Annotated in this window: 54 protein-coding genes and 1 tRNA gene; 22 read left to right on the top strand and 33 right to left on the bottom strand. The window is 72.4% G+C overall.

Going from position 1 to position 55569, the window contains the following annotated elements:
- Positions 1–56: 56 nt before the first annotated feature.
- Both ACIO92_RS31565 and cdgB read right to left on the bottom strand, forming a co-directional pair.
- Positions 57–1022, bottom strand: coding sequence for a CBM35 domain-containing protein (locus ACIO92_RS31565; protein WP_402060674.1), 966 nt, complete (start codon positions 1020–1022; stop codon positions 57–59).
- Positions 1023–1117: 95 nt separating this feature from the next.
- On the bottom strand, positions 1118–2905 hold the full coding sequence (gene cdgB / locus ACIO92_RS31560; protein WP_366445506.1) for a diguanylate cyclase CdgB: 1788 nt from the start codon (positions 2903–2905) through the stop codon (positions 1118–1120).
- Between the two features lie 501 nt (positions 2906–3406).
- On the opposite strand from cdgB, the gene ACIO92_RS31555 reads away from it, so the two are divergent.
- On the top strand, positions 3407–3970 hold the full coding sequence (locus tag ACIO92_RS31555; RefSeq protein WP_401240311.1) for a flavin reductase family protein: 564 nt from the start codon (positions 3407–3409) through the stop codon (positions 3968–3970).
- 225 nt (positions 3971–4195) lie between these two features.
- Here the strand turns inward: ACIO92_RS31555 and arfB are convergent, their stop codons facing one another.
- Positions 4196–4624: an alternative ribosome rescue aminoacyl-tRNA hydrolase ArfB gene (gene arfB / locus ACIO92_RS31550; RefSeq protein WP_402060677.1), complete on the bottom strand. Its 429-nt coding sequence runs from the start codon at positions 4622–4624 to the stop codon at positions 4196–4198.
- A gap of 299 nt (positions 4625–4923) precedes the next feature.
- Between arfB and ACIO92_RS31545 the strand changes: the two genes are divergently transcribed.
- Together ACIO92_RS31545 and ACIO92_RS31540 are read left to right on the top strand one after the other, a co-directional pair.
- A complete protein-coding gene (locus ACIO92_RS31545; protein ID WP_366445509.1) occupies positions 4924–5499 on the top strand; it encodes a TerD family protein in 576 nt (191 codons plus the stop codon).
- A 100-nt stretch (positions 5500–5599) separates the two neighbouring features.
- Entirely contained in the window at positions 5600–6154 is a 555-nt protein-coding gene (locus tag ACIO92_RS31540; protein ID WP_402283837.1) for a GNAT family N-acetyltransferase, read from the top strand.
- Here the strand turns inward: ACIO92_RS31540 and ACIO92_RS31535 are convergent.
- Positions 6124–7584 (bottom strand): M1 family metallopeptidase, encoded by a 1461-nt coding sequence (locus ACIO92_RS31535; protein WP_402283839.1) that lies wholly within the window; start codon positions 7582–7584, stop codon positions 6124–6126. The genes ACIO92_RS31540 and ACIO92_RS31535 overlap by 31 nt on opposite strands.
- 199 nt (positions 7585–7783) lie before the next feature.
- Positions 7784–8323: a heme-binding protein gene (locus tag ACIO92_RS31530; protein ID WP_366445512.1), complete on the bottom strand. Its 540-nt coding sequence runs from the start codon at positions 8321–8323 to the stop codon at positions 7784–7786.
- Between the two features lie 714 nt (positions 8324–9037).
- Between ACIO92_RS31530 and ACIO92_RS31525 the strand changes: the two genes are divergently transcribed.
- The 4 genes from ACIO92_RS31525 to ACIO92_RS31510 all read left to right on the top strand — a co-directional run bounded on the left by ACIO92_RS31525 (position 9038) and on the right by ACIO92_RS31510 (position 12984).
- Positions 9038–10150: a sensor histidine kinase gene (locus tag ACIO92_RS31525; RefSeq protein ID WP_366445513.1), complete on the top strand. Its 1113-nt coding sequence runs from the start codon at positions 9038–9040 to the stop codon at positions 10148–10150.
- Positions 10150–10770 (top strand): response regulator transcription factor, encoded by a 621-nt coding sequence (locus tag ACIO92_RS31520; RefSeq protein WP_366445514.1) that lies wholly within the window; start codon positions 10150–10152, stop codon positions 10768–10770. The genes ACIO92_RS31525 and ACIO92_RS31520 overlap by 1 nt, the downstream gene beginning before the upstream one ends.
- A 276-nt stretch (positions 10771–11046) precedes the next feature.
- Positions 11047–12252, top strand: coding sequence for an FAD-dependent monooxygenase (locus tag ACIO92_RS31515; RefSeq protein ID WP_366445524.1), 1206 nt, complete (start codon positions 11047–11049; stop codon positions 12250–12252).
- 231 nt (positions 12253–12483) lie between these two features.
- Positions 12484–12984 (top strand): hypothetical protein, encoded by a 501-nt coding sequence (locus ACIO92_RS31510; protein WP_351795113.1) that lies wholly within the window; start codon positions 12484–12486, stop codon positions 12982–12984.
- Positions 12985–13183: 199 nt separating this feature from the next.
- Here ACIO92_RS31510 and ACIO92_RS31505 read toward each other — a convergent pair whose 3' ends face one another.
- On the bottom strand, positions 13184–13852 hold the full coding sequence (locus ACIO92_RS31505; protein WP_366445515.1) for a pentapeptide repeat-containing protein: 669 nt from the start codon (positions 13850–13852) through the stop codon (positions 13184–13186).
- A 121-nt stretch (positions 13853–13973) separates the two neighbouring features.
- On the opposite strand from ACIO92_RS31505, the gene ACIO92_RS31500 reads away from it, so the two are divergent.
- Positions 13974–15137: an FAD-dependent oxidoreductase gene (locus tag ACIO92_RS31500; protein ID WP_402283842.1), complete on the top strand. Its 1164-nt coding sequence runs from the start codon at positions 13974–13976 to the stop codon at positions 15135–15137.
- A gap of 295 nt (positions 15138–15432) precedes the next feature.
- Entirely contained in the window at positions 15433–16431 is a 999-nt protein-coding gene (locus ACIO92_RS31495; protein WP_402283844.1) for a zinc-binding dehydrogenase, read from the top strand.
- Positions 16432–16459: 28 nt separating this feature from the next.
- On the opposite strand, the gene ACIO92_RS31490 is transcribed toward ACIO92_RS31495, so the two are convergent.
- From ACIO92_RS31490 to ACIO92_RS31475, 4 genes are all read right to left on the bottom strand, one after another.
- The gene (locus ACIO92_RS31490; RefSeq protein ID WP_402283846.1) at positions 16460–16789 is read right to left on the bottom strand and encodes a hypothetical protein; all 330 of its coding nucleotides are present in this window, start codon (positions 16787–16789) and stop codon (positions 16460–16462) included.
- A 15-nt stretch (positions 16790–16804) separates the two neighbouring features.
- Entirely contained in the window at positions 16805–17299 is a 495-nt protein-coding gene (locus ACIO92_RS31485; protein ID WP_366445520.1) for a GNAT family N-acetyltransferase, read from the bottom strand.
- A gap of 366 nt (positions 17300–17665) precedes the next feature.
- The gene (locus tag ACIO92_RS31480) at positions 17666–18625 is read right to left on the bottom strand and encodes an aminoglycoside phosphotransferase family protein (protein ID WP_402283848.1); all 960 of its coding nucleotides are present in this window, start codon (positions 18623–18625) and stop codon (positions 17666–17668) included.
- A 126-nt stretch (positions 18626–18751) separates the two neighbouring features.
- Positions 18752–19468 carry a thioredoxin domain-containing protein gene (locus ACIO92_RS31475; protein WP_366445730.1) on the bottom strand — a complete coding sequence of 239 codons (717 nt, stop codon included), beginning with the start codon at positions 19466–19468 and terminating at the stop codon, positions 18752–18754.
- A gap of 153 nt (positions 19469–19621) precedes the next feature.
- Here ACIO92_RS31475 and ACIO92_RS31470 point away from each other — a divergent pair, with 153 nt between their 5' ends.
- Positions 19622–21010 (top strand): FAD-dependent oxidoreductase, encoded by a 1389-nt coding sequence (locus ACIO92_RS31470; protein ID WP_366445729.1) that lies wholly within the window; start codon positions 19622–19624, stop codon positions 21008–21010.
- 120 nt (positions 21011–21130) lie between these two features.
- Here the strand turns inward: ACIO92_RS31470 and ACIO92_RS31465 are convergent, their stop codons facing one another.
- Positions 21131–23257, bottom strand: coding sequence for a restriction endonuclease (locus ACIO92_RS31465; RefSeq protein WP_402283851.1), 2127 nt, complete (start codon positions 23255–23257; stop codon positions 21131–21133).
- A gap of 386 nt (positions 23258–23643) precedes the next feature.
- Here ACIO92_RS31465 and ACIO92_RS31460 point away from each other — a divergent pair, with 386 nt between their 5' ends.
- Positions 23644–24240, top strand: coding sequence for an SMI1/KNR4 family protein (locus tag ACIO92_RS31460; RefSeq protein WP_402283853.1), 597 nt, complete (start codon positions 23644–23646; stop codon positions 24238–24240).
- Between the two features lie 134 nt (positions 24241–24374).
- Here ACIO92_RS31460 and ACIO92_RS31455 read toward each other — a convergent pair.
- Positions 24375–24451: transfer RNA gene (locus tag ACIO92_RS31455), tRNA-Thr, on the bottom strand.
- Positions 24452–24635: 184 nt separating this feature from the next.
- On the opposite strand from ACIO92_RS31455, the gene ACIO92_RS31450 reads away from it, so the two are divergent.
- The 3 genes from ACIO92_RS31450 to ACIO92_RS31440 all read left to right on the top strand — a co-directional run bounded on the left by ACIO92_RS31450 (position 24636) and on the right by ACIO92_RS31440 (position 27155).
- Positions 24636–25733 (top strand): sn-glycerol-3-phosphate ABC transporter ATP-binding protein UgpC, encoded by a 1098-nt coding sequence (locus ACIO92_RS31450; protein WP_366446039.1) that lies wholly within the window; start codon positions 24636–24638, stop codon positions 25731–25733.
- A gap of 224 nt (positions 25734–25957) precedes the next feature.
- On the top strand, positions 25958–26368 hold the full coding sequence (locus ACIO92_RS31445; protein WP_366446040.1) for a hypothetical protein: 411 nt from the start codon (positions 25958–25960) through the stop codon (positions 26366–26368).
- Positions 26369–26438: 70 nt separating this feature from the next.
- Positions 26439–27155: a nucleotidyltransferase family protein gene (locus ACIO92_RS31440; protein WP_366446041.1), complete on the top strand. Its 717-nt coding sequence runs from the start codon at positions 26439–26441 to the stop codon at positions 27153–27155.
- 135 nt (positions 27156–27290) lie between these two features.
- Here the strand turns inward: ACIO92_RS31440 and ACIO92_RS31435 are convergent, their stop codons facing one another.
- From ACIO92_RS31435 to ACIO92_RS31410, 6 genes are all read right to left on the bottom strand, one after another.
- A complete protein-coding gene (locus ACIO92_RS31435; protein ID WP_366446042.1) occupies positions 27291–28847 on the bottom strand; it encodes a DoxX family membrane protein in 1557 nt (518 codons plus the stop codon).
- Positions 28848–28954: 107 nt separating this feature from the next.
- Entirely contained in the window at positions 28955–29908 is a 954-nt protein-coding gene (rlmB, locus tag ACIO92_RS31430) for a 23S rRNA (guanosine(2251)-2'-O)-methyltransferase RlmB (RefSeq protein WP_366446043.1), read from the bottom strand.
- 78 nt (positions 29909–29986) lie between these two features.
- Positions 29987–31387: a cysteine--tRNA ligase gene (gene cysS, locus ACIO92_RS31425; RefSeq protein ID WP_402283856.1), complete on the bottom strand. Its 1401-nt coding sequence runs from the start codon at positions 31385–31387 to the stop codon at positions 29987–29989.
- Positions 31388–31580: 193 nt separating this feature from the next.
- On the bottom strand, positions 31581–32198 hold the full coding sequence (gene ispF / locus ACIO92_RS31420) for a 2-C-methyl-D-erythritol 2,4-cyclodiphosphate synthase (RefSeq protein WP_366446045.1): 618 nt from the start codon (positions 32196–32198) through the stop codon (positions 31581–31583).
- Complete coding sequence (gene ispD / locus ACIO92_RS31415; protein WP_366446046.1) at positions 32188–32937, bottom strand: 2-C-methyl-D-erythritol 4-phosphate cytidylyltransferase; 750 nt, start codon at positions 32935–32937, stop codon at positions 32188–32190. The genes ispF and ispD overlap by 11 nt, the downstream gene beginning before the upstream one ends.
- 327 nt (positions 32938–33264) lie before the next feature.
- Entirely contained in the window at positions 33265–33747 is a 483-nt protein-coding gene (locus tag ACIO92_RS31410; RefSeq protein ID WP_003953493.1) for a CarD family transcriptional regulator, read from the bottom strand.
- Between the two features lie 719 nt (positions 33748–34466).
- Here ACIO92_RS31410 and ACIO92_RS31405 point away from each other — a divergent pair.
- Positions 34467–35087: a DUF461 domain-containing protein gene (locus ACIO92_RS31405; RefSeq protein ID WP_366446047.1), complete on the top strand. Its 621-nt coding sequence runs from the start codon at positions 34467–34469 to the stop codon at positions 35085–35087.
- A gap of 118 nt (positions 35088–35205) precedes the next feature.
- Here the strand turns inward: ACIO92_RS31405 and ACIO92_RS31400 are convergent, their stop codons facing one another.
- Entirely contained in the window at positions 35206–35886 is a 681-nt protein-coding gene (locus tag ACIO92_RS31400) for a response regulator transcription factor (RefSeq protein ID WP_015035162.1), read from the bottom strand.
- On the bottom strand, positions 35883–37112 hold the full coding sequence (locus ACIO92_RS31395; RefSeq protein WP_366446048.1) for an ATP-binding protein: 1230 nt from the start codon (positions 37110–37112) through the stop codon (positions 35883–35885). The genes ACIO92_RS31400 and ACIO92_RS31395 overlap by 4 nt, the downstream gene beginning before the upstream one ends.
- Before the next feature lie 263 nt (positions 37113–37375).
- Between ACIO92_RS31395 and phoU the strand changes: the two genes are divergently transcribed.
- A complete protein-coding gene (phoU, locus tag ACIO92_RS31390) occupies positions 37376–38056 on the top strand; it encodes a phosphate signaling complex protein PhoU (RefSeq protein ID WP_093874867.1) in 681 nt (226 codons plus the stop codon).
- A 91-nt stretch (positions 38057–38147) separates the two neighbouring features.
- Entirely contained in the window at positions 38148–38300 is a 153-nt protein-coding gene (locus ACIO92_RS31385) for a hypothetical protein (RefSeq protein WP_366446049.1), read from the top strand.
- A 238-nt stretch (positions 38301–38538) separates the two neighbouring features.
- On the opposite strand, the gene ACIO92_RS31380 is transcribed toward ACIO92_RS31385, so the two are convergent.
- The 3 genes from ACIO92_RS31380 to ACIO92_RS31370 all read right to left on the bottom strand — a co-directional run bounded on the left by ACIO92_RS31380 (position 38539) and on the right by ACIO92_RS31370 (position 40690).
- Positions 38539–39021 (bottom strand): GNAT family N-acetyltransferase, encoded by a 483-nt coding sequence (locus tag ACIO92_RS31380; protein ID WP_402061310.1) that lies wholly within the window; start codon positions 39019–39021, stop codon positions 38539–38541.
- Positions 39022–39343: 322 nt separating this feature from the next.
- On the bottom strand, positions 39344–39694 hold the full coding sequence (locus tag ACIO92_RS31375) for a hypothetical protein (RefSeq protein WP_366445196.1): 351 nt from the start codon (positions 39692–39694) through the stop codon (positions 39344–39346).
- A 396-nt stretch (positions 39695–40090) separates the two neighbouring features.
- Complete coding sequence (locus ACIO92_RS31370) at positions 40091–40690, bottom strand: TetR/AcrR family transcriptional regulator (protein ID WP_401240241.1); 600 nt, start codon at positions 40688–40690, stop codon at positions 40091–40093.
- 132 nt (positions 40691–40822) lie between these two features.
- Here ACIO92_RS31370 and ACIO92_RS31365 point away from each other — a divergent pair, with 132 nt between their 5' ends.
- Positions 40823–41257 carry a VOC family protein gene (locus tag ACIO92_RS31365; protein ID WP_402283860.1) on the top strand — a complete coding sequence of 145 codons (435 nt, stop codon included), beginning with the start codon at positions 40823–40825 and terminating at the stop codon, positions 41255–41257.
- Between the two features lie 89 nt (positions 41258–41346).
- Here ACIO92_RS31365 and ACIO92_RS31360 read toward each other — a convergent pair whose 3' ends face one another.
- Positions 41347–42108, bottom strand: coding sequence for a phosphoglyceromutase (locus ACIO92_RS31360; protein ID WP_366445199.1), 762 nt, complete (start codon positions 42106–42108; stop codon positions 41347–41349).
- Positions 42109–42234: 126 nt separating this feature from the next.
- Here ACIO92_RS31360 and ACIO92_RS31355 point away from each other — a divergent pair, with 126 nt between their 5' ends.
- On the top strand, positions 42235–43608 hold the full coding sequence (locus ACIO92_RS31355) for an MDR family MFS transporter (RefSeq protein WP_402283862.1): 1374 nt from the start codon (positions 42235–42237) through the stop codon (positions 43606–43608).
- A gap of 80 nt (positions 43609–43688) precedes the next feature.
- Here ACIO92_RS31355 and ACIO92_RS31350 read toward each other — a convergent pair whose 3' ends face one another.
- Both ACIO92_RS31350 and mshA read right to left on the bottom strand, forming a co-directional pair.
- Positions 43689–44207 (bottom strand): YbjN domain-containing protein, encoded by a 519-nt coding sequence (locus ACIO92_RS31350; RefSeq protein WP_366445201.1) that lies wholly within the window; start codon positions 44205–44207, stop codon positions 43689–43691.
- Positions 44200–45567, bottom strand: a complete 1368-nt coding sequence (gene mshA / locus ACIO92_RS31345) for a D-inositol-3-phosphate glycosyltransferase (protein ID WP_366445202.1) — start codon at positions 45565–45567, stop codon at positions 44200–44202. Before mshA ends, ACIO92_RS31350 begins: the two co-directional genes overlap by 8 nt.
- A 431-nt stretch (positions 45568–45998) precedes the next feature.
- On the opposite strand from mshA, the gene ACIO92_RS31340 reads away from it, so the two are divergent.
- The 3 genes from ACIO92_RS31340 (at position 45999) to ACIO92_RS31330 (ending at position 49852) form a co-directional block, all read left to right on the top strand.
- Positions 45999–46793: a class I SAM-dependent methyltransferase gene (locus ACIO92_RS31340; protein ID WP_366445204.1), complete on the top strand. Its 795-nt coding sequence runs from the start codon at positions 45999–46001 to the stop codon at positions 46791–46793.
- A gap of 229 nt (positions 46794–47022) precedes the next feature.
- Positions 47023–48072: a C40 family peptidase gene (locus ACIO92_RS31335; RefSeq protein ID WP_366445205.1), complete on the top strand. Its 1050-nt coding sequence runs from the start codon at positions 47023–47025 to the stop codon at positions 48070–48072.
- Between the two features lie 565 nt (positions 48073–48637).
- The gene (locus tag ACIO92_RS31330) at positions 48638–49852 is read left to right on the top strand and encodes a PP2C family protein-serine/threonine phosphatase (protein ID WP_402283865.1); all 1215 of its coding nucleotides are present in this window, start codon (positions 48638–48640) and stop codon (positions 49850–49852) included.
- 95 nt (positions 49853–49947) lie between these two features.
- On the opposite strand, the gene ACIO92_RS31325 is transcribed toward ACIO92_RS31330, so the two are convergent.
- From ACIO92_RS31325 to ACIO92_RS31295, 7 genes are all read right to left on the bottom strand, one after another.
- Positions 49948–50295, bottom strand: a complete 348-nt coding sequence (locus tag ACIO92_RS31325) for a DUF2516 family protein (RefSeq protein WP_366445207.1) — start codon at positions 50293–50295, stop codon at positions 49948–49950.
- Positions 50296–50384: 89 nt separating this feature from the next.
- Complete coding sequence (locus ACIO92_RS31320) at positions 50385–51047, bottom strand: hypothetical protein (protein ID WP_402283867.1); 663 nt, start codon at positions 51045–51047, stop codon at positions 50385–50387.
- 39 nt (positions 51048–51086) lie between these two features.
- Positions 51087–51521: a helix-turn-helix transcriptional regulator gene (locus tag ACIO92_RS31315; protein ID WP_366445209.1), complete on the bottom strand. Its 435-nt coding sequence runs from the start codon at positions 51519–51521 to the stop codon at positions 51087–51089.
- Positions 51522–52165: 644 nt separating this feature from the next.
- The gene (locus ACIO92_RS31310) at positions 52166–52777 is read right to left on the bottom strand and encodes a hypothetical protein (RefSeq protein WP_401240222.1); all 612 of its coding nucleotides are present in this window, start codon (positions 52775–52777) and stop codon (positions 52166–52168) included.
- Positions 52764–54062, bottom strand: coding sequence for an ABC transporter permease (locus ACIO92_RS31305; RefSeq protein WP_402283870.1), 1299 nt, complete (start codon positions 54060–54062; stop codon positions 52764–52766). Before ACIO92_RS31305 ends, ACIO92_RS31310 begins: the two co-directional genes overlap by 14 nt.
- A complete protein-coding gene (locus tag ACIO92_RS31300; protein ID WP_401240217.1) occupies positions 54056–54832 on the bottom strand; it encodes an ATP-binding cassette domain-containing protein in 777 nt (258 codons plus the stop codon). The genes ACIO92_RS31305 and ACIO92_RS31300 overlap by 7 nt, the downstream gene beginning before the upstream one ends.
- 64 nt (positions 54833–54896) lie before the next feature.
- A complete protein-coding gene (locus tag ACIO92_RS31295; RefSeq protein WP_402283872.1) occupies positions 54897–55235 on the bottom strand; it encodes a hypothetical protein in 339 nt (112 codons plus the stop codon).
- Positions 55236–55569: the final 334 nt, after the last annotated feature.

Raw genomic sequence — 55569 nt, 5'->3', positions numbered from 1 at the left:
GCCTCTCCCGCTCGGCGCGGGAGGCGCTTGATCCGTGGGAAGGGAACGCCCCCCCTTCAGCTCACCGGGGCCTGGATGACTTCCAGCCAGTCGAGCAGCACGTCGCACTGGTTGCCCGTCTCGCACGAGATCTTGATCTCGTTCTCGCCCTTCTTGAGGTCGACCGGCGCCCAGGTGGTCTGCCAGTTCTTCTCCAGGTTCGGGTCCGAGGACCCGATGAAGTTCTTCAGTCCGATCGGCTGCGAGTTCGGCTTCCCGTTGACCGTCAGGGTGGCGAAGGCGTCGACCGCGGGAATCGTGTAGCGCACGGTGAGGCGGTACTTGCCGTCCACCGGCATGTTCGCCTTCCACGTCACCGAGGAACCGAGCTGGTTGAAGCCGCCGACGTACGTGCCGTCCGCACCCTCGGCACCCTGGACGTCCTTGGCCAGGCTCGCGGAACCGCCCAGCTTCAGGGTGGCCGCCTCCTGCTTCGGCAGCTCCACCGGCGTCCTGTCGGGGCTCGGCTCGTCGCTCGGCTTCTCCGAGACCGTCGTGGGCGCGGTGGGGGCGGTGCCGCCGTCGGCCTGCTTGTCCTTGTTGTCGCCGCCCGAGTTGCTGATCACGGCGGCGGCGATGCCGATGACGACGACCGCGACGACCGCGACCGCGCCGATCAGCAGGCCCCGGGTGTTGGGGCCCCGGCCGGAGCCGCCGCCGCGCTGCTGCGGCAGCGGGGTCTGCCGGGTCTGCGGCCCGCCGTACGTCTCGGGCGCGGCGTACTGCGGCTGCGGCTGGCCGTACTGGCCCTGCTGCTGCGGCGGCACGTAGGGCTGCTGCGGCTGTCCGTACTGGCGCTCGCCGACGGTCCTGACCTGGTTGTACGAGGTGCGGGGGACGCCCGGCTGCGCGGGGGCGGGGCCGGGGTAGCCGTAGCCGCCGCCCTGCGGGGGCTGGGCGCCCGCCGCCTGACCGTCCGCGTACAGGTAGCCGAACGGATCGTCGTTCTCGGGCGTGTTCGCGCCGTCGTTACCGGCAGCCATCCGGGTTCCTCTCCATGCTCGCCAGCCGTCGCCGACCGGGCGAGCCTACCCCGAACGGCTCAGCCCCCGAAGTTCACCCGGTCGCCTCCGGCGCCTCATCCGGCCCGGCGGTGCGCCTTGGCCCGCGAGCGCTTCTCCACGTACATCCGCTGGTCAGCGGAGTTCAGGACTTCTTCGGCGGTCATCCCGCACTCCGCCCAGCCGATGCCGAAACTGGCCCCGACACGCACCGCCCGCCCGTCCACCCGGATCGGCGGGATGATCGCGTTGCGCAGACGCACCGCCAGATCGGCGGCGTCGGCCGCGCCGAGCCCGTCGGCGAGGACGACGAACTCGTCACCGCCGAGCCGGGCGACGGTGTCCCCGTCGCGGACGCCGGTGGTGAGGCGGCGGGCCACCTCGATGAGGACGGCGTCCCCGGTGTGGTGCCCGAAGCGGTCGTTGATCGACTTGAAGCCGTCGAGGTCGCAGAAGAGGACCGCGAGCCCTTTGCTGCCGTCGTCGACCTCGCCGCCGCCGGAGGGGGCGACGACATGGACGTGATGGTCGTACGGGCCCGCCCCCGCGGGCTCGAAACCGAAGCCGTGCTCGTGTTCGTGCTCGTACGGCGAGTCGTACCCCGGGTGCGGGGAGGGCTCGGCACCGGCCGGGTCGGTGCCGCCGGAGTCGTAGCCCTCGTACCCGGCGGGTCCGTGCCCCGGGGACTCGGCACCGTAGCCGAAGCCGCCGTATCCGGCGCCCTGCTCGGCCCCCGCGTACGCCGCCGGGCGCTCGCAGATCCGGGCCGAGAGCCGGGAGCGCAGCTCGGCGCTGTTGGGGAGGCCGGTGAGGGCGTCGTGCGAGGCGCGGTGGGCGAGCTGGAGCTCGTGCCGCTTGCGCTCCTCGATGTCCTCGACGTGGGTGAGGAGGAAACGGGGGCCGTCGGCGGTGTCGGCGACCACCGAGTTGCGCAGGGACACCCAGACGTAGGTGCCGTCGCGCCGGCCGAGCCGCAGTTCGGCCCTGCCGCCCTCGGCGGAGGTCCGCAGCAGGGTCCCGATGTCCCCGGGGTGGACGAGGTCGGCGAAGGAGTAGCGCCGCATCACGGAGGCGGGGCGGCCGAGGAGCCTGCACAGGGCGTCGTTCGTACGGAGCAGCCGGCCGTGCTGGTCGCCGCCCATCTCGGCGATGGCCATGCCGGAGGGGGCGTACTCGAAGGCCTGCCGGAAGGACTCCTCGCTGGCGCGCAGGGCCTGCTGCTCGCGCTCCAGGCGGACCAGGGCGCGCTGCATGTTGGAGCGGAGGCGTGCGTTGCTGATGGCGATGGCCGACTGGGACGCGTACATCTGGAGGGCTTCCTGGCCCCAGGGCCCGGGGTGGCGGCCGTTGCGCGGGCGGTCGACGGATATGACCCCGAGGAGCTCCCTGCCGGAGCCGGAGGGGACCCCTCCGGTGCGTGCGGAGCCGAGCGTGGGCGCGTACATGGGGGCGTAGAGGCGGTCGTGGGGGTGCCACTCGTCCTCGAAGCGGGGCGCGGGCCCGTCGGTGTGCCACTGGGGGACGTCGTCGTCCATGAGCACCCAGCCCTCGGTGTGCGGTATGAACCGCAGCTCGCCCCAGGAGCAGCCCATGGAGAGGCGCCGCTCCCAGGAGGCGCGGGAGCCGACCCGGCCGGTGATCAGGGCTTCGGCGGCGGAGCTCCCGGCGAAGGCGGCGACGACGAGGTCACCGTCGGGGCGTACGAGGTTGACGCAGGCCAGCTCGTAGTTGAGACCGGCGACCACGCCGTCGGCGACGGTCTGCAGGGTGTCCGCAAGGCTGCGCGCGGTGTTGAGGTCCGCCACGACCCGGTGCAGCTGCCGCAGGGTCGAGAGACGGACGTACGGCTCCGACTCGGTCTCCATCGCTCGCTCTCCCCGAGACCTCGACAGCAAACTCCAGGCTTCTCATCGGCTTCGTGTCACACGTTCACCATTCAATGTGCACTGTCATCGCCACTGAATCACAGCGAGCTGCACACCCGGTACACAGGGTCAGCAATTACTGGCCTCTGTGACTCAAGTCACAACAGGTCATGGCGGGTCGCGCCGGACCGGGGGGACGGGGGGCGCGGGTGGGTGCGGAGGGCCGGTCGGGGGCGGGGGCCCGGCGGCCCTGAGGGCCGGGGGATGCGGAGGGCCGGGCGGGGGCCCGCCCTGAGCGCCGGGGGATGCGGAGGGCCGGGGATGCGGGGGCCAGTGGAGCCAGTGGGGCCAGTGGGGCCTGAGGTTCTGGGTGGCCCAGGGGCCGGTGGGTGGGGAGCATCGCTGGGCCCTGAGGGCCGGGGGGTCCTAGGACCGGTGGGGGTGCCCGGCTGGTCCCCCCGCCCGATGCGCCCGCCGGAGCGCCGGGGCTAGCGTGCGAATGTGCTGCAGAAGACTCCCGCCCCGCCCCCCGTGTCCGATCTTGCCGTCCCTCATGCTGGAGGGGTGAGCAACGACGAGTTCCGGGCGGCGATGTCCCGCCTCGCGGCGGGCGTGGTCCTGGTGACCGCGCACGATCCCGACGACGGGCCGCGCGGCGAGGACGTCGGCATGACGGCCACCGCCTTCGTGTCGGTCTCCCTCGATCCGCCACTGGTCCTGGTCAGCCTCCGCAACGGCTCCCGCATGGACGACCTGCTCGCCGAGGTGCCGGTGTGGGCGGTGTCGCTGCTCGCGGAGGACCAGCGGCAGATCGCGGGGCGCTTCGCGATGAAGAACCGGGTCAGCGACCGGCTCCTCTTCGCGGACCTGCCGTACGTCCGGGGCGAGGAGAGCGGCGCCCCGCTGATGGGCGGCGCGCTCGCGGTCCTGGAGTGCCGTACGGAGAGCCGGGTGGTGGCCGGTGACCACACGCTCGTGGTGGGCCGGGTCCTGACGGCGGCCACCCGTACGACGGAGGGCGGCCCGCTGGCGTACTTCCAGGGGAAGTACCGACAGCTGTCCTGAGGCTCGCGGGTCGGCGGAGGCTCCGAGGGTCGCGCGTGCCCGTGAGGAAGAGGAGCGGGGCGCAGGCAGAAGCGCCCGAAGGGCTCGTGAGGCATCGGGCGTGGCCCCGTGAGGGCCGACGGAGGCCCGTAGGGGACCGGGCTGAGCCCGTAGGGGACCCGGCTGAGCCCGTACGGGACCGGGCTGAGCCCGTAGGGAACCCTGCGGAGCCCGTACGGGAGCGGCTCAGCTCCAGTCGCGGGAGTTGCGGGTCCGCTTGGTCTCCGAGCGCTGCTTCTTCTCCCGCAGCCGCCGCTCGTTGATGCCGCGCGGGATCTTCGTCGCTCTGCGGGGCTTCGGCGGCGGGGCGGTCGCCTCGGCGAGGAGCGCGGCCAGGCGGACCGCCGCCGTCTCGCGGTTGCGCCACTGGGAGCGGTGCTCCGAGGCCCGTACGGACACGACGCCGCCGACCAGACGGCCCGCGAGTCGCTCCAGCGCCCGCGCCTTCCACACCTCGGGCAGCGCCTCCGTGGCGGCCAGGTCGAACCGCAGCTCGACCTGCGAGTCGCTGGTGTTCACATGCTGTCCGCCCGGACCCGACGAACGCGAGAAACGCCACTGGAGCTCGGCCTCGGGCAGTGAGACGGAGCCACGGATGGGATAGGGACCGGACATGCCCCCATGTTCCCCGTGCGGGGCCGTCGGAGTCACCCGGATTTCCGCCCGACTTCCCTCCCGTGCTTCCCTCCGGTCTCCCTTCCCGTCTCCCTTCCCATCCTCTCCTCGGTCCCTCCCTCGGCCCCTCTTCCGCCCTTTTCCCCTCTCTCCTCCTCTCTCCTCCTCCCTCCGTTCCCTCCGTGCCCTTCTCCTTCGGTGCCCTTCACCCGTATGCCGACGGCGGAACGTCCCCGGGAACCGTCGACGGCACCCACGCGTTCCTCCAGACGAAGACACCACGATGAAAGGGACTTTCCATGGCTGTGAGCCTGTCCAAGGGCGGCAACGTCTCTCTGACCAAGGAGGCCCCCGGCCTCACCGCCGTCACCGTGGGCCTCGGCTGGGACGTCCGCACGACCACCGGCACCGACTTCGACCTCGACGCCTCCGCGATCGGCGTGGACGCCGCAGGCAAGGTCGCCTCCGACGCCCACTTCGTCTTCTTCAACAACAAGTCGACGCCGGACCAGACCATCGTCCACACCGGTGACAACCGCACCGGCGAGGGCGGCGGCGACGACGAGCAGATCAACGTGAACCTGGCGGGCCTCCCGGCGACCGTCGAGAAGATCGTCTTCCCGGTCTCCATCTACGACGCGGTCAACCGCTCGCAGAACTTCGGCCAGGTGCGCAACGCGTACATCCGCATCGTCAACCAGGCGGGCGGCGCCGAGCTGGCCCGCTACGACCTCTCCGAGGACGCCGCGACCGAGACCGCCATGGTCTTCGGCGAGCTGTACCGCAACGGCGCCGAGTGGAAGTTCCGCGCCGTCGGCCAGGGCTACGCCTCGGGCCTGGAGGGCATCGCCCGCGACTTCGGCGTCAACATCTGACATCGCTCCGGCACCGGGCACGACCCCCCTGGGGGCGCACCGGTGAGGGACACCGGTAGAGCCCCGGCGGGGAACCCCGCCGGGGCTCTACCCTTTCCGCGTGATCGTCGAAGCCCTCGTGCCCAAGGCCCTGGAGGACGGCGCGGCCCTCCCCGGCCCGCTGCTCACCGAACTCACCGCGCTGTACGCGTCCGACGAGGAGTTCCAGCAGCTCAGCGGGGACTTCCCGGACCCGTCCGACATCCGCCCCGAGCAGGTCGCCGCCGCGCTCGCCGAGGAGTTCGCACAGCCCTCGGCGGAGGTGCTGCTGGCCCGTTCCGAGGGCAGGCTCGTCGCGGTCGCGGTGACCCTCGGCCACCGTCCCGACCCGGCGGACCCCGATCCCTGGCTGGGCCTCCTGATGGTCCACGGGGACGTACGGCGCACCGGTCACGGGCGTCGCCTCGCCGCGTACGTCGAGGACCGCTTCCGCGCCCGGGGCCGGACCGGACTGCGGCTCGCCGTCCTGGAGGACAACCCGAAGGCGCTGGTCTTCTGGACCTCGCTCGGATACGAGGAGATCGCCCGCCGCCCGGACCTCGCGCACGGACGGCCGTGTCTGGTCCTGCGGAAACCGCTGGCCGCTCAGGGGGCGGACGGCCTGTCCTCGCCGTAGAGCCAGACGGCCCACAGCCTGCCGAGGTCCCGCCCGGCGACACTCTCGGCGTACGCGGTGAAGTCGGCCGTGGTGGCGTTGGCGTGGCGGTACTTCACGAGCCAGCCGCGCAGGATCCCGTCGAAGGTCCGGTCCCCGACGGTCTCGCGGAGCTTGTGCAGGACCATGGCGCCCCGCTGGTAGACGGGCGCGTCGAAGAGGTTGTCGGCGGTGGGCGGCTCCGCCGGGGGGAAGGCCCAGTTGGCCTCCTGGGCGAAGGCCGTCTCGAAGCGCTTCCGCGCCGGGACGTGCTCGTACGCCTCCCCGTACAGCCATTCGGCGTAGGTCGCGAAGCCCTCGTTCAGCCACAGGTCCCGCCAGCTCGCGGGCGTCACCGAGTTCCCGAACCACTGGTGGGCCAGTTCGTGGACGAGGGTCGTCCGGTCGAAGGAGGCGAGGGGGAAGACCGGCCGGGTCTGGGTCTCCAGGGCGTAGTCGAGGGTGCCGTCGGCGACGACGGTCGCCCCGGCGACCGCGAAGGGGTACGGGCCGAAGAGCCGCTCCTGCCGGGCCACGATGCCGGGCACCTCGGCGCGCAGCGCGGCCGTACGCGCGGCGAGGGACCGCTCGGCGGCGGTGAGGACGGAGGGCCCGGGACTTCCCGTAGGGGATGCGGGGGCCGTCGGGGATCCGGTGCTCACCGGGCCGGGCGGGCGCTCCGTCGTCGTCTCGTAGTGGCCGACCGTAACCGTCGCCAGATAGCTCGCCATCGGCTCGGGTGCGTGCCAGACGCTGGTGACGCGGCCGTCGGGCGCCGTCCTGCGGGCGGTCCTGACCCCGTTCGCCAGGGCTTCGAGACCGGCCGGGACGGTGATCGTGATGTCGTACGCGGCCTTGTCGGAGGGGTGGTGGTTGCCCGGGAACCAGGTCATGGACCCGGCGGGCTCGCCGACCGCGACGGCCCCGTCCGCGGTCCTCAGCCAGCCCTCCCGGGCGCCGTCCGGGTCGGTGAGCGGCTCGGGCACGCCCGCGTACGCGACGACCGCGCGGAACTCGGCGCCCTTCCGGATGTCCTCGCGCGGCCGGAGCGTCAGTTCGTTCCCCGCCCGGTTGGCGGCGGCGGGCGCGCCGTCGACGGTGGTGGTGCCGACGGTGAGCCCGGCCAGGTCGAGGTTGAAGGCGCTCAGGTCCTGGGTGGCACGGGCCGTGATGTCGGCGGTGCCGGAGAGCCGCCCGGACGCCGGGTCGTACGTGAGGGTCAGGGCGTAGTGCCGTACGTCGTAGCCGCCGTTGCCGAGCTTCGGGAAGTACGGGTCGCGCAGTCCGGCCGCGCCGGGGGTGCCCCGGACGCCGCCACCGGCCTCCGTACAGCCCCCGGCGAGCAGAGCGAGGGCGGTGAGGGCGGCGGCGAGACCGCCCGCGGCGGCTCCGGTCCGGTGGCGCTGAGTCACGTACCGATCCTAGACAGGACGGAGGGGTGATCCCGTACGGAACGCCCTGCCGGGGAGTCCCGTAGGGGAAGGTCCTGCCGGGGAAGTCCCCTACGGAACGCCCTGCCGGGAAGTCCCGTACGGGACGGGTCCCACGGGTTTCCGAGAGACGGCGACGGCGCCCGGCGGGGGAGCCGGGCGCCGTCGCCTGCCGGGGTGGTTACCGGCCGAGGGTGGCGATGCCTGCCTGGGCGAACTTCTCGTCGAGGTCGCCGGAGGGGGCTCCGGCGACGCCGATGCCTGCGATGGGGGCGCCCTTGGCGGTGACGGGGGCGCCTCCGGCGAGGAAGAGGGTGCCGGGGATGTCCTTGAGGTTGGGGGTGCTGGTGAGGCGTCCGGCGAGGACGGAGGTGGGGGCGTTCCAGGAGACGGCGGTGAAGGCCTTCTTCACGGCGGACTCGTAGGACTGGGGGCCCGCGCCGTCGCCGCGGAGGGTGACGAGGGTGTTGCCGTTGCGGTCGACGACGGCGACGGAGACGCGCTGGTTCTCCTTCTCGGCGGCCTTCAGGGTCGCCTGCGCCGCCTTGGTCGCCGCCTCGATCGTCAGATGCGTCGACTGCTGGAGGTTGCCGTTGCCCGCGTCGGCACGGACGGCGGCGGCGGGGGCCGCGGCCGGGGCGGAGGCGTTCGCGGAGACCGCGCCGAAGGTACCGGCGGCGAGGACGGTGGCGGCGGTGGCACCGAAGAGGATCTTCTTCATGGGGAGCTCCGTGAGAGTGGGATACGGGAAGAGGAGGAGGTCGTCCGGGCGTCGGTGCGGTGTGCCGCCCCTTCGCTCCGCACTCCATCCTGTGGCCGGGCCCGGGGCCCCTCGGTCCACGGTCCGGCTGTCCTCCTCGCGCACACTGGAGGACGGCCGGGTCAGCCGATCGGCTGATGCCGTCCTGGTCCTTCCGGGCCAGCATGGAGTGATGTCCCCAGGTCAGACGGGTAGGAAGGCGGGAACGTGACAGAGCCGAAGACACCGGACGGCAGACGGCACGCGACGGCCGGCCTCCCGGACGCGGGGACGGAGCGGGGCTCCGAAGCGGAGCGGGGCTCCGAAGCGGGGCGAGGACCCCGGCCGGAGCACGGTCCCGGTACCGGGCGCGGCACTGCGGAGGGACGCGGCCCCGACGCGGGGCGCGGATACGCGGAGGGGGGCCACCCCGATACCGGGCGCGGCCCCGGGGCAGGGCTGGGACCCCGGACCGACCCTGACCCCGACCCCGTGGGGGAACCCCGCACGACCGGACCGCACGACCCCGAGCACGACCCCACCCCCGTACGGGAACCCCGAACAGCCGGACCGCACGACCCCGACCCCGACACCAACCCTGACCCTGACCCCACTCCCGTACGGGAACCCCGCACGACCGGACCGCACCGCCCCCACGCCGAGCACGACCCCGACGCGCCCTGGCTCGCGCGCGTCATGCACATCGCGTTCTTCCTGCTCCTCGGCGCCTCCCTCGCCCGGTTCCTGCTGCGTCACCCCTGGGAGGACCGCAGCCCCTGGATCGTCGCCCTCTCCGGCGCCCTCGCCTCCCTGTACCTCCTCGGGCCCGTCGTCGGGACCCGCGCCGCGCCCCGCCGGATCGCCTGGCTGTGCACGGTCGTCGCCGTCTGGATGCTGCTCGTCGTCCTCGCGCCCAGCTTCGCCTGGTGCGCGGTGCCGCTCTTCTACACCGGGCTGCGCACCCTCCCCGCGCGCGCCGCGCTCGGACTGGTGCTGCTGCTCACCGCGTTCGTGGTCTTCGCGCAGGTACAGCTCGCGCACGGCGGCTGGGACCCGAACCTGATCGTCGCGCCGCCCGCCGTCGCCGCCATCGCGACCGGCGTGTTCGTGTACTCCGACCGGCAGGCGGCCCGGCAGCGGGCCCTCATCGACGACCTGATCCGCACCCGCCGCGAACTCGCCGCGACCGAGCGGCGCGAGGGCACCCTCGCCGAACGGCAGCGGCTGTCCATGGAGATCCACGACACCCTGGCGCAGGGCCTGTCCAGCCAGCAGATGCTGCTCCAGGCGGCCGACCGCACCTGGGACGGCGACCCGGCCACGGCCCGCCGCCATGTCCGTACGGCCCAGTCCATCGCCGAGCGCAACCTCGCCGAGGCCCGCCGTTTCGTCCACGACCTGGCCCCCGCCGACCTCGCCGAGGGCGGCGGTCTGGAAGAGGCGCTGCGGGGGCTCGCGGCGCGCGAGTCGGCCGCGTTCCGGGTGGACGGGACGGCCGTACCGCTCCCTGAGCGGGTGCAGTCGGCGCTGCTGCGGATCGCCCAGGGCGCCCTCGCCAACATCCGCGAGCACGCCGCCGCCGACTCCGCCGCGCTCACCCTGACGTACCTCGACGACCAGGTCGTCCTGGACATCGCCGACGACGGCCGCGGCTTCGACCCGGCGGAGCGGCCGGGCGGGGTGCGCGGCCACGGACTGCCCGCGATGGGCGTCCGCGCGCGGCAGCTCGGCGGCACCCTGACCGTCGAGTCCACCCCGGGCGAGGGCACGGTGCTCTCGGCCGCGATCCCGCTCTCCCTGGAGTCCTGATGTCCGTACGCATCCTCCTCTGCGACGACCACGTCGTCGTCCGCGCCGGGCTGCTCGCGCTGCTCGGCAGCACTCCCGACATCGAGGTCGTCGGCGAGGCGGGCAGCGGCGAGGAGGCCGTGGCCATGGCGGCGAAGCTGAAGCCGGACGTCGTCCTGATGGACCTCCAGCTCGGGGCGGGCATCGACGGGGTGGAGGCGACCCGGCGGATCGCGCCGACGGGCGTCCACGTCCTCGTCCTCACCACGTACGACACGGACGCGGACATCACCCGGGCGATCGAGGCGGGTGCCACCGGCTATCTGCTGAAGGCCGAGCGGCCCGAGGAACTGTTCGCCGCGATCCACGCGGCGGCGCAGGGCCGTACGGCCCTGTCCCCGCCGGTCGCGAGCCGGGTGATGGACCGGATGCGGGGCGCGGCGGGCCCGAGCCTCACGGACCGGGAGCGGGACATCCTGGGCCAGTTGGCGCGGGGGCTCGGCAACCGGGAGATCGCGCGGGCGCTGTTCATCAGCGAGGCGACGGTGAAGACGCACCTCGGCCGGATCTACGCGAAGCTCGGCGTCGACACGCGCGCGGGCGCGGTGTCGGTGGCGAAGGAACGGCGCCTGCTTCCCTGAGGGGCGGGGGCGGGTCGTCGTACAAAGCCGCGGACTCGGGTCGTCGTACAGAGCCGGGGCTCGGGCCCTCGCACAGGGCCAGGGGCTCGGGTCCCCGTAAGGGACGGATACGAACCGCAGTCAGGGGCAGCGAAACCCCCGTAAGGGACGGGTGCGGGCCGCCCGGTCCGGGGCGTCTCCGGGACCGCCCCGCCCCCCACTGCTACTGTGCGTTGCCGTCCGACCGCGCGGTGTCATGTCGCGCCGTCCGTTGCAGTCAGCACCGTGGGAGCGCACGTGAAGCTCGCGATCGTCGGCGGCGGTCCCGCCGGCCTCTACCTCTCGATCCTGCTGAAGCGGCAGGACCCTTCCCACGACATCACGGTCCACGAACGGAACCCGGAGGGTTCCACGTACGGCTGGGGCGTGACGTACTGGGCCGGGCTCCTCGACAAGCTGCGCGAGGGCGACCCCGAGTCGGCGGCGGCGATCGAGGCCGCCTCGGTGACCTGGACCGACGGCCTCGCGATCGTCCGCGACGAGCGGACCGTCCACCGCGGCGACGCGGGCTTCGGCATCGGACGGCGCCGGATGCTCGCGCTGCTCGCCGACCGGGCGGCGGGACTCGGCGTACGGATCAGGTTCGAGCACGACGTCCCCGGGCCCGACGCGCCCGAACTCGCCGACGCGGACCTGGTCGTCGCCGCCGACGGCGTCAACAGCGTGCTCCGCGAGGCGCACACCGACCACTTCGGCAGCACGGTCACCAGCGGTCGCAACCCGTACGTCTGGCTCGGCACCACCAAGGTCTTCGACTCCTTCAGCTTCGCCTTCAAGGAGACCGCGCACGGCTGGATCTGGTGCTACGCGTACGGGTTCAGCGGCGAACGCTCCACCTGTGTCGTCGAGTGCGCCCCGGAGACGTGGACCGGCCTCGGTCTGGACACCCTCGGCGAGACGGACAGCCTGCGGCTCCTGGAGAAGCTGTTCGAGGACCTGCTCGACGGGCACGAGCTGATCGGCCGGGACCGGGCCGACGACACCACCCAGTGGCTCACCTTCCGCACCCTCACCAACCGGGTCTGGCACCGCGACCGGCTCGTCCTCCTCGGCGACGCCGCCCACACCACCCACTACTCGATCGGCGCGGGCACCACCCTGGCCCTGGAGGACGCCCTCGTCCTCGCGGACTCCCTGCGGACCTCCGCCGACCTGGACACGGCCCTCACCACGTACGGCAAACGGCGGCGCGCCGAACTCGTCTCCGCGCAGAGCGCCGCCCGGTACAGCGCCCAGTGGTACGAGAACCTCCCCCGCTACATGCGGCTGGAGCCCGCCAAGATGTTCGCGCTCCTCGGCCAGCGGCACTCCCCGCTGCTCCCGCACGTCCCGCCGCAGCTGTACTACCGGATCGACCGGGCCGCCGAGCAGCTGGAACCGCTGCGCCGCCTCAAGCGCTGGCTCGGCCCGAGGGTGGCCCGCGCGGTCCACGGCCGCCGCTGAACACCCGGCCCCCACCGGACGGACCCGCCGGGCACGCCCGCGCCGCACGGACCACCGGGCACGCCCCCACCGGACGGGCCGTCGAGTACGCCCCCACCCGGGCGAGGCCGCCCCGACGCACCCCCACCCGGACGGCCCCGTCCCGGCGCGCTCCCACCGGGCGGGCCCGTGAGGGCCGGGCGGCCGGTCCTCCGGTACGGGACCCGTCGCCACCGTGACACCATCGGTCCCGTGCTCGACATCGGCTACTCCCTCTCGCGTCGCTTCCCCGACCCCCCGCAGACCGACTACCGCCACGCGGACGTCCACGCCCTGCGCCACGACCTGTTCTGCGGCGACGTGTACCTCGCCGACACCGAGACGGACCGCGAGGTGTCCACAGCCTGGGGATGGGTGCCGGTCCTCGACTTCGCGTGGGCCCTGTGCGACATCGTCGAGCAGCTCGACCAGGACCCGCGCGGCAGCCGCGCCGCACAACCCCAGTACGCGGAGCTGGACTTCACCGAGTCCTCGGACCGGATGCTCTTCGAGCGCCGCTTCGGCTGGGTGGACGTCGAGGCCGACTGGATGCCGGGTGACGAACCGCCGGTCACCTTCGGCCACACGGTGCTGCGCCGCGAGGCCCGCGATTTCCTGCACGACCTGATCGCCGACCTCACGGACATGCACGAGGGCCTCGCGGACAACCCGGCGATCTGGTCCCTCCAGGCCCGCTTCCCCCGCCTGCCCTGACCCCCGTCCGTACGGCCCCTCCCCCGCCCCGGACGCAAGCGGAACCACTTCCCGGCCGGGCGGGAACACCTTCGCGCCCGGCCCGGTGAAGCCACCCCGGACCTGGCCGACACCGGCCCCCCACCCGCATGAGGACGGCCCCCGCCCAGGCCCACACGGGGAGGCGCCCAGGCCCACACGGGGAGGCGCCCCGCCCCCCTCAGTCCTCCACCCGCAGCCCCCACTGCGCCGCGAGCACCGGCGCCAGGTCCAGGAGCTGGGTCGTCGAGATGACCGCGCCCGCCAGCGAGTCCACCCCGCGCGCGATCTCCAGGCGCTGCACCCCTCTCAGGTCCACGTCCTTCAGCCGCGCCCCGCCGAAGTCCACACCGGCGAGCACACAGTCCACGAACTCCACCCGTTCGAGCACCGCACCCCCGAAGTCGGGCTCGCTCAGCACGCACCCCTCGAAGACGACGTCCTTCAGCTTCGCCGCCCGCAGGTTCAGATAGTCGCTCTTCCCGCCCCGCACCACGACCCGCTCGAACACCGCCCCGTGCAACTGCGCCCCGCCGAGCCGCGCGTCCACGAGCTCCACGTCCCGCAACTGCGCCCCCGCCAGGACCGTGCCCACCCCCCGTACCCCCGTGAGCACGGAGTCGAGGAAACGGGCACCCGTCAGCCGCGCCTCGTCGAGACCGCAGTCGCGCAGCGCGCAGTCCAGGAACCGCGCGCCCTCCCCCGACTGGCCCGCCAGATCGAGCCCGTCCATCTCCAGCCCGTCGTAGTCCCCGTCCGGTTCGAGCCCTCCCCGGTACTCCTCCAGCGGAGGCAGCCTCACCTCAGGCCGCCGCGCCCCCGCCACCTTCTTCTTCCGAGTCGTCGCCATGCCCCCATGGTGAGGTACGCCACTGACAACGCCCCCGATGTCACGGATCCGCCCCCTCCCGCCGTCGCCTCCACAGGACCCCGCGGCACCCTCGCCGCCGGACCGACCCGAAGGGGACGACATGCGGAAGCTCACGATCATCGGCGGTGGCTTCGCCGGACTCACCGCCGCCCTCACCGCGGCCGAGGCGGGCCTCGCGGTGACCCTGCACGAGGCGCACCGCACCCTCGGCGGCAGGGCCCGCACCGCCGACGGCCCGTACCGCACCAACGACGGCCCGCACGCCCTCTACCGGCGCGGCCCCCACCACACCTGGCTCCGGCAGCGCGGTCTCCTCGGGCCGCTCGCCCCGCTGCCGCCCGCCGAGATCCTCCGGTTCCGTTTCCACCGCGCGGGCGCCCTGCGCCGCACCCCGCCGCCCGGACTGCTGCGCCACTCCCTCCGTACCGGCGAGCAGGCCCCCGTCGAGCTCGACTTCCACACCTGGGCCACCGGCCTCGCGGGCGAGCGGACGGCGCGCGAGGCCGCCGCCTACGCGGCGGTCGCGCTCTTCCACCACGACCCCGGCGCGCTCTCCGCCCGCTTCGTACAGGAACGGCTGCACCGCGCCACCACACTGCCTCCGGAGGCCCGGTACGTGCGCGGTGGCTGGGGCAGGCTGATCGAGCGCATGGCCACGCGCGCGCGTGAGGCGGGCGTACGGATCGAGACCTCGTCGCGCGTCGACGCCGTGCCGCGCGGAGAGGGGCCGGTGATCGTCGCCACCTCCCTGCCCGCCGCCGCCCGGCTCCTCGGCGACCCCTCGCTGACCTGGGGCAGCGGGCACACGGTCCTGTTCGACCTGGCGCTGCGGACCCGTGAGGGAGATCCCTTCGTCGTCTCGGACCTGGACGCGCCGGGCTGGATCGAGCGGTTCACGGCCCAGGACCCGTCACTGGCACCGCACGGACAGCAGCTGATCCAGGCGCAGTTGCCCATCGGGCCCGGCGGGACGAAGGCCGACGGGGTCGCCCACGCGGAACGGCTCCTCGACCTCGGCTTCCCCGGCTGGCGGGACCGGACGGTGTGGCGGCGGGAGTCGGTGTGCCTCGGGCGTACGGGGGCGGTGGACGGCCCCGGGACGACCTGGCGCGACCGGCCGGCCGTCCACCGGGGCGACGGGGTGTACCTGGCGGGCGACCAGGTGGCGGCGCCGGGCGTGCTGTCGGAGGTGTCGTTCACGAGCGCGGTGGAGGCGGTGTCCCTGGCCCTCCGCGCGGAACGCCTTGACCTCAAGTCCGCTTGAGGTCGGAAGGTGGAAGCCGCACGACACCGCGCGACACCGCTCACACCACTTCACCGCGCATGTCTTGCGCACAACAGGCCCCACATGCACTACAGGCCACACGCCACAGATCACGCATCACGCATCACGCATCACGCATCACGCATCACGCGCCGACCTACCAGCCAACCGGTCCACCGGTCCACCGGTCCACCGGGCCATCCCGGCCCCGTACGGAAGACCGTTCCGTACGGCAGAGGACCGCCGCCCGCGGAGAACCGGTGACACCGCCACCACGACCCGAACGGGGAACGCCATGCACGCCGTCCGCCTCCACGCCTTCGGCCCGGCCGAGAACCTGAGCTACGAGCAGACGCCCGACCCCGTACCCGGTCCCGGCCAGGTCCGGGTAGCGGTCGCGGCGGCCGGGGTGCACCTCCTCGACACCGCCCTCCGCCAGGGCATGACCGGCCCGTACCCGGCCCCCGTAGAACTGCCCACCGTCCCCGGCCGCGAGGTCGCGGGCACGGTCGACGCCCTCGGCGAGGGGACCGACCCGTCCTGGCTCGGCCGACGGGTCGTCGCCCATCTCGGCATGGCGCCCGGCGGCTACGCCGAACTCGCCGTCACCGACGCGAGCCGTCTGCACGCCCTGCCCGACCACCTCGGCGAGGCGGAGGCCGTGGCGATGATCGGCACCGGCCGCACCACCCTGGGCATCCTGGGGTTCACCGCCCTCGGACCGGACTCGGTGGCGATCGTCCCGGCGGCGGCGGGCGGCATCGGCACCCTGCTCGTGCAGTACGCGAAGAACGCCGGGGCCACCGTCGTGGGCCTGGCGGGCGGCCCCGCGAAGGTCGCCCTGGTACGGGAGAACGGCGCCGACGTGGCCGTCGACTACACCCGGCCCGACTGGCCGGAGGAGGTCCGCGCCCGGTTGGCCGGACGGCACGCGACGGTCGTCTTCGACTCGGTCGGCGGTGACACCGGCCGGGCGGCGGTGGACCTCCTCGGGAAGGGCGGCGCGCACCTCGTCTTCGGCTGGGCGGGCAAGGGTCCGCACGACGGCGGACCGCTCACCTTCACCCCCGAGGAGCTGGCCGCGCGGGGCATCACCTCGGAGTCCGTCCTCGGCCCCGCCATGATCGAGAGGGCGGGCGGCGACATCCGCGTCCTGGAGCTCGCCGCCCTCGCCGCCGCGGCCGACGGGACGCTCCGCCCGGCGGTCCACCGCTTCCCCCTCGCGGACGCGGCGGGCGCCCATCGTGCCCTGGAGACCCGGGGCACGACGGGCAAGGTGGTCCTGGTCCCGTAGGGGACGCGAGGTCGGGGCAGGCCGGGGATCAGACCCCGACCACGTCCCAGGAGTGCGCCTTGAACTCCTTGAGGAAGTCCGGGTGGTCCTCCCACATCCGGGCGACGGACCGCAGCACGTCCCAGTTGTGCTCCAGGGCCTGGTCCACGACCTGGCGCAGTTCCGGCGCCGACCCACGCTTCTCCACGAGCCCGTTGACGGCCGCCGCGGCCTGCACGGTGTAGCGGGTGGCGCGCAGGGCCCGTGAGGTGTCGTCCATGCCGAAACCGTGGTCGCTGCCGTTGGCGGGGTCGAAGAGGGGGGTCAGCCGCGCCTCGATGAAGGCGGTGATCCGCCGGAAGCGCTGCTCGATGTCCATGTCCATGGCACCTTCCTACACCCTCGCGGCACCGGACCCGCCCGCGCCCAGGGCCGCCAGGGGCCCGTCGGTCAGGCGGTAGACCGTCCACTCGTCCTGGGGGCGGGCGCCGAGGGACTCGTAGAAGTCGACGGCGGGCTTGTTCCAGTCGAGTACGGCCCACTCCAGGCGCTCGTAGCCGCGCTCGACGCAGATCCCGGCCAGCGCGCCGAGGAGCGCCTTGCCGTGACCGCCGCCGCGCGCCTCGGGGCGCACGTACAGGTCCTCAAGGTAGATGCCGTGGACCCCGCGCCAGGTGGAGAAGCTGAGGAACCAGAGGGCGAAGCCGACGGTCTCGCCCTCGTCGTTCTCGGCGAGGTGCGCGTAGGCGGCGGGCCGTTCGCCGAAGAGGGCCTCGTGGAGCTGCTCGGGGGTGGTACGGACCTCGTGGAGGGCCTTCTCGTACGCGGCGAGGTCACGGATCATGGCGTGGACGACGGGAACGTCGGCGGGGGTGACGGTACGGATCATGCCCCCAGCCTGCCCGGCCCCTCCGGCCCCTGGCCAGCGAGTTCCACCCGGTGGATACGGGCCGGGGGACACCTGCGGATTCCCGGGGTACGCCGGGGAGGTCCGGGGCCCTGGAGTCCCTTAGGGGTCCCTGGGGACCCGGGTGTCCTCAGGCCACTGGGGTCCCTCAGGGGTCTCAAGGGATCCTTAGGTGCCCTCAGGGCCACTGGGGTCCCTTAGGTTCCCCAGGCTCCTCAGAGGCCTTGGGTCCCCTGGGTGCCCCAGGTGGTCTCCGGGGTCTCCAGGGTCTCCGGACTTTCCGGGGTCTCCGGGCTCTCCGGGCTCTCCGCCCCTCAGGTGTCCCCGACTCTCAGGTATCCCCGGCCCTCAGATATCCCCTGCCCTCAGGGGTCTCCGCGCCCCAAGACCCCAAGGCTCCCGAGCCCCGAGGCATCTACCCCGCCGCTCCTTCAGGACCCGGGCGATCGTGATCTGCTCCCGGTCGAGGGCCGGTTCACCGTCCTCCACGTCCCACAGGCCGTTCTGCAGGACCCGGCCCAGCGTCCACGCCACCGCGCGGTCCCGGTCGCCGACGACCTCCGCGAGCAGGTCGAACCGCCACAGGATCTCGTCGGGGTCGGGGTCGAAACGGTCCGTGAGGGCCGGGAGCAGGTCGAAGCCCGGGTCACCGGCGAGCGGCTTCGGGTCGATCGACAGCCACGGCTCGCGTTCGCCCGCGAGGACGTTCCCCAGGTGCAGGTCCCAGTGGAGCAGCCGGTCCCCCGGCTCCGCGACCACTTCCCGTACGGCCGCCGCGCAGTCCCGCAGGACCGCCGCGTCCTCCGGGCCGAGGCGTCCGGCCGCCGCCGGGACCTCCGCCAGCATGGCGGCGGCGATGTCCCCGAGGGTCCGCAGCCCGTCCGGCGCGGGGACCGCCACGAGGCGGGCGAGCAGCCCGGCGACGACACCGAGGGCGGCCCGGGTGTCGGGGAGGGAGGTCAGCGGCCGGGACTCGTCGAGCCGCTCCAGGAGCATCGTGCCGGTGGCGGCGTCGTGGTCGAGGAGCCGTACCGCACCGGCCCCGTCCCACACGCGCAGGCCGAGCGGCTCGCCCTCGGTCTCCTCGTCGAGGATCTGCATCTTGAGCGCGGCAGGGGCGCCGTCCGAGACCCGCCGCACGGGCAGGACGAGGGAGGCCATGCCGTACATGGAGGGGCCGGTGGTCCGCAGCCCCCACCGGTCGAGGAACTCCTCGGCCCTCGCGGGAAGCCCGGCGACGAACGCCCGCCCGGCCTCCCCGTTGTACTTCGTCTGCGACGCGACCAGTTCCTCGGGTACGTGAATCACCCCCCGACCCTAGGGGCGCCGGTCGGGTCCCGCCCGGAATTTTCCCCGCGCCCCCGTACGCCCACCCTCCGGGAATCGGGAATCGGGACGACCGGACGACCGGGACGACCGGGACGACCGGACGGTCTAGATCCCGGCCTCGCGCAGCGCCTCCCTGAACTGTGCCGTGTCGTACAGCGCGTTCCCGCCCGGGAGCGGGGTGCCGTCGACGAGGACGGTCGGAGTGCCGCCCGCCCCGGACTCCTCGAAGGCCCGCTCGGAGTCGGCGACCCAGGTCCCGTAGGTGTTCTCCCGTACGGCCCGGTCGAAGGCGGGGCTCCGCAGCCCGTCCACCCCGTCCGCGATCCGCAGCAGATGATCGACGGAGAAACCGTCCTTCGTCCCGCCCTCCGGCTGGGAGGCGAACAGCGCCGCCTGGAAAGCGGCGAACTTCCCGGGTCCCGCCTCCACCGACGCCCGCAGCGCGTTCGCGGCCCGTGCCGAGGCCGTATCGCCGGTACGGGCGTCGAGGAAGGAGGCGACGACGTACTCGACCCGTACGGTCCCCTCCCCGGCAAGCTCCGCCAGGACCGGTCCGCCGCTCGCCTCGAACTTCGCGCAGTAGCCGCACCTCGGGTCCACGTACACGGTGACGGTGTGCGGGGCCGACGGATCTCCGACGACGATCTTCGTACCCTCCACGGTCGCCGGCAGCTCCGTGAGCGCCTTCGCGTGCTCCGGCGCGACCACCGTCACGGCCGCCGCCGCGGATGCCCCGCCGTCCGAACACCCGGCCGCGGCAAGGCCGATGAGACCTGCCGAGACCGCCGCGGCGACCACGCGCCGGGTCCTGCGTACGGGCATGGGAGAGTCCTTCCGGAGCAACGGAATCCGCACCTGACACACACCCTCGAACCTAGGGCTGACCCCCTACGGGAAGCGCCGCCGAAGGACCCGTATCCAGGGGCCCAAGGCCCCGGGTAACGTCCCGCCCACGCACCCGGAAGAGGGATACACATGAGCACGGTCAACGGCGGCATCTCGTTCTGGTACGCGGGGGAGGGCGCCCCCGCCCCCCGCGAGCCGCTCCCCGGCGACACCACCGCCGACGTCTGCGTCGTGGGCGGCGGCTACACGGGCCTCTGGACCGCGTACTACCTCAAGAAGGCCGCGCCCTTCCTGAACATCACCGTCCTGGAGGCGAAGTTCTGCGGGTACGGCGCCTCCGGGCGCAACGGCGGCTGGCTCTACAACGGCATCGCCGGACGCGACCGCTACGCGCGGCTGCACGGCCACGACGCCGCCGTCCGCCTCCAGCGGGCCATGAACGACACCGTCACCGAGGTCGTCGACGTCTGCGAGCGGGAGGAGATCGACGCCGACGTGCACCGGGGCGGTGTCCTCGAAGTCGCCCTCTCCCCCGCCCAGCTCGCCCGGCTCAAGGACTTCCACGCAGCCGAGGCCGCCTTCGGCGAGACCGACCGCGAGCTGTACGGGGCCCGCGAGACCGCCGACCGCGTCCGGGTCACCGGCGCCGTCGGCTCCTCCTGGACCCCGCACGGGGCCCGGCTGCACCCCGTGAAACTGGTCAAGGGCCTCGCGGCGGCCGTGGAGGCGCTCGGGGTCACGATCCACGAGTCGACGCCCGTCACCGAGATCCGGCCGAAGCACGCGGTCACCCCCTACGGGACGGTCCGTGCCCCCTACGTGCTGCGCTGTACCGAGGGCTTCACCGCCTCCCTCGCGGGCCAGCGCCGCACCTGGCTGCCCATGAACTCCTCGATGATCGCCACCGAGCCGCTCAGCGACGAGCAGTGGGCGTCGCTCGGCTGGGAGGGCCGCGAGACGCTCGGCGACATGGCGCACGCCTACATGTACGCCCAGCGCACCGCCGACGGCCGTATCGCGCTCGGCGGCCGGGGCGTCCCGTACCGCTTCGGCTCGAAGACCGACAACGACGGGCGCACCCAGCCGCAGACGATCGAGGCGCTGCGCGAGATCCTGGTCCGCTTCTTCCCCCAGCTCGCCGGGGTACGGATCGAACACGCCTGGTCCGGGGTCCTCGGCGTACCGCGCGACTGGTGCGCCACGGCCACCCTGGACCGCTCCACCGGCCTGGGCTGGGCGGGCGGCTACGTCGGCTCGGGCGTCGCCACCGCGAACCTCGCGGGCCGCACCCTGCGGGACCTCGTCCAGCAGGACTCGGGCCAGTCGGGCGCCACGGACCTGACGACCCTCCCGTGGGTCGGCCACAAGGTGCGCAAGTGGGAGCCGGAGCCGCTGCGCTGGCTGGGCGTGCAGACGATGTACGCGGCCTTCCGGGGCGCTGACCGGCGCGAACTCACGGGCACCACGGCGACGACGGACCGCGTGGCGAGGATCGCGAACCGGCTGAGCGGCCGCTGAGGGAAGCCCTGAGGGGGTGTCCCCGCCAGGGACACCCCCTACAGGGCGACCCCGAGCGCCCCGAGCGCCCAGAGCGCGAGCCTCTCAGGGTCGCCCCCAGCACCCCCTCACTCCGCCCCCTCACTCCACGTCGATCCCGAAGTCCCCCACCAGTTCCTCAAGGCCGCCCCGGTAGCCCTTCCCGCCGAGGACGAAGTCCCAGTCGCCGCCGGAGCGCCGCCGGAACGAGCCGAGGACGAGGGCGGTCTCGCCGGACCGCCCGTCGGACACGACGAGTTGGTCGAGTTCGGCCCCGGAGTCGTCGCGGAGCCGGATGCCCGCGTCCAGGAACCCCCCGAGGTCCGCGTCGGGGTTGGCCTCCGGGTCGACGGCGGCGACCAGGACGAGCCGGTCGGCACGGGCCGGGAGCGCGTCGAAACCGACCCGGACGGCGGCCCGGTCACCGGGCGCGGCGGACACCATGGCGACGGAGCCGTCCGGGGTGGCCGGGTTGTTGAAGAAGACGAACCACTCGTCGCCGAGGACCCGGTTCCCGGCGCAGACCAGGGCGCAGACGTCGAGGGCGACGGCTCCGGACCAGACCATGCCGAGCAGGTTGAAGGCGTCGTCGGCATCGGCGGGCGCGGTCCCGACGGGATCGACCGGCCCGAGGGAGCCGCCGGAACCGGCGGAACCGGCGGGCGCGGACGGCGTGCCGGGACCGAGGCGCCCGCGCAGCCCGTGCTGGTGGAGCAGATCGACGAGTTCGGTCCCGGAGATCAGGGTGAGGGGCTTGCCGTTGGCGAAGGTGTACGAGCCGGGCCCGAACCTGGAGGTGGTGACGAGGACGCCCTTGTTGGCCCCGGCGCCCTGCACGGTGCCGAACAGATCCCGTACGGCCGTGGGCGGGACGGTGTTCCGGTACCGCTTGACCTGGACGACGATCGATCCGCCGCTGATGGGGTCCGGGTCGAGCGCCTCGACGTCGACGCCGCCGTCGTTGGAACGGCGGGTGGTGACGGCCTGGAGCCCCCGGGCCCGGAACAGTTCGGCGACGAGCCCCTCGAAGGCGATCGGGTCCATGGCGAGCAGGTCGGGTTCCTCGCCGTCGCCCTGGAAGACGACGTCGGTGCCGACCTGGTCGGGGGTGAGCAGCGGCACGACGGGGGTCCGCTCGTCCGGCTTGGCGGAGAGCCGTCCGGCGAGCGCGCCGGTCAGGCAGTCGACGGCGCTGACGAGTTCCAGGTTGAGCGCGTCGAAGGCGGGCCGCCCGACGGCCACGGAGGCCAGGCAGATCCGGGCGGCGAGCCCGGTGGCGGGGTCGACCCCGTCGACGTACCCGTTGAGGACGACCTTCCGCAGGGCGCCGGACCGGTCGGCGGCGAAGAGTTCGCGTACGGCGAGCAGCGCGCTCTGGGCGAGGACGTCCCGGTAGAGCGCCCGGCGCTGGGTCACCGGCCGGGGGACCTCCTTCTCCTGGTCGGTGCCGGACAGGTACTTGACGCCCTTGGCGGCGGGGACGACGTCGTAGCCGGGCAGGTCCCAGTCGAGGACGAGGGCGCGGGCGCCCCGGTCGTAGGCGGCGGAGACCTCCCGGGGGAAGCCCTCGGGCCAGGCGGTGGAGGAGAAGAGGACGGCGGAGAAGAACTCGACGACGGTCTCGGCGTCACCGTCGCCGAGGGCGGCCACGGTCCCGGCGACGCCCGCGTTGTGCGCCCGTATCTCGGCGAGGCGGGCGGCGGCCCAGTTGTCGTACTCGCGCCGGTAGGCGGCCAGTTGCTCGTTCCGGCGGGCCTCGGCGGCCTGCGCCGCGTACCAGTCGTGCTCGAAGCGGGCGCGGGCGTCCCGCTCGGCCTGGGCGCGCCCGGAGGCGGTCCAGGCGGACTGCGGCTGGTAGAGCCGCTGGTCGGGCAGGGGGACGGGCTCGCCCAGCGGTCCGGGCGAGAACGGCTCGACGTCCTCGGCCCGGCGCAGGGACGCCACCGAGAAGGCGGGTCCTCGGCACCCGGCGGCGAGGAGCCCCTCCAGGACGGCGACCCGCTCGTCCAGTTCCCGGGTGCGGCGCAGGGCGTCCGCGTCCCGCTGCTGCCGGTACGCGGCCTTCTGCTCCCGCTGCATCCGGGCCACGTCCCGCTCGTACGCCCGCTGGGCCCGCTCGGCGTCCCGCCGCTGCCGCAGCACGGCCTGCTGCTGCCCCTCACGCTGCCGCTGCGCCACCCGCTGCTGCTCGGCCCACACCCCGATCAGCCCACCGGAACGCCGACTCATCGACCACACCCCTCCCCAATAGACACCCCCGCCATGACTACACCACCGAAGCCGCGCGAGCACCGCGTACGGCATCACGCACCGGCCACGGGCGCGCGTCGGCCCGCGCCTCAGCCCGGCGCGTGCTCCCGCCGCTCCAGAACCCGGACCGGCCCCGGCGGCCGGTACCGGTCGCGCCCCCGCCCGGACGCCTGGCCTCCGCCTGCTCCACGTACGCCTGCTGCTGGTGGAGAGCGGAGCGGGACGGCCTCCCGGCCGACCGGCGAAGCTCGCCGGGCGGCTGGAGTCGCTCGGCTCCCCGACGTCCGGCGCTTCCTCCTCCAGCCGGAGAGGAGGACCACCGCCGCCACCGACGGTCCGTCTGCCGGGACGGTGCTCTGTCGTAGGTGCCTGACAGGATCCCGAACGTGACAGCAATCGAAGATCTCGTTCCCCGCGTGGCGGCGAAGGCCCGGGCCGCCTCGACGACGTTGCCTCCCGCCGCCGGTGCCGAGGACATCGCCGAGGCAGAGGCAGCGCTCGGCTTCGCGCTCCCACCCCTGCTGGCGAGTCTGTACCGGGAAGTCGCCAACGGTGGCTACGGCCCCTACGACGAGCTTCTTCCGCTGGTCGGGACAGGACGTACGGTGCTGAGCGAGTACCGGTCCGAACGATCGGCCTCGGCCGGGGGAGAGACACCGTACTGGCCGGCGGGCGTGCTGCCGATCCTCGACTGGGGCTGCGCCATGTACGCCGCTGTGGACTGCCGCAGCGAGACCGCCACGGTCCTCCTCTTCGATCCGAACGCCATGGCGGACGACGGATCCGCCGCCTGGTTCGTCGACGCGGGGAGTCTGGCCGAGTGGCTCGAAACCTGGCTCGCCGGAACAGGCTGGTACCGGGAAGACGCCGATGAGCACGAAGACGTGGCGGAGCCGACCCCGTGGGAGATGGCCGCCTCCCGGATCGCGGAGCAAGCCGACGAACCGCGGGATGCCCCCTGAGCTCATCCACGGAGCGGCCCACTGTGCGACGCCGTCCCGGCCCGACCGCCCCTGACCCCGTCGCCGTTGACGTCACCCCAGGACATGCGAAGACCCCCGACCAAGATCGGTCGGGGGTCTTCGCATGTCCTACCTGGAGCCCCCTGTCGGGTTCGAACCGACGACCCCCGCTTTACAAGAGCGGTGCTCTGGCCAGCTGAGCTAAGGAGGCAGCCAGTGCAGTGTATCCAACGACGAACCGCCGGCGGTCGGAAATCTCACCGGGGTCCGAGTGCTGACAGATCGGGCATCGGCGGGTAGCGTCACTTGCGGGTTCACCCAGGTGGACTAGACCGCACATCCTTCCTTTACTCGGATCGTCCGGCACGTTCCTGCCGGTGAAGGGGCACATCACCATGGCTTCCGTAACGTTCGACAAGGCAACCCGGGTCTACCCCGGTGCCACCAAGCCCTCCGTCGACCAGCTCGACATCGAGATCGCCGACGGCGAGTTCCTCGTCCTCGTCGGGCCCTCCGGCTGCGGCAAGTCGACCTCCCTGCGTATGCTCGCGGGTCTTGAGGACGTCAACGCCGGTTCCATCCGCATCGGCGACCGCGACGTCACGCACCTGCCGCCCAAGGACCGGGACATCGCGATGGTGTTCCAGAACTACGCGCTGTACCCGCACATGACCGTCGCCGACAACATGGGCTTCGCCCTGAAGATCGCCGGGGTCAACAAGGCCGAGATCCGCGCCAAGGTCGAAGAGGCCGCGAAGATCCTGGACCTCACCGAGTACCTGGACCGCAAGCCGAAGGCGCTCTCCGGCGGTCAGCGCCAGCGTGTCGCCATGGGCCGCGCCATCGTCCGCGAGCCGCAGGTCTTCCTCATGGACGAGCCGCTGTCGAACCTCGACGCCAAGCTCCGCGTCTCGACCCGTACGCAGATCGCCGGTCTCCAGCGCCGTCTGGGCATCACCACGGTCTACGTCACCCACGACCAGACCGAGGCCCTCACCATGGGCGACCGGGTCGCGGTCCTCAAGGACGGTCTGCTCCAGCAGGTCGACTCCCCGCGCAACATGTACGACAAGCCCGCCAACCTCTTCGTCGCCGGTTTCATCGGCTCCCCGGCCATGAACCTGGTCGAGGTCCCGATCACCGACGGCGGCGTGAAGTTCGGCAACAGCGTCGTCCCCGTCTCCCGTGACGCCATCGCCGCCGCGGCCGCCAACGGCGACACCACCGTCACCGTCGGCGTCCGCCCCGAGCACTTCGACGTGCAGGGCCCGACCGGCAAGGACGGCCTGGCCGTCACCGTCAACGTGGTCGAGGAGCTCGGCTCCGACGGCTTCGTCTACGGCTCCACCCGCGTCGGCGGCGAGGACAAGGACCTGGTCGTCCGCGTCGGCGGCCGTGACGTCCCCGCCAAGGGCACCACGCTGCACGTCGTGCCGCGCGCCGACGAGCTGCACGTCTTCTCCACCTCGACGGGCGCCCGCCTCAGCGACTGACCCCGGGCGGCGGAAAATCGCTGCCGAGCCTGGCCGAACGGCCCCGTGTCCTTCCGGACACGGGGCCGTTCGTCTCAGTAGGTGGTTTAGCCCCGGAAACCCCGGCATTCCGGGCCTGCACCCACCTCCCGCGCCGAGACGTGATTCGAAAAGACACCTCGAACCATCCCCCGTGAGAGTGACTAAATGTCGTCAAATCACTACCGACCGCTACGCTCGCCTGCGTGACGCACACTGCCCGCCGAATCGGCCGCTCTCTCGCCCTCGTCCTGCCCGTCGTCCTGGTGCTCTCGGGAACGCTCGCGGTGTCCGCGGTCCCGTGGGCCGGCCAGGACGCCGCCACCCAGCTCACGGCGTCCTCCTCCGACGTCTCCGTCCGCGCCAAGTCCCGCGCCCCGCAGGACGTGCTGCGCGACCAGCTCCTCGCCGAGCTCCAGGAGAAGGACCCCGGCGCGGCCCTCACCCGCCTCCAGCGCGAAGTGGAGAAGCGGCCGTCGCTCGCCAAGCACTGCATGTCCATCGCCCGCTCCCTCGGCCGCGCCGCCGTCGACCAGTACGGCCCCTCCCGCGCCCAGTCCTTCTCCCGCCCGGTCTGCGACACCTCGTACGCGACCGGCGTGATGCGCACCGGCTGAGCGCCGACGCGCGTCCGGCCGCCGGGTGTCCGGCCGCCGGGCGTACGGGACGACGCCTATCGTTCCCCGTATGCACACCTCTCCGACGCAGGCCGTGGTCCTGGCGGGCGGCCAGGGCTCACGGCTCCGCCCGTACACCGACGACCGCCCCAAGCCGATGGTCGAGATCCCGGGCACCGGGACCCCGATCATCGGCCATCAGCTTTCCTGGCTGGCCGCCGAGGGCGTGACCGACGCCGTCGTGTCCTGCGGCCACCTCGCCGAGGTGCTCCAGGAGTGGCTCGCGGACGCCGACCTCCCGCTGAAGGTGACCACGGTCGTCGAGACCGAACCGCTGGGCCGGGGCGGCGGCCTCAAGTACGCCGCCGCGCACCTGCCCGCGCCGGACCGGCCCTGGTACGCCACCAACGGCGACATCTGGACCCGTTTCTCGCTCCGTGAGATGGCCGCCTTCCACGACGAGCGCGGCGCCCTGGCGACGCTCGCCCTGGCCCGCCCCCGCATCCCCTGGGGCGCCGTCGAGACGGACACCTTCGGGCACATCACCGACTTCGTGGAAGCGCCGCCGTCGCCGTTCCTCATCAACGCGGGCGTGTACGTCTTCTCCGCCGAGTTCACCGAGCTCCTGCCCGATCTGGGCGACCACGAGCGCACCACCTTCCCCCGCCTCGCCCGCGAGCGGCGCCTGGCGGGCTTCCCGTTGCCCCAGGGGGCGTACTGGCGGGCCATCGACACCGCCAAGGACCTCACCGAGGCCGCCCGGGAACTCGCCGTGCAGCGGAGCTGACGGCCACCGCCCCGCGGGCGGGTACGAAGAGGGCGGTACCGCCGGTCGGCGGTACCGCCCTCTCGTGCCCCCGGGCCGGTCGTCCGTATCCCCGGAGCGGCCCTCAGTATTCCAGTACTCCTGGCGGACCGGCCGTCAGCCCAGCAGTCCGCCGATCGGGTTCTTCGCCCCGCCCGATGTCGAACCGCTCTCCGACGGGGTCTCCGAGGCGCCCCCGGTCGAGCCGCCGGAGCCGCCCGAGGAACCGCCCGAGCCGCTCGGCGCGTCGCTCGTGGACGGCGGGGGCGCGGGCCTGGACTGGGTCGGCGTACGGCTGCCGCCGCCGGTGCCCGCACCCTCCGTGGACGTCGGACGCCGCTCCTGGGTCCGGGTGGACTCACGGCTCGGCTCGGTCGGCCGCTCGGCCTTCGGGGCCTCCTCGCGCTTCTTCGGCGCCTCGGTGGTCGCGGCGGGCCTCGGAGCGGTGGACGGGGCCTGGGAGGGCGCGCGGCGGGCCGGCTCGGTGACCAGCGGGCGGCCGGGGAGGTGGTTGATCGGGTCGTCGTTCGGACCCGGCACGGTGACCAGCTCGGTGGAGCGGACGGCGCCGCCGAGGACGGAGCCGATGAGCAGGGTCAGACCGACGACGACGGAGGCGACGAGGGTGCTGCGGCGCATCACCCGGCGGCGCAGCTCCCAGAGTTCGGCGCGCGGGCCGAGCTTGCGCCAGGCCTCCCCGGCGAGACGTCCGTCGATGGAGTAGACCGGGGCACCGGCGATGATCAGCGGCGACCAGGCGGCCAGGTAGATGATGTCGGGCGCGTCGTAGACCGGGACGGTCTTCCAGCTGACGGTGAGGATCAGCGCGGCGGAGAGCAGGGCGCCGACCACGGCGGCGGCGCGCTGCCAGAGGCCGAGGACGGTGAGGACACCGACGACGACCTGGAGGAACGCGACGGTCAGTCCGGCGCCGACGGGGTGCTGGAGGGCGAAGTCGCGGAGGGGCTCGGCGAGGGCCCACGGGTGGAGGGAGTTGAGCCACTTCACCATGGAGCCGCGCTCGCCGCCGTCGAAGTAGACGGGGTCGCAGAGCTTGCCCATGCCCGCGTAGACGGAGATGAGGCCGAGGAAGACGCGGAGCGGGAGGAGGACGACGCCGAGGTTCATCCGGCGGCCCGGGTAGTAGGCGTGCCGGACGGTGTCCTGGCCGTGGCGCTGGGCGCTCCGGCCGTACGGGTCGCCCTCGTACGCCTCGGGTCCCGTCTCGGGCCGCAGCTCGTACAGGTCGTCGTACGCCCCCTCGGCGCGGCGCATCGGGGGCAGCAGGGGGCCGCCGGGCACCACGGGGGTGGGCATGGTGTCGTCGACGCGCGGGATGGCCTGGGTGGAGCCCGCGTCGATCCCCCCGCGCCCGAGGACCGGGTCGAGGGTGGAGACGGAGGACTCGCGCACGGCCTGGAGGAGACCGGTGGCGCCCGGCGCCGACTTCCCGCTCCACACGACGGGTCGGCGGCGCGGGCCGCCCGCTCCGGCCGCGGCCCCCGAGAGGGCGGCGGCGCGGGCGCCGAACTTCGGCTGCGGGGCCGGGGCGAGCCGCACGCGGAAGCTGGCGTGGTTCACGATCACCTGGGCGGGATCGGAATCCACCTTGACCATGCTCAACGCGGGCTGATCGTCGAACCCCGGCCGGGGCGTTCTGGTGTCCACACTCATCTAACCGAGTGATCTGGGTTTAGGACACTGCCTTGACGGCTCGCAAATGTCCGAGACCCGTCAAGATCACGCCACGGCCGGAACCGATGGTTCGGGTGTGGCCGGCGTCAGCCCATGCGGCGGCGGGCGGCCTCGTAGAGCACGACGCCCGCGGCGACACCGGCGTTCAGCGACTCGGCGCCGCCCGGCATCGGGATGCGCACGAGGAAGTCGCAGGTCTCGCCGACGAGACGGGACAGGCCCTTGCCCTCGGAGCCGACGACGATGACGACCGGACCGCCCAGCTCCTCCAGCTCGTGCACCTCGTGGTCACCGTCGGCGGCGAGGCCGACGACCGTGAGACCGGCCTTCTGGTACGCCTCCAGGCAGCGCGTCAGATTGGTGGCGCGGGCGACCGGGGTACGGGCCGCGGTGCCCGCCGAGGTCTTCCACGCACCGGCCGTCATGCCCGCCGCGCGCCGCTCGGGCACGACGACGCCGTGCCCGCCGAAGGCGGAGACGGAACGGACGACGGCGCCGAGGTTGCGGGGGTCGGTGATCCCGTCGAGGGCGACGATCAGCGGCTCCTCGTGGTTGTCGTAGGCGGCCGTGGCGAGGTCCTCGGGGAACGCGTACTCGTACGGCGGGACCTGGAGGACGAGACCCTGGTGGTTCAGGCCGTTCGTCATGCGGTCCAGCTCGGGGCGCGGCGCCTCCATGATGTGGATGTTGCCGCGACCGGTGGCGAGGTTCAGGGCCTCGCGCACGCGCTCGTCGTTGTCGATGAACTGCTGCACGTACAGGGTCGTGGCGGGCACCCCGTCGCGCAGGGCCTCGAAGACCGGGTTGCGGCCGACGACCATCTCCGACTGGCCCTTGCCGCCGCGCCGGACGACGGGGCGGCGCTGGACCTGCCTGGCCTGGGCGTTGGCGACGCGGTTCTTCTTGTGGCCCTTGCGGGCGGAGGCGGGCGGGGTCGGGCCCTTGCCCTCCAGGCCCTTGCGCCGTTGGCCACCGCTGCCGATCGTCGCACCCTTCTTGTTGGACGTGCGACGGTTCCTGCGCTGGCTGTTCCCGGCCATGACTACTCTCATCCTCGGTGTTGCGTGCATAGGTCTGTAACTGAAGTGTGCCGCCCGGAGGCCCGAGCGGCACGTCTTCTAACGGTTGCCCAGTGTCCAGCGGGGGCCGTCGGGCCCGTCCTCGACGGCGAGTCCGGACTGGCTGAGCTGGTCGCGGATCGCGTCCGCGGTCGCCCAGTCCTTCCGCTCGCGGGCCGATTCGCGCTGCTGGAGCACGAGCCGTACGAGAGTGTCGACGACCCCGTGGAGCTCTTCGCCGCCCCCGGCCTCCTCGGCCCAGTGCGGGTCGAGCGGGTCGAGGCCGAGCACACCGAGCATGGCACGGACCTCGGCCAGACGGGCAATGGCCTCGTCCTTGTCGTCCGCCGCGAGGGCGCTGTTGCCCTGGCGGACGGTCGTGTGGATGATCGCCAGCGCGTGCGGGACGCCCAGGTCGTCGTCCATCGCCTCGGCGAAGGCAGGCGGCACCTCGGCGGCGGGGGCGACGGGCGCCCCGGCCTTCTCGGTGGCGCGCTGGACGAAGCCCTCGATACGGGCGAACGCCGCCTCGGCCTCGCGCAGGGACTCCTCGCTGTACTCGATCATCGAGCGGTAGTGCGGGGTGCCCAGGTAGTAGCGCAGGACGATCGGGCGCCAGTTCTTCACCATCTCGGACACCAGCACGCTGTTGCCGAGCGACTTCGACATCTTCTCGCCGCTCATGGTGACCCAGGCGTTGTGCACCCAGTACCGCGCGAAGGAGTCGCCGAAGGCCTTGGCCTGGGCGATCTCGTTCTCGTGGTGCGGGAAGATCAGGTCGAGGCCGCCGCCGTGGATGTCGAAGGCGGGACCCAGGTACTTGTGGGCCATGGCCGAGCACTCCAGGTGCCAGCCGGGGCGGCCACGGCCCCACGGGGTCTCCCAGTCGGGCTCGCCCGGCTTGGTCGCCTTCCACATCGCGAAGTCGCGCGGGTCGCGCTTGCCGGTGATGCCGTCCTCGCTGGGCTGCCGCAGGTCGTCGATGTCCTGGTTGGACAGCTCCAGATAGCCCGGGAAGGAGCGCACGTCGAAGTAGACGCTGCCGTCCGCCTCGTAGGCGTGGCCGCGCTCGATGAGGCCGCGCATCATCTCGATCATCTCGGGGACGTGCCCGGTGGCGCGCGGCTCGTAGCTGGGCGGGAGGCAACCCAGCGCCTCGTAGCCCGAGTTGAACGCGCGCTCGTTCTCGTAGCCGATGGACCACCAGGGTCGGCCCTGGTCCGCACCCTTGGAGATGATCTTGTCGTCGATGTCGGTGACGTTGCGGATGAACGTGACGTCGTAGCCCCGGTACGCGAACCAGCGGCGCATGATGTCGAAGTTCAGCCCCGACCGGATGTGCCCGATGTGCGGGGCCGCCTGGACGGTGGCGCCACAGAGGTAGATCGAGACGCAGCCCGGCGTGAGCGGGGTGAAGTCACGGATCTGCCGGGCGCTGGTGTCGTACAGGCGAATAGTCACCACTCCAGGGTAGTGGGCGCGTGGTGGTGCCCCGATACCCGATCGCGGTCCCGGATGACGTTTTTCACCGGCACCGGTGGCCTCCGGCGCCGGGCCGGCGCCGCCGCGCGCGCCCGGCGCGGTCCGGCGCCCCGGTGCGTACGTCGGCACCGGGTCCGGTCCGCTCCGGCGCCGGGCCCGTTCCGGCCGGGTGTCAGGCCGGTGCGACCCGGTGGACGAGGGCCGTGGCGAGGGCCGCGAGACCCTCCGCGCGGCCGGTCAGACCGAGCCCGTCCGTCGTCGTGCCGGAGACGGAGACCGGCGCTCCGGCCGCCTCGCTGAGCACCTTCTGCGCCTCGGCGCGCCGCTTGCCGACCTTCGGGCGGACGCCGACGACCTGGACGGCGATGTTGCCGATCTCGTACCCCTCGGCGCGGACGATCCGGGCCGCCTCGGCGAGCAGGGTGACGCCGGAGGCGCCGGACCACTCGGGCCGCGAGGTGCCGAAGTGGGCGCCGAGGTCCCCGATCCCGGCGGCGGAGAACAGCGCGTCGCAGGCGGCGTGGGCGGCGACGTCGCCGTCGGAGTGCCCGGCGAGGCCGTACCCCTCGGAGTCCTCCCAGAGGAGGCCCGCGCACCAGAGTTCACGGCCCTGCTCGAAGGCGTGGACGTCGGTGCCGATGCCGACGAGCGGGATCACCGGTCGGGGGGCCGCCGGGACGGCTCCGGCCGGAGCGGCGGGGGCGGCAGGGGCGGTCGGCGGGGTGACGGCCGGGGCGTCGGCGGTCGGCGGGGTGGGGGTCGGCTCGGTGGGGGTCGGCTCAGAAGCCATCGTTGGCCCTCCTGCGGGCGAGTACGGCCTCGGCGAGGACGAGGTCGAGGGGGCGGGTCACCTTGAAGGCCTCTTCGTGGCCGGGCACGACGACGACGGGCGCGCCGAGCCGTTCGACCATGCCCGCGTCGTCGGTGGCGCCCTCACCGGCGAGGGCGACGGTGGCGTGGGCGTCGACGAGGGTGTCGTGGTCGAAGCCCTGCGGGGTCTGGACGGCGCGGAGCCGGGCCCGTACGGGGGTGGCGACGACCTGCTCGGGGTCACCCGGCCTTCCGGCCGGTTCGACCTCCTTGACGGTGTCGGTGACGGGCATCGCGGGGACGACGGCGACGGCCCCGTTCCGGACGGCCTCGATGACGGCGTCCACGGTGTCGACGGGGACGAGCGGGCGGGCGGCGTCGTGGACGAGGACGGTGGTGATGCCCTCGGGAAGCGCTTCGAGTCCGAGGCGGACGGACTCCTGGCGGGTCTCGCCGCCGGGGACGACGAGGTAGTCGGTCCGCTCGGGGAGGGCGTGGGCGTCGAGGAGGTTCTTGACCTCGGCGGCGCCTTCGGGGGGTGCGACCACGACGACGAGCGAGACCGCGCGGGAGGCGGCCATCGCTCGGACGGCGTGGATGAGCATGGGGGTGCCGCTCAGCGCGCGAAGCGCTTTGGGGGCGCCCGGCCCGAGGCGTACGCCCCGTCCGGCCGCCGGGATCACCACGGCGGTACGAGTAGGACGCGCATCGTCTGACATCGGTTGCACTCCGGCAGGTTTGTTTCCGCGGCCGACATGGGTATGGCCTCACCGTGCCGGACGCTCCGCCTCGACCGGGCCCTTTCCGTGACGAAGGTCGAGGCGTTGTCACCCGCGCACAGGGGCTCGGACGTAACGGGGGTGCGGGGACTTTCTCAGTGGTGCGCACACGGATTCATGAGGTGTGCGTACAGCCACGCGTACGCTCCGCAGGCATACGCGGACATGCCGCAGCGCCCGACGGCAGCACTGTGTGGATCACAGCACGCCAACGGGCACCACGGCATCGCTTCACTTGGTAGCGCGCCCGGAGGATTCAGGGCACGCTCAGGACGCGAGGACCTCGTCGAGGAGAGCCTCGGCCTTGTCCTCGTTCGTGTTCTCCGCGAGAGCCAGCTCGCTGACCAGGATCTGCCGGGCCTTGGCGAGCATCCGCTTCTCGCCGGCGGAGAGACCGCGCTCGCGCTCACGCCTCCACAGGTCGCGGACTACTTCGGCGACCTTGATGACATCGCCGGAGGCGAGCTTCTCGAGATTTGCCTTGTAGCGACGGGACCAGTTCGTCGGCTCTTCGGCGTACGGCGCGCGAAGCACCTCGAAGACCCGGTCCAGCCCGTCCTGACCGACAACATCGCGGACACCTACGAACTCCGCGTTGTCCGCAGGCACGCGGACCGTCAGGTCGCCCTGCGCGACCTTGAGCACCAAGTAGGTCTTGTCCACGCCTTTGATCTGGCGAGTTTCGATGGCCTCGATCAGCGCGGCCCCGTGATGGGGATAGACCACGGTGTCGCCAACCTTGAACGTCATGTGACAGGTACCCCTTCCGTGGCTATCCAGGGTAACACGGATACAGCTTCTTCTGAATGGCGTTTTCGCAGGTCAGGGCATATCTCGGGGCTTGACAACAGCATCACGGACGTGCTGCGGAGGGCTTCCGGAAGGCGGTATTCGCAGGTCGGAGCAGCTGTGCGGACGGAGAGAAACGCGCACGTCACACCCGCCCGGAGCCCCCTCAGGATGGAACGATGTCCCGGTTTGTCGGGTTCAGAGTGGCCTTCTTCACGTACTCCGTTCGAGGATCGTTCACCCGTACGGAGGCACTGCGGGGTGATTCCGCAATTGATCAGCGCGGGCGGGTCCGGGGTTTTCCGGAGGCGCGGCTCCGGCTAATGCGCGACGCTCCTCGAATTGATCAAGGCAGTTATGTGAACAACAGGTCAATGCGTCGAGATCCAGCCACACCGACGGCCGGTCGGCCGGGGTCGGGGCCTCCTGCGAAGGCTCCCGGAGAGCCGTCCCGGGGGTGCTCGCGGGGACGTTCGCCGCGACGGCCCCGGGGACATCCCGAGGTCCGCCCGGGGACGCTCCCCCGGTGGCCGCCGGGCGGCCCCGCGACGCCCGTGACCGGTTAGGGGCGGGTCGGGTGCGGGACGAAGAGTGCGGCTCGGTAACCTGAGCGCGCTGACAGACCTTTAGTTGGCCTTTAGTCCCCCGACCGTCCGTACGTCCAAGGAGATGCCGCCGCCGTGAGCCGCAACCTTCGACGCGGCGCCCTCGCCGCCACCGCCATCGTGTTCTCCATCGCCGCGCTGTCCGCCTGTGGAGCGGGCAACAACGCGCAGACGCTCGGCGTCCGGCCGGACAACGCCGCCGTCACCGTGGACGACCTCAAGATCCAGAACGCGCTGGTGATCACCCAGCCCGAGCGCGGTGTGAAGGGACCGGCCGTCGTCTCGGCCACCCTCTTCAACAACGGGCGGGCTCCGCAGGTGCTGGAGTCGATCAGCCTGCCCGGCAGCAGCGCCACCGTGACGCTGAAGTCCGCCAAGGGCGTCGGCCCGATCACCGTCCCGGCCAACGGCTCCGTCGTCATCGGCGGCGCGGGCAACGCCTCCGCCGTGATCGAGAACGGCACCGAGGCGGCCCGTGTCGGCGACGCCCAGGAAGTCGTCTTCAAGCTCAGCCGGACCGGTGACGTCGGCCTGGAGGCCTTCGTCGTCCCGGCCGACAACTACTTCAAGGACTTCGGCCCGTCCATCGTCCCGGCTCCCCCGGCCGCCACGCCGACCGCCTCCGCCACCTCCTCGGGCAGCGCGGAGCACGGCGGCACTCCGTCGGGCGAGACCACCGCGCCCTCCGGTCACTGAGTCACCCGTACGCGGGCCCTGCCCCGTACAGGGGTCCGTCCCGTACACGCGCGAAGGGCGCTCCTCCCGGCCGGGAGGAGCGCCCTTCGCGCGTGCGTGGCATCCGCTACGGCATGGTCTACGGCTCGAACTTGTAGCCGAGGCCCCGGACCGTCACCAGATAGCGCGGGGCGCCCGGGTCCGGTTCGATCTTCGCCCGCAGCCGCTTGACGTGGACGTCGAGGGTCTTGGTGTCGCCGACGTAGTCCGCGCCCCAGACCCGGTCGATGAGCTGCATCCGGGTCAGGACCCGGCCCGCGTTGCGCAGGAGCATCTCCAGGAGGTCGAACTCCTTCAGCGGCAGATCGACCTTGCCGCCCGCGACCGTCACCACGTGACGGTCGACGTCCATCCGGACCGGACCCGCCTCCAGGGCCGCCGGAGTGACCTCCTCCGGCTCACCGCGGCGCCGCAGCACCGCGCGGATGCGGGCCACCAGCTCCCGCGAGGAGAACGGCTTGGTCACGTAGTCGTCGGCTCCTATCTCCAGGCCGACGACCTTGTCGATCTCACTGTCCTTGGCGGTCACCATGATGACCGGGACGTTCGAACGGCCGCGCAGCTGACGGCACACCTCGGTACCGGGGAGACCCGGAAGCATCAGGTCGAGGAGGACGAGGTCGGCCCCGTTGCGCTCGAACTCGTCGAGACCGTCGGGCCCGGTCGCCGCGACGGCGACCTCGAAACCCTCCTTGCGAAGCATGTAGGACAGGGCGTCGCTGAAGGATTCCTCATCCTCGACGACGAGCACTCGGGTCACGGAAGGACCTCCGGGGCTGGAAGCGGTTCGGTCATGAGATCGGGGGTGGCGGACATGACGGGCCGGCGGTCCCTCACGGAGCCCGCCTCGGGCAGCCGCAGGGTGAACGTGGAGCCCTGGCCCTCGGTGCTCCAGACGGTGACCTCCCCGCCGTGGGAGGCCGCCACGTGCTTGACGATGGCCAGGCCGAGGCCCGTACCGCCGGTGGCACGGGAGCGGGCCGGGTCGACCCGGTAGAAGCGCTCGAAGATCCGCTCGCGGTCCCGCTCCGAGATGCCGATGCCCTGGTCGGTCACGGCTATCTCGATGAGGTCCCCGCCCGGCGCCGCGATGTGGCGGGCGGCGATGCCCACCCTCGTACGGGCCGGGGAGTAGTTCACCGCGTTCTCCACGAGGTTGCCGAGGGCCGCGGCGAGCTGGCCCCGGCTGCCCCACACGTGCAGGTCGGGCGCGCCGCCGGAGACCATGGTGATCTGCTTGGTGGAGGCGGTGTGCCGGGAGCGGTCGACCGCCTCGGCGACCAGCTCGTCCACGGACACCGGTTCGGAGTCCTCCAGCGGGTCGTCGTTCTGCACCCGCGAGAGGTCGATCAGCTCCTGCACCAGATTGGTGAGGCGGGTCGCCTCTATCTGCATCCGGCCCGCGAAGCGGGTGACCGCCTCGGGGTCGTCCGAGGCGTCCATGACCGCCTCGGAGAGCAGCGAGAGCGCCCCCGTGGGCGTCTTGAGCTCATGGCTCACATTGGCGACGAAGTCGCGCCGTACGGCTTCGATGCGGCGGGCCTCGGTGAGGTCCTCGACCAGCAGCAGCACCAGCCGGGAACCCAGCGGAGCGACCCGGGCGGAGACCGCGAGGGCCTCGACCCGTGCGGTGCCGCGCCTCGGCAGGTCCAGCTCGACCTGCCGTATCTCTCCGTCGCGGCGGGTGTCACGGGCCATGTTGAGCATGGGCTCGACGGCCAGTTTCCCGCCACGGACCAGACCGAGCGCGTACGCCGCCGAGCTGGCCTTCACCACCGAGTCGCTCTCGTCGAGAACGACCGCGGAGGAGCGCAGCACCGACAGCACCGTGTCGACGCCGGGCGGCAGCACGGCGTCGGTGTGCAGGGAGCTACGGGTGGGCCTCGCCTGGTCGCGCTCGCTCCAGCGGAACGCCAGCATGGCGATCACGCCGGTGCACACTCCGGCGATAGCGGCCAATGCGGCGACCGCCGCGTTCACGTCCATGGCTCAAGGTTATGCGTCCCCGGCGACACTCTCCCAGCCGTCCGAGTGGCTGCTCGAACACTCGTCGCTCAGAGTTCACCGTGACGACCTGGCCGGTTCACTTGCCCCGACGCGGACGGTGGCGCGTGTCGCCCAGAGTTCACCTCGGTGAAAGTGACGGTTCACGTGCGGGGGTGGAACCGGACTCGTACGGGGCCGAACGTGGGAGCGTGAGGGTCCTGAGCCCCACCCGGACCCCGGAGCACCGCCTAGAGAGGGACACCATGCGGGACGCGTACCACGAGGAACTTGACTCGATCGGCGAGGGCCTGGTCGAGATGGCCCGGCTCGTCGGGTCGGCGATCGGGCGCGCCACGACGGCGATGCTCGACGCGGACCTGAAGCTCGCGGAGAGCGTGATCGCCGCGGACCAGAAGGTCGACGACCTGCAGCACGACCTGGAGGCGCGGGCCATCGCGCTGCTCGCGCGGCAGCAGCCGGTGGCGACCGACCTGCGGATCGTGGTGACCTCGCTGCGGATGAGCGCCGACCTGGAGCGCTCGGGCGACCTGGCGCAGCACGTCGCGAAGCTGGCGCGGCTGCGCTTCCCGGACACCGCGGTGCCCCGGGACCTGCACGCGACCATCCTGGAGATGGGGCAGCTGGCGCAGCGCCTGATGGCGAAGGCGGCGGAGGTCATCATCACGAAGGACGTCGACCTGGCGCTCCAGCTGGAGCAGGACGACGACGAGATGGACCTGCTGCACCGGGCGCTGTTCCAGCACCTGATGGACGACCGCTGGAAGCACGGCATAGAGACCGCCGTCGACGTGACGCTGCTGGGCCGGTACTACGAGCGGTTCGCCGACCACGCGGTGTCGGTGGCGAAGCGCGTGGTCTACCTGGTGACCGGTGAGCACGCGGACGAGCTCCAGGCGGCGGACGCTCCGGTGGAGGGCGCGTAGGCGCGCGGCCATCGATGCGCCGTTGATGCGCCGGTCCGCGTGGGCATCAAATGGGGGGAGGCGATGTGCGCCTCGAAAGGGAGGGACCCCCATGGCCGATTCCCCCACACCGACCGAGTCCGGAGCGGAGGCGCCGCGCGAGGTGGCACACCTGCCCGTCCTGGGCGCCTGCGGCTGCGGCTCGGGCTGCGGCTGCGGCTGCCAGTCGGGCTCGCCGTGCCAGTGCGGCGGCTGCTCCGGCTGACCCGGACGACCGGGAGGGAGGGCGGGGCGCGGCGGTTCCGTCGGCGCCCCGCCCCTTCACCGCGTCGACGGGTCCGGCCCGTATGCCGGGGTGTCCGTACGGCCTGGCCGCGTCCGCGTCTCCGTCTCCGTCGAAGTGCCCGTACGGCTGCGCCAGGATGTCGTCCGTACGGCTGCGCCTACGCGGGGGATGCCCGTACCCCCCGCGTCGAGACGCTCGTGCGGCTACGCCGGGACGCTCATATGTCGAGCACGGCGACGGTCTGGGTGCCGCTGAACTCTCCGGTGGCGCGGAAGCCGAGCCGCTCGTAGAAGGCGCCGGGGCCGTTCTCGCCGGGTGCCCAGGTGACGTACAGCCGGGAGGTGCCGCGCCGTCGCAGTTCGTCGCGGACGGCGGCGACGGCGAAGCTGCCGTACCCCCGGCCCTGGGCGTCGGCGGAGATGTTGAGCCGCCACAGGCCGCTGCGGTGGTCGCCGGGGGTCTTCTCCTCGTTCCAGGGGAGGTCGAGGAAGGCCATGAGGAAGCCGACGAGCCGGTCGCCGTCGAAGATCAGCCTCGGCCAGGCGGACTCTCCGAAGGCGTACGCCTCGGCGAGGGACGTCACGACGGGGGCGACGTTCCGCTCCTGGTGGGGGTGGACGCGCAGGGCTACGGCGGCGTCGATGTTCGCGGGGGTGACCTTCTCCAGGCGGAGTTCGGTGCGGGGTGATGACGTACTCATGACACGGACGGTAACGAGTCCGGGGAAAGAGTGCCGTGGATCATCGGACCGCACCGCCCGTGTGGGGGGTTCCGGGCGGCACGGTCCGGGTCGGGGCCGCTCGGCCAGGGCGTGTTTCGAAAGGAGCGCCGTCTGCCCGGAGGGCAGGCCAGGCAGGCGGGACTTTCGAAACACGGCCTAAAGGGTGTTGCACAAGGCCGGAATGATCTCCAGAAGCCAGTATCCAGGCGGTCAACGGGACGGAAGAATCGCCGCATAAGCGGATAGTTGACCTTGTCACCGATGACATCATCCGAGCATGATCGCCGTTGTGCAACACCCTTTAGCGGACGAAGACGACCGAGCGGAGCTTGAGGAGGTCGGTGGCCGGGCGGCCGTGGGGGCGGAGTCTCCAGGAGTCGCCCGTGCAGTCGGGCCCGGTGAAGACGATCGCGTAGTCGTCGGTGTCGTTGTGCGGAGCGAAGCCGGGGTCGGAGGCGTGCGGGTCGGCCACCCCGGGGAGCGTGAGACACCGGTCGCTCTCCGGGTCGTGGAGCGTGGCCGTCAGCCGGGAGCCGTCCAGGCCGACGAACCGGTAGGTGAAGTCGCCGCTGGCGGCGTGGGCGGGGGTGGCCAGGGCCGCGGTGAGGGTGAGGGCACCGCAGACGGCGGCGACGGAGTGCCGGAGACGCACGGGGGTTTCTCGTTTCGGGGAGGAGGAGAGGCGGAGGGGATTCACGGGGGATGAGGGGGATTCACCCCCACCTCTACCTCCGGGCTTCCTCACCATGCGCCGGACCACCGCCGTAAGGTTTCGCCCTCACCCGTCCGGCGGAGCGGGGGCGGGGACGGGGACGGGGTGGTGGATCGCGGCTCTGTGACTCTGTGGCTCATGCGAGCTGCCGGTTCCGGGCCGGTGATCGCGGTCCTGTGGGTCCGGTCCTGTGGGTTTCGGGCCGGTGGGTTTCGGGCCGGTGGATCTGCAAGCCGCCGGATTCCGCCCCCGTGGCTGCCGGGCCGATGGCGTCGTACCCGATCCGGCCCATGAGCCGATGCCCGCCGCTCCCGCCCCTGCTTCCGCTCCCGCTCCCTACCCGACCGGTGGCCGGGTCCGCAGGCCGGAGAGGAGGAGGTCCAGGGCGCGCTCGGTGTCGGCCAGGGCCGTCGGGGCGGTCGAGCGGGCCAGCCGGACGGCCGCCTCGTTCATCGCCCCGGACAGCAGCCCGGCCAGCGGCGCCACCGGCTGGTCCGCGATGACACCCAGGGAGACGAGCCCCTCAAGGGCCTCGGTCAGGTGCCGGGCCGACGCGTCCTCGTCCGCGGCGCGCCATTCGTCCCAGCCCAGGACCGTGGGCGCGTCCAGCAGCAGGATGCGGCGGACCGCCGGATCGGCGCCCGCCGCGAGGAAGGCGTGGCAGCCCGCGCGCAGCTGCTCCCAGGGGTCGGTGTGCGCGTCGGCCACGGCGGCGACCCGCTCGCCCAGCTCGTGCTGGACCTCGGCGACGACGGCCCGGAAGAGGCCCGCCTTGCTGGCGAAGTGGTGGTAGGCCGCGCCCTTGGTGACCCCGGCGGCGGCGGCCACCTCGGCGAGGACGACGTCGTGGTAGCCGTCGGCGGCGAACCGTCGCCGCCCCTCCGCCAGCAGCGCGCGTCGGGTCGCCGCCCGCTGTTCGGCCCGGCTGGTCGCCATGTCCGTACCGCCCTTCCCTCTTCACATACCCCGGGTATGCTAACCCTCTCCTTCGCATACCCTGGGTATGCGAAGGAGGGGACCGTCCGCTCCCGTCACCGCACGGGGACCCGCCATGACGAAGGAACCGCCATGACCAGCACGCTCGGGGGCTTCTACCCGGTGATCTGCACCCGTGACGTCGCCGCCTCGCGCGACTTCTACACCCGTCACTTCGGCTTCGAGCCGACCTTCGAGGCCGACTGGTACGTGAGCCTGCGGCGGCCGGACGCCCCCCAGTACGAGCTGGCGCTGCTCGACCCCGACCATCCCAGCGTCCCGGCGGGCCACCGCGCCCCGATCACGGGCGGGCTCCTGCTGAACTTCGAGGTGGACGCCGCGGACGCGGAGCACCGGCGCCTCGTCGGCGCGGCCGGACTGCGCGAGCTGCTGCCGCCGCGCACCGAGGAGTTCGGTCAGCGTCACTTCATCGTGGCCGCTCCGGACGGGGTGATGATCGACGTCATCACGGTCGTCCCGGCGACCGGCACCTACACGAGCCAGTACGCGGAGGGCCACGCCCCTTGAGACGTGCGGCCACGGGGGCGCCCCGGAACGCGAAGAAGCCCCCGCCCGGCGGAGGAACCGCGGGTCGGGGGCTCTTTCGTGCGGGAGGGCTACTTCTTCTTGCCCTGGTTCTTGACCGCCTCGATGGCCGCCGCGGCGGCGTCCGGGTCGAGGTAGGTACCGCCCGGGTTGAGGGGCTTGAAGTCGGCGTCGAGCTCGTAGGAGAGCGGGATGCCGGTCGGGATGTTCAGGCCGGCGATGGCCTCGTCGGAGACGCCGTCCAGGTGCTTGACCAGGGCGCGCAGGGAGTTGCCGTGCGCGGCGACCAGGACGGTGCGGCCGTCCAGCAGGTCCGGGACGATGCTGTCGTACCAGTACGGCAACATGCGGACGACGACGTCCTTGAGGCACTCGGTGCGCGGGCGCAGCTCCGGCGGGATCGACGCGTAGCGCGGGTCGCCGGACTGGGAGAACTCCGTGCCGTCCTGGAGCGGCGGCGGCGGGGTGTCGTACGAGCGGCGCCACAGCATGAACTGCTCCTCGCCGAACTCGGCGAGCGTCTGGGCCTTGTCCTTGCCCTGGAGGGCGCCGTAGTGGCGCTCGTTCAGGCGCCAGGAGCGGTGGACCGGGATCCAGTGGCGGTCGGCGGCCTCAAGAGCCAGCTGCGCGGTGCGGATCGCGCGCTTCTGGAGCGAGGTGTGCACGACGTCGGGGAGCAGGCCGGCGTACGCGAGCAGCTCGCCACCACGGACGGCCTCCTTCTCCCCCTTCTCATTGAGGTTGACGTCCACCCAGCCGGTGAACAGGTTCTTCGCGTTCCACTCGCTCTCGCCGTGGCGGAGGAGGATCAGCTTGTACGGTGCGTCGGCCATGCGTACGAGCCTAAACGACCTCGGACGATTGACACGCGTCGTCAATCCGGTGGCGTCCGCAAGCTGAGATACGTAAGTTACGACTGCCACTAGAGGCACTTACATCAGCCAGGGGGCTCACCACACATGTCCATCGACTCGCTCAGACGATCGGCCACCGCCACGGTTTCGGGACTTCCGCAGGGCTTCTGGTGGCTCTGGCTGTCGACCTTGGTCAACCGCACCGGGGCCTTCGTCCTGACTTTCCTCTCCCTCTACCTGACGATCGAGCTCGGGCACTCCGCCTGGTTCGCCGGACTCGTCGTCGCCCTCCACGGTCTCGGCGGCGTCGCCGGCTCCCCGCTCGGGGGCGTGCTCACCGACCGCTGGGGCCGCCGCCCCACCATGGTGACGATGCACCTCGCGGCGGCCACCTGCGCCGCCGCCCTCGCCTTCGTCACCAGCGCCTGGGCCATCGCCACCGTCGTCCTGCTGATGGGCGCGGCCATGCAGGCCGTCCGCCCCTCCATCAACGCGACCATCGCCGACATGGTCCCCGCCCACGACGTGCGCCGGGCGTACGCCCTCAACTACTGGGCCCTCAACCTCGGCTTCGCCATCGCCTCCATCGGCGGCGGCGCCGCGGTGCTCCTCGGCTACCGCACCCTCTTCGTCGTGGACGCCGTCGCCACCGTCGTGTGCGCCGTCATCGTCTTCCTCCGCCTCCCCGAGACCCGCCCCGAGACCCGGACCGACCCGGCGGGCGCTCCCGTCGCCGCCGTGAAGGTCAGCATGATCACCGTGCTGCGGGACGCCCCCTTCCGCACCCTGGTGCTGCTCAACCTCCTCGTCTGCCTCGTCTTCACCGCCCCCTGGATCGGCCTGCCGCTCACCATGACGGACCAGGGCCTCTCCGCCTCCTCGTACGGCATCGTCATCGCGGTCAACGGCATCGTGATCGTCGTCTTCCAGCTGCTCGTCAACAAGCTGACCGACAAGCGTTCGCCGGTCCTCCTGCTGGTCCTGTCCTCGCTGCTGTTCGCCCTCGGCACCGGGGCCACCGCCCTCGCCGGGTCGTCCGTCGCCTTCGCCGTGACCGTCGTCATCTGGACCGTCGGCGAGATGATCCACGTCCCCACGAACGCCGCCGCCACCGCCCGGCTCGCCCCCGAGCACGCGCGCGGCCGCTACCAGGGGGTCATGGGCATGTCCTGGGCCGTCGCCGGTTTCGTCGCCCCGGTCGGCGCGGGCGCGATCGTCGACGGACCCGGTCCCGGCGTCCTGTGGATCGCCACGGCCACCATCGGCGCCGTCGCCGCCCTCGGCTACGCCACCCTGCTGCGGCGCGCGCTCGCGGAGGACCCGGCGGACCCAGAGGACCCGGCGGACGCCGCCGAGCCGGATGCCTCGGGGTCCGGCACCGTGGAGCCGGTCACCGTCTCCGCCGGACCCACTGGCATCGCTGGCCCCGCCAGTACCGCTGGCCCCACCAAGGTCTCCGACACCGCGCTCAGCGCCTGAGCCCCGGCCCGAGACCCGGCCCGAGCCCCAGTACGGAATCCCGGTCCGAGCCCCTCCGGGGGAGCGAGCAGGCCCGCCCCTCAGTTCGCGGGCCTGCTCGTCAGTTTCTTGAACGCGTCGAGGTTCCGCGTCGACTCCCCGCGCGCGACCCGCCACTCGTACTCCCGCCGGATCGCCGACGCGAACCCCAGCTCCAGGAGCGTGTTGAAGTCGCCGTCCGCCGCCTCCAGGACCGAGCCGAACAGCCGGTCCAGTTCCTCGGGCGTGACGGCGGAGAGCGGCAGTTTGCCCGCGAGGTAGATGTCGCCGAGGCCGTCGATCGCGTACCCCACCCCGTACAGCTTCAGGTTCCGTTCGAGCAGCCAGCGGTGGACGCCCGCCTCGTTCTCGTCGGGGTGGCGGACGACGAAGGCGTTGAGGGAGAGCGAGTGGCGTCCGGCGCGCAGCGACAGCGTCGTGAACAGCTTGCGGGTGCCGGGGAGCTTGACGACGTACGCGCCGGGCTCGGGCGACTCCCACTCCAGCTCGGCGTCCCGGAGGACGGACTCGATGGTCCGTCGCGCGTCCCCGACCAGGTTCCCGACCACGTCCTCAGCCATGGTGGGAGCGTACGCGACGCCTGTTCTCCTTCAGCCGGTGGTCGTGGACGGCCGCCGTGTACACATCGGCCGTGGCCGAGGCCGCCCTGTCCCAGCCGAACGAGCCCGCGTGCCGCGCCGCCGCCGCCCCCATCCGGGCCGAGAGCGACGGATCGGCCACGAACCGGGCGAGCGCCCGCGTGTAGTCCGCCGGGTCGTGCCCCTGCACCAGGAAGCCCGTCACACCGTCCCGTACGGCCACGGGCAGGCCGCCGACCGCCGCCGCGACGACCGGGGTCCCGGCCGCCTGCGCCTCGATCGCGACCAGACCGAAGGACTCGCTGTACGAGGGCATGACGAGGACGCTGGCCGCGCGGAACCAGTCCGCGAGCGTGTCCTGGCCCACCGGCGGACGGAAGCGCACGACGTCCGCGATGCCCAGCCGGGCGGCCAGCTTCTGCAGCCCCTCCGGCTTCGCGAGGCCGCTGCCGCTCGGGCCGCCGACCACCGGCACCACCATGCGCGAACGCAGCGACGGGTCCTGGTCGACCAGGAGCGCGGCGGCCCGCAGCAGGATGTCGGGGGCCTTCAGCGGCTGTATCCGACCGGCGAAGACCGGTACGAAGGCGTCCTGCGGCAGGCCGAGCCGGGCGCGGGCGGCGGCGCGGCCGTCGGCGGGGCGGAACCGGTCGAGGTTGACGCCCGGGTGGACGACCGCGATCTTGCCGGGGTCGGCCTCGTAGAAACGGGCCAGCTCGTCGGCCTCCTCGGCCGTGTTGGCGATCAGCCGGTCGGCGGCCGACACGATCTGCGTCTCGCCGATCACCCGCGCCGCGGGCTCGGGCGTGTCGCCCTCGGCGAGCGCCGCGTTCTTGACCTTCGCCATGGTGTGCATGGCGTGGACGAGGGGGACGCCCCAGCGTTCGGCGGCGAGCCAGCCGACGTGCCCGGAGAGCCAGTAGTGGGAGTGGACGAGGTCGTAGTGGCCGGGGCGGTGGCCCGCCCACGCCCGCATCACGCCGTGGGTGAAGGCGCACAGCTGGGCCGGCAGTTCCTCCTTGGCCAGGCCCTCGTACGGGCCCGCGTCCACGTGCCGGACGAGCACGCCGGGGGCCAGCTCGACCACCGGCGGGAGGCCGCCGGTGGTGGCCCGGGTGAAGATCTCCACCTCGATGTCGATGGCGGCGAGCCGCTTCGCGAGCTCGACGATGTAGACGTTCATGCCGCCCGCGTCGCCGGTGCCCGGCTGGTGCAGGGGCGAGGTGTGGACGCTGAGCATGGCCACGCGGCGCGGGGTGCGGTTCCGGCCGGGCAGCCGGAGCCGGGTCGGTGCCGGGTGCCGGTGCCGGGTTCCGGCGAACCGGGACACGTACTGGCTCACGTCGGCGGTCCTTCCGCTGGAGGGGGCGTCGGGCATGACTGAGGCAGGGCAGGGGCTGCCCTCCGGCCCCGACAACACCGGAATGGATGCTTTCATTTCCGCCGGTGGCGGCACTTTGCCAATTCATTGCCGGTGAGGTGATTCCTTTCCCGGCCCGCACGCCCCTCCCGTACGCCCCATGCGCCCCATGCGCCCCATACGCCCCATGCGCCCCTGACGTCCATCGGGTACGCCGCTGACGCCTGAGGCTCTCCGGCCCCCACCACACCCTGGTCCCGCCGCGCCCACCCCTGACGGGGATCTCCCGTCCGGAATCTCCCGCCCGGGATGTCTCTGACCGGGATCTCCCTGACAGGGACATCCCCCTCAGGGGCGCCCCTCCCCCTGAGGAGACAAGAAGGAGGAAGCCCCCCACCCCGTACGCTCTTGGCATGGCCCCGCGCACCACCCGCCCCGTCGGCACCCCGACCCGCGGGACCACCAACCCCAACCGGCTGCGCCGCATGGACCGCTGGATCGCCGCCGTCCACGGACCCGCCCTGCGCCGCTCCCCCGAGCCGCCGCTCGCCGTCGACCTCGGTTACGGGGCCGCCCCCTGGACCGCCGTCGAACTCCTCGCCCGGCTGCGCACCGCCGAGCCCCGCACCCGCCTCTACGGCATCGAGATCGAACCCGCCCGCGTCGAGGCGGCGAAGCCGTACGAGCACGACGGGCTCGCCTTCCTCCACGGCGGCTTCGAAGTGCCGGTGCCCGGACCGGTCGCCCTGATCCGGGCGGCGAACGTGCTGCGCCAGTACGACGAGGAGCAGGTCACGGACGTCTGGCGGCGCCTGTGCGGACGGCTCGCACCCGGCGGGCTCCTCGTCGAGGGCACCTGTGACGAGATCGGGCGCAGGCACGTGTGGGTCGCGCTCGACGGCGCCGGGCCGCGCACGGTGACCTTCGCCACCCGGCTCGGCTCGCTCGACCGCCCCTCGGACCTGGCGGAGCGGCTGCCGAAGGCACTCATCCACCGCAACGTGCCGGGCGAACCGGTGCACGCCTTCCTGCGGGACTTCGACCGGGCGTGGGCGGCGGCGGCACCGTACGCCTCGCTCGGCGCCCGGCAGCGGTGGCTCCGCTCGGTCCGGGACCTGGCGGCGGACTGGCCCCTGACGGACGGTCCCCGGCGTTGGCGCCAGGGCGAAGTGACGGTGCGGTGGGAGGCGCTGGCGCCCCGGGGATAGAGATCCGTCCCCGGAGCGTCCGGGAGCACCGATTCCCTCGTTCTCCCCAACTCCCGCTGAATTTCCCCCGCGCCGGGAACGCGCCACCCGTATCGCTCGTCCCCCGTGGGGGAGAGTGGTCCGAGGGGCCTTCGTCTCCCCTGTCGCTTTCCGGTTCCGCATGGCACCATCGCCAAGGTCACCGGTAAGTTACTGACGGTAAATCAGATGGTCATCCGAGGGGGAGCTCGTGAACCGACGCCGCCACGCCACCGCCGCGATCACCGTGATCTGCGCCCTGACCGTGCTGGCCTCTCCCGCGCTGACGCTCCAGGCCGCCGCCGCGCCGCTGCCTCCGCCGCCGCCGAAGAAGAGCCTCGCAGAGGTCCACAAGGAGATAGAGGGCCTCTACCGGCAGGCCGCCGCGGCCACCGACGCGTACAACCTCGCGGAGGAACGCAGCGAGGAGCAGTCCGCCGAGATCGTCAGGGTCGCCCGGATGATCGTGGAGGGCCGCGAGAAGATCGAGGACCTCAAGGCCAAGGCGGGCGCCGCCGCCCGCGCCCAGTACCGCAACGGCGGGCTGCCCGAAGACGCCCAGCTCGTCCTCACGAACGACCCGCAGCTCTTCCTCGACACCGCGGGCCGCCTCAAGGCCGGGGCCAAGGCCACCACGGACCTCCTCGGCGAGATGACCCGCACCCAGGCCCGACTGGACCTGTACGCGAAGGAAGCGGGCGAGAACTGGACCGAGCTGGAGGCCCACCGGGTCCGGCAGGCCCAGGCCAAGAAGGAGATCAACGGCAAGATCGACGCCGCCAAGAAGCTGGAGTCCGAGCTCGCCGCCGAGGAGCGCGAGCGGCTGCGGCTCCTGGAGGAGCAGGCGCAGAAGCGGGCCCAGACGAGCTGGCTCGGCACCGGCGTCCTCGCCGGGCTGAAGGGCGCCACGACGCCCGAGGCGAAGAAGGCGATCGAGTTCGCGACGGCGCAGATCGGCAAGCCGTACGAGTGGGGGGCCGAGGGCCCGTCCTCGTACGACTGCTCCGGGCTGACCCAGCTCGCCTGGGGCACGGCGGGACGGCCGATCCCGCGCACCTCGCAGGAGCAGTGGCGGCTGCTGCCGCGCGTACAGATCAAGGACATGCGTCCGGGCGACCTGATCGTCTACTTCAAGGACGCCAGCCACATCGGGATGTACGTCGGGGACGGCACGATCGTCCACGCGCCCCGGCCCGGCCGGAACGTGACGCTCGCGGGCGCGGGCTCGATGGAGATCCTCGGGGTCGTCCGGCCGAGCTGAGGACGGGGCGGGGAGGGACGGGGGCCGCCCGGGGAGAGGCCCGGACAGGGGGCGTGCCGGGGGCGTCCGGGTGCCCCCGGGCGCGGCTTGAGGGTCTTCCCCGAGCAGGCGCCCAGGGCCGGGCCCGACCGTGGGGCGCCCCGGGGGCGCGGCTCGGGGATCTCCCTGGGGCCTTCCTCTCCGGGGGCTCCCCCAGGGGACTTCCCCCAGGTGACCTCCCCAGGGGGCTCACCCGAGGCGATGGCCCTCCGAGGGCCTCCCGCGTGACCTTTCTCATTGCCCGAGCGAGGGTTCCGGCCACCGCGCCGGGGCGAGTACCTCCCCTTCCGCGGCATATGCCAAGCCCGCGCGGACGGCCGTCCGCCGATCGCCATTCCGTAGCGGACCGCCCTACCGCTAGGGTCCGGACGGGCGGAACGCCATCCGGCGCCCCGCGCACCCTCGGGGCAGGGGAAGGGAACCCGGACCGATGCCCGTATCCGTACAGCGTCAGAGAAACGTCTCTGCCGGCGCGGAACCCGGCGACGGCACCCCTGCGGACGCCACCGCCACGGACGCCACCGCTATGACAGTCACCGGCACCGACCGTACCGATCTCACCCTCCTGGTCGTCGAGGACGACCCGGCGGGTGTCCTCGCCGTACCCGAACTGCTCGACGCGGCCGACGCCGCAGGCACCCGCGTCCGCATCCGGACCGCCCGCAACCTCACCGAGGCCGAGCGGCTCCTCACCGACGACGTCCACTGCGTCCTGGTCGACCTCTCCCTGCCCGGCCCCCGGGCCGCCGCGGGCCACGACCCGCTCGCCCCGCTGCGGCACATCCTGCGCCTCGCGCCGCACCACGCCGTCCTCGCGCTCGCCGCCTCCGCCGACGCGGAACTGGCGGCCGAGGCGGTACGGGTCGGGGCCCAGGACCACCTCTTCCGCGAGGAACTCGACGGGCGGCTGCTCAGCCGGGCCATCCGGTACGCGGTCGAGCGCAAGCGGGCCGACGCCGTCCAGGTGAAACTGGCCGAATCACGGCTCCGGGCGCAGGAGAACGCCCGCCTGGAGCGCGGACTGCTGCCCACTCCCCTCCTGGAGGGCTCCGATCTGCGGTTCGCCGCCCACTACCGGCCGGGGCGCTCACGGGCGCTGCTCGGCGGTGACTTCTACGACGTGGTCCGTACGCCGGACGGCACCGTCCACGCCATGATCGGCGACGTGTGCGGCCACGGCCCCGACGAGGCGGCGCTCGGCGTCGAGCTGCGGATCGCCTGGCGGGCCCTGACCTTCGCGGGCCTGTGCGGGGACGAGCTGCTCTCGACGATGCAGCGGGTCCTGGAGCACGAGCGGGAGAGCGAGGAGATCTTCGCGACGCTCTGCACCGTCGACATCGCGCCCGACGGGCGCCGCGCCGGTCTGTGCCTGGCCGGTCACCCGGCCCCGCTGATCGCCCGGAAGGGCAAGCCCGCGCGGCTGCTGCCGTACGAGGACGGCGGCCCGGCCCTGGGTCTGCTGCCGCGCGCCCGCTGGCCCCGGCGGCAGGTCGAGCTGGGCGGGACGTGGAGCCTGCTCATGTACACGGACGGCCTGATCGAGGGCCGCTCGGCGGGCCCCGGCTCGCCGAGGCTCGGCCAGGACGGGATGGTCGGCATGATCGACCGGCAGCTGGCGGCGGGGCTGCGGGGCGAGGAACTGCTGGAGGCCGCGGTGACGGAGGTCAGGTCCCTGAACGGCGGGGAGTTGACGGACGACGTGGCGGTCCTGGCCCTGGAGAGGCGGAAGACCCGGGGATGAGCTCCCCGGGCCCTGCCCGCCCCTGACCGGCGACCGGTCGTACGCGTCGCCCGCCCCCGGTGCTCCGGGGGCGGGCGACGCTCGTCGTGCGGGGGCTACCGCCCGCCGTTGTAGGGGCCGTACGGTCCGTCGCTGCTGGAGCCGCCGCCCCGGCGGCCGCCTCCGCCGCCGCCCGAGACCCGCGCGAGCGCGGGGCGCACGTCCACCATGAAGACGATGGCCGCGACCAGGCCCGCGATCTGCAGGAACAGTATCGGCAGCAGCAGATCCAGGGCGAGGTTCACGCCCAGGAGGATCAGCCAGAACTTCTTCGTCTGCTTCTCGGCAGCACGGTAGGCGTCCTCGCGCGCCATCGCGGCGAACACGAGCGAGGCGACCGCGAAGCCGGTGAAGACGATGAACATCACCAGAGAGAGAAGGGAGTCGAATCCCGCGCGCAACATGCTGAGCACCGCCTAGAAAAGAGAGGAAGAACGCCTCGCGGTCAAGGTACCCGGTTCAACGCACCGGCTACCGGAATGGATGCCCCGGCCTACTCCTTCGCGGCGGAGGTTCCGGTGGCGGCCTTCTCGGCGGGGGCCTTGCGGGCGGCGGTCCTCTTCGCGGGCGCCTCGGCGACCGGGGCGTCGGCCGCAGGGGCCGCGGGGGTGTCCTCGGCCGTGACCGTCGTGTCCCCGGCCGTGACCGTCGTGTCGTCGGCCGTGACCGTGGTGTCGTCCTCGGCGGTCGCCGTCGCCAGGTCGTCCTCGGCCCTGGTCTCCTCGGGCTCGACGGCGACGGTGATCTCGGTGATCTCCTCGCCGGTCCCGCCGCGCCACGCCTTGACGGCCTCCTCGCCGTGGGCCGCGACCTCCTCGTACTTCTCGCGGGCCCTGACCGCGTACTCGGCGGCGACGCCGACCCCGCGCAGGGCCAGGTCCTGGGCGGTCTCGCCGAGCTTCTTGAAGTCCGTGTCGAGGTTGCCGACGACGTCGGCGAACTTGGCCTGGACGGTGGCCTGGGCCTCCTTGGCCTGCGCGGTCACCTTCTCCTGCACGGCCTTGGGGTCGGTCTTCCGCACGGCCTCGATACGGGCGGGCGCCTCGGCGGCCAGCTGCTCGATCAGGCCGGGCACCTTCCTGGCCTGCCGCGCGGCGAGGTCGGCGGTACCGGCGGCGAAGAAGAGAGGGGTACGCAGTTCGTCGATGATGGCCATGCTGGTGGTCCTCCCGGAATGTGACGTACGAGCGGGCTGCTAGCCCAGGGGCGGTGCGGCATCGGCGCCGCCGGGACCGGTCCCGGCGGCGGCGCCCGGCGCGGTGCCGTTCTCGGCGGCGGCGGCCTCGGCGGCGTTCTCCTTGCGGAAGGAGTCGTAGATCTGGAGCAGCACCTGCTTCTGGCGCTCGTTGATCGAGGGGTCGGCCAGGACGACGGCGCGCGTCTCCAGGTCGTCCCGCTCCTTCTCGTCGAGGATGCCCGCCCGCACGTACAGCGTCTCGGCGGAGATCCGCAGGGCCTTGGCGACCTGCTGGAGCACCTCGGCGCTGGGCTTGCGCAGCCCCCGCTCGATCTGACTCAGATACGGATTCGACACCCCGGCGGCGTCGGCGAGCTGCCGCAGCGACAACTGCGCGGTCCTCCGCTGCTCACGGAGGTACTCACCGAGATTGCCGACGTTGAGCGATGCCATGCTCCGACCATGCCACCCTGCGCTAACTATTGCAAGCGCCTGCTTGCAACAGTCGCGCTCGGGCGGGGCGTGGCGCGAATTGGGACACGTATGGGCTGACTGTCGCGTTGGCAGGTCATCTGTCGTGGGGTGCGCCTGAGCGCTCCCCCTCTTCGGGGTGGCCGTGAACGCACTCATCGTGTGACTGGTCGAGACGGAGGTCACCGGATCCGTGGCCGATCTGGAGTTCGGCGGCTCTCTCACCCAGCGGGCGGCGCTTCCGCTGCTCGAAGAGGTTCCACCGGACGGTCAGTAGCTCCAGCTGCAGAGGCCACCACCCGTACTCACCGCCGACGCCGCGAGCCGGGCAACTCCCTGCGGGACCGCCGACAGATCATCGTCGGTCATGTCGTCCCCGTCGGCGGATCCGAGCCTCGCGGTCCAGCGACCTGCCCATTCCTCCAGCTCGCCGAACTGGCGCCGTTCACAGGTGTCACACCCTCTGTGAGCGGCAAGGCCGTTCCGGAGCACCCCGGTATCCGGATATCCGGGGCGGCGGGGCCATGGCGGCGCCCCTGTCCGGATCGCCGCGAGCCCGTGTCCCACACGGGTCATGGCGCTCTGGCGACGGCGGTTCGTGCCCGAGGCCCGCCGTCCGTTCACCCTCACCTCATCCTGCGAAGGAAGACGCGTCGGCGCCAGGAAGTGACGGAGACCGCACCGACTCCGATCGTCAACGCGAGTGCCGCGCCACCCCAGCTCACCAGGTCGCCGGCGGGTTGGGCCGTCCAGTCCCACCAGTTGAGCGGATACCAGATCAGCAGAAGACTTGAGGCCAGGGGGATGACCCAACCGAGCTGCGGGCCCAGCAGCCGCACGGACAGCAGTGCAAGACCGAGCCAGATCAGCACCGACCGGACGAAGACGGTCCCTTGCCCAGGTCCGACAGCGAGCGTCTCGGTCATGAAGGAGAAAGCACAGACGGTGGCCGTCAGCGCGACGCAGTACGCGTTGCGAAGACGGTGCATCGTCCGCGCACCGGTCTCCTCGTGCGCCGACATCGCTCCGCCGAAAGCGGCCGTGAGGAAGACGGCCGACAGGAGCGGGAGTTCCTGCCGGTAGGGAACGCCCGTGGAGAGGCTCGCGCTTCCGATGGAGGGGAGTGCGATGCGGTCCCCTCCGAAGAAGGCGGACAGGAGGGCGACGGCCGCAGCCCCGGCAAGGATCGGGGCGGCCCGGTGGACCCTGGCGTAGCGCAGCAGATCACTGCCGTACATCGGGCTTGCACCAGGTGCTCTCGTGAAGGTGATCACGCTCTTGGGCAACCCATTTACGCTGGTCCGCGGGCGTCATCCGGGCCGCCTCGGTCGCCTCGCGCTGTGCGGTGGTGACACCGGTGAGGTTGAGCCCCTTGTCCGCGGCTGCCGGATCCTGACCCGTGGCCTGATATTCCAGCCACAGGTGGAGATTGTCGATGGCCTGCCAGGCCCTGCGCTCCTTGCGGGGCGGACGGCACCAGCCGAGCGACGTGGTGAACACCTGGTCGGCCATGGCGAACGCCGCGGTCCGGACGTGTCCTTCAGCGATGTCGAAACCGCGATCCCCCCAACGAGTCCGCCGCAGCCCGAACTCGTAGAACTCGTCGGGAGCCTTGACCCAGGGCTGAGCATTCCGGTCAAGGCGGTGGGCCATCCTGGTGAGCTCCGGAAGGTACTTCCGGTGCTCGGGCCATACGCACACCAGTGGGGCCTTCTCCTCCGCGCGGGCGCAGAGCGGCGCGGCGTCCGAAGCCGGCCGTTCCACACGCAGTTCGCCGGCCGCCGGTGCCGCGACCAGGCCGACGAAGGCACTGACCGCCGAGACGACGGCGATCCCGGCCATGTGTGGCGGCGGCTTCCGCCGGGACATCCGGCGGTCGGCCTTCCTCGTCAGTGGCGGTGCCGCGACCGCCAGCACGGCGAGGGCGAGGGCCACGAACAGACGGACTGCCAGCGGCAGTACGCGCAGATGGGTGTCCGGTGGCCCCGCGAGGACATTGAACTTGAACGGCAGGGACAACATGCTGATGAAGCAGCCCATCGCACACACGACGGGTGTGAAGCCAGGTGAGGGCCACCAGCGGCCGGCGAGGTGTCCCACCGACGCGAAGATGATGAGGGTCGAGGCTCCCAGGAGCAGATAGGACGGCCACAGGAATCCGGGCCCCGCGTCGCCCCACGACACGGCCGCCGCGGTGAGGCATCCGATGCCGTACGCGAGGAATCCGAGGGTGAGGGTGGCGGCCAGCCTCGCGGCCTCGATGCGCCAGCCGGGGCGGGCGGCCGCGAGGAGGAACTCGGGCATTCCCGCCTGGGAAGCGCGTCCGGCCTGCCAGGCGGAGACTCCGGCGAGTACCGGCCCCAAGAAGAGCGTGACGATCTGAGCCGCCACGCTCGCCTCGGGCCAGACGCCGATCCAGTACTGGGAACGCCCGAAGAGGACCGCCAGGTCCACGGCGACCATCAGGGGGAAGGCGGTGAGCAGAGGGGACCGTCGCAGCTCGATGCGGTAGGTGTTCAACATGCCGCCCCCTCGGCCGGCCGGCCGTTGCCCAGGACAGCCATGTAGCCGCGTTCCAGTGGGCTGTCTCCCGGGGCCGTCGGTGTTGCCCGTTCCGCCAGTTGCTGGGGCGTCCCGCTGTGGACCACCCGGCCGTCACTGAGTACGAGGACCGTGTCGCAGGCGGCGCCCACGTCCTCCACCAGGTGCGTGCTGAGCACGACGGCCGCCCCGGCAGCGGCGAGGGAGCGGATGAGGCCCCGGAAGTCGAGGCGCTGCGCCGGGTCGAGACCGACGGTGGGCTCATCGAGCAGAAGCAGCGAGGGCGAGCCGACGATGGCCGCGGCGATCCCGGCGCGACGGAGCATACCGCCGGAGAGCGACTTCATGCGGTCCCGGGCCCGGTCGGCCAGCCCGACCGAGGCCAGAGCCTCGGCGGTGGCCCGCCCGGCCTTCTCGGACGGAACCTCACGCAGCCACGCACAGTACCGGACGAAATCGGCGATGGAGAAAGCCGGATAGTATCCGAAGTCCTGGGGAAGGTATCCAATTCTTCGGCGGACCTCCCGAACGTGCCTTTCACTGGTGACGGAGTCTCCGAACAGCTCCAGCACACCGTTCTGCGGGGGTGCGATGGTGGCGAGCGTACGGAAAAGCGTGGTCTTGCCCGCCCCGTTGGGTCCCAGCAGTCCAGTGACACCCGGCTGGATGGACAGGTCGAGATCCTCGATGACGCGGCGGCCACCGTATCCCTGCGTGAGGGCCGTCATTCGGGCGACGGGAGCGATCGGCATGATGAATTCCCCGGAATACGTGAGGGGCCCGCCGCGACGGCGAGCCCATCACCGTGCTTGTGGGCTACTGGTACACCTTGGTGCTGTTGATCTTGAATGTGCACTCATAGGTGTCGTACTTGCCCACGTAGCCGCTGTACAACTTGTCGTAGTGCTGCTCGTCGGTCTCGTAGTTGCAGTCGTAGTTCGTAAAGTACCCGTAGGACGGGAAGCCCGTCGCGTCGTAGCAGTAGCCGTGCCCGGACGTCGAGTACCAGTAGCCGCGGCAACCATCGTGCCACGTAGCCTCGTTGGAGGCACTCGACATCGGAGCGGTGAGGCTGACGGCCGCAGCCGCCATAGCCGCGACGACAGAGGCCTTCACGGCCTTGGTGCCCTTTATTCGAGTCACGAACGAACCCATTTCCCCCCCTGGGATGTAAGACGTTGCCCCTCTCGGGGGCATGACGTTGACGCGTCCCACTCATTCAAGTCCGAAGAATCCTTCGAAGTCTTGCGGTTTTAATTCGGCAGAAGCTGCACAAATGTCCATCGATGGGCAATATTTGACCTTCCGTCGAGTACTTCGGGTCGCACTCACTGCTCGCAATTCCAGCCAAACATGGGATTAGTGACTCAAAACTTCGAGATCGATTGCCCTAGCCTCGCCGTTTCACTTGGTGCGGGGCCGATTTCTGTGCGGCAACGCGAAAGTGCCTTCTGAGCTGGGACGATGAACCTTGTCGAGGGGTTCTGTC

Source organism: Streptomyces sp. NPDC087215 (assembly GCF_044744885.1).
Taxonomy (GTDB): Bacteria; Actinomycetota; Actinomycetes; order Streptomycetales; family Streptomycetaceae; genus Streptomyces.
This window is presented reverse-complemented; position numbering and strand designations above follow the sequence as displayed.

Bases quoted from the DNA above. Each gene is read 5' to 3' on its own strand.
- ACIO92_RS31475 (WP_366445730.1), bottom strand. From the start codon at position 19,468: ATGCCCGTACGCAGGACCCGGCGCGTGGTCGCCGCGGCGGTCTCGGCA.
- ACIO92_RS31315 (WP_366445209.1), bottom strand. From the start codon at position 51,521: ATGGCATCGCTCAACGTCGGCAATCTCGGTGAGTACCTCCGTGAGCAG.
- ACIO92_RS31340 (WP_366445204.1), top strand. From the start codon at position 45,999: ATGGCCCCGCGCACCACCCGCCCCGTCGGCACCCCGACCCGCGGGACC.
- rlmB (WP_366446043.1), bottom strand. From the start codon at position 29,908: ATGGCCGGGAACAGCCAGCGCAGGAACCGTCGCACGTCCAACAAGAAG.
- ACIO92_RS31300 (WP_401240217.1), bottom strand. From the start codon at position 54,832: ATGCCGATCGCTCCCGTCGCCCGAATGACGGCCCTCACGCAGGGATAC.
- ACIO92_RS31320 (WP_402283867.1), bottom strand. From the start codon at position 51,047: ATGGCCATCATCGACGAACTGCGTACCCCTCTCTTCTTCGCCGCCGGT.
- ACIO92_RS31410 (WP_003953493.1), bottom strand. From the start codon at position 33,747: ATGACGTTCAAGGTTGGCGACACCGTGGTCTATCCCCATCACGGGGCC.
- ACIO92_RS31545 (WP_366445509.1), top strand. From the start codon at position 4,924: ATGGCTGTGAGCCTGTCCAAGGGCGGCAACGTCTCTCTGACCAAGGAG.
- ACIO92_RS31380 (WP_402061310.1), bottom strand. From the start codon at position 39,021: ATGAGTACGTCATCACCCCGCACCGAACTCCGCCTGGAGAAGGTCACC.
- ACIO92_RS31350 (WP_366445201.1), bottom strand. From the start codon at position 44,207: ATGGCTGAGGACGTGGTCGGGAACCTGGTCGGGGACGCGCGACGGACC.
- ACIO92_RS31495 (WP_402283844.1), top strand. From the start codon at position 15,433: ATGCACGCCGTCCGCCTCCACGCCTTCGGCCCGGCCGAGAACCTGAGC.
- ACIO92_RS31450 (WP_366446039.1), top strand. From the start codon at position 24,636: ATGGCTTCCGTAACGTTCGACAAGGCAACCCGGGTCTACCCCGGTGCC.
- ACIO92_RS31565 (WP_402060674.1), bottom strand. From the start codon at position 1,022: ATGGCTGCCGGTAACGACGGCGCGAACACGCCCGAGAACGACGATCCG.
- ACIO92_RS31370 (WP_401240241.1), bottom strand. From the start codon at position 40,690: ATGGCGACCAGCCGGGCCGAACAGCGGGCGGCGACCCGACGCGCGCTG.
- cdgB (WP_366445506.1), bottom strand. From the start codon at position 2,905: ATGGAGACCGAGTCGGAGCCGTACGTCCGTCTCTCGACCCTGCGGCAG.
- ACIO92_RS31310 (WP_401240222.1), bottom strand. From the start codon at position 52,777: ATGTACGGCAGTGATCTGCTGCGCTACGCCAGGGTCCACCGGGCCGCC.
- ACIO92_RS31365 (WP_402283860.1), top strand. From the start codon at position 40,823: ATGACCAGCACGCTCGGGGGCTTCTACCCGGTGATCTGCACCCGTGAC.
- arfB (WP_402060677.1), bottom strand. From the start codon at position 4,624: ATGTCCGGTCCCTATCCCATCCGTGGCTCCGTCTCACTGCCCGAGGCC.
- ACIO92_RS31485 (WP_366445520.1), bottom strand. From the start codon at position 17,299: ATGATCCGTACCGTCACCCCCGCCGACGTTCCCGTCGTCCACGCCATG.
- ACIO92_RS31500 (WP_402283842.1), top strand. From the start codon at position 13,974: ATGCGGAAGCTCACGATCATCGGCGGTGGCTTCGCCGGACTCACCGCC.
- ACIO92_RS31525 (WP_366445513.1), top strand. From the start codon at position 9,038: ATGCACATCGCGTTCTTCCTGCTCCTCGGCGCCTCCCTCGCCCGGTTC.
- ACIO92_RS31330 (WP_402283865.1), top strand. From the start codon at position 48,638: ATGACAGTCACCGGCACCGACCGTACCGATCTCACCCTCCTGGTCGTC.
- ACIO92_RS31520 (WP_366445514.1), top strand. From the start codon at position 10,150: ATGTCCGTACGCATCCTCCTCTGCGACGACCACGTCGTCGTCCGCGCC.
- ACIO92_RS31355 (WP_402283862.1), top strand. From the start codon at position 42,235: ATGTCCATCGACTCGCTCAGACGATCGGCCACCGCCACGGTTTCGGGA.
- ACIO92_RS31385 (WP_366446049.1), top strand. From the start codon at position 38,148: ATGGCCGATTCCCCCACACCGACCGAGTCCGGAGCGGAGGCGCCGCGC.
- ACIO92_RS31470 (WP_366445729.1), top strand. From the start codon at position 19,622: ATGAGCACGGTCAACGGCGGCATCTCGTTCTGGTACGCGGGGGAGGGC.
- ACIO92_RS31435 (WP_366446042.1), bottom strand. From the start codon at position 28,847: ATGAGTGTGGACACCAGAACGCCCCGGCCGGGGTTCGACGATCAGCCC.
- ACIO92_RS31505 (WP_366445515.1), bottom strand. From the start codon at position 13,852: ATGGCGACGACTCGGAAGAAGAAGGTGGCGGGGGCGCGGCGGCCTGAG.
- ACIO92_RS31305 (WP_402283870.1), bottom strand. From the start codon at position 54,062: ATGTTGAACACCTACCGCATCGAGCTGCGACGGTCCCCTCTGCTCACC.
- ACIO92_RS31465 (WP_402283851.1), bottom strand. From the start codon at position 23,257: ATGAGTCGGCGTTCCGGTGGGCTGATCGGGGTGTGGGCCGAGCAGCAG.
- ACIO92_RS31530 (WP_366445512.1), bottom strand. From the start codon at position 8,323: ATGAAGAAGATCCTCTTCGGTGCCACCGCCGCCACCGTCCTCGCCGCC.
- ispF (WP_366446045.1), bottom strand. From the start codon at position 32,198: ATGGCTTCTGAGCCGACCCCCACCGAGCCGACCCCCACCCCGCCGACC.
- ACIO92_RS31490 (WP_402283846.1), bottom strand. From the start codon at position 16,789: ATGGACATCGAGCAGCGCTTCCGGCGGATCACCGCCTTCATCGAGGCG.
- phoU (WP_093874867.1), top strand. From the start codon at position 37,376: ATGCGGGACGCGTACCACGAGGAACTTGACTCGATCGGCGAGGGCCTG.
- ACIO92_RS31395 (WP_366446048.1), bottom strand. From the start codon at position 37,112: ATGGACGTGAACGCGGCGGTCGCCGCATTGGCCGCTATCGCCGGAGTG.
- ACIO92_RS31325 (WP_366445207.1), bottom strand. From the start codon at position 50,295: ATGTTGCGCGCGGGATTCGACTCCCTTCTCTCTCTGGTGATGTTCATC.
- ACIO92_RS31360 (WP_366445199.1), bottom strand. From the start codon at position 42,108: ATGGCCGACGCACCGTACAAGCTGATCCTCCTCCGCCACGGCGAGAGC.
- ispD (WP_366446046.1), bottom strand. From the start codon at position 32,937: ATGTCAGACGATGCGCGTCCTACTCGTACCGCCGTGGTGATCCCGGCG.
- ACIO92_RS31295 (WP_402283872.1), bottom strand. From the start codon at position 55,235: ATGGGTTCGTTCGTGACTCGAATAAAGGGCACCAAGGCCGTGAAGGCC.
- ACIO92_RS31440 (WP_366446041.1), top strand. From the start codon at position 26,439: ATGCACACCTCTCCGACGCAGGCCGTGGTCCTGGCGGGCGGCCAGGGC.